The 55868-nt window shown below is 72.6% G+C and carries 53 protein-coding genes, 1 tRNA gene and 1 pseudogene (1 of these 55 running past the window's edge); 21 read left to right on the plus strand and 34 right to left on the minus strand.

Annotated elements, in window-relative coordinates:
• Positions 1 to 18: 18 nt before the first annotated feature.
• Positions 19 to 660: an acyl-CoA thioesterase gene (locus RM572_RS24385; protein ID WP_394813700.1), complete on the minus strand. Its 642-nt coding sequence runs from the start codon at positions 658 to 660 to the stop codon at positions 19 to 21.
• A 127-nt stretch (positions 661 to 787) separates the two neighbouring features.
• Between RM572_RS24385 and RM572_RS24390 the strand changes: the two genes are divergently transcribed.
• On the plus strand, positions 788 to 2047 hold the full coding sequence (locus RM572_RS24390; protein WP_311675564.1) for an LCP family protein: 1260 nt from the start codon (positions 788 to 790) through the stop codon (positions 2045 to 2047).
• 183 nt (positions 2048 to 2230) lie between these two features.
• Here RM572_RS24390 and RM572_RS24395 read toward each other — a convergent pair whose 3' ends face one another.
• A complete protein-coding gene (locus RM572_RS24395; protein WP_136183847.1) occupies positions 2231 to 2605 on the minus strand; it encodes a VOC family protein in 375 nt (124 codons plus the stop codon).
• Between the two features lie 98 nt (positions 2606 to 2703).
• On the opposite strand from RM572_RS24395, the gene RM572_RS24400 reads away from it, so the two are divergent.
• On the plus strand, positions 2704 to 3309 hold the full coding sequence (locus tag RM572_RS24400) for a CGNR zinc finger domain-containing protein (RefSeq protein WP_311675565.1): 606 nt from the start codon (positions 2704 to 2706) through the stop codon (positions 3307 to 3309).
• A 308-nt stretch (positions 3310 to 3617) separates the two neighbouring features.
• Here the strand turns inward: RM572_RS24400 and RM572_RS24405 are convergent, their stop codons facing one another.
• Positions 3618 to 4973 carry a UDP-glucose dehydrogenase family protein gene (locus RM572_RS24405; protein ID WP_027763994.1) on the minus strand — a complete coding sequence of 452 codons (1356 nt, stop codon included), beginning with the start codon at positions 4971 to 4973 and terminating at the stop codon, positions 3618 to 3620.
• Positions 4974 to 5120: 147 nt separating this feature from the next.
• Here RM572_RS24405 and RM572_RS24410 point away from each other — a divergent pair, with 147 nt between their 5' ends.
• Entirely contained in the window at positions 5121 to 6281 is a 1161-nt protein-coding gene (locus RM572_RS24410) for an acyl-CoA dehydrogenase family protein (RefSeq protein WP_311675566.1), read from the plus strand.
• A gap of 213 nt (positions 6282 to 6494) precedes the next feature.
• A complete protein-coding gene (locus RM572_RS24415) occupies positions 6495 to 6983 on the plus strand; it encodes an anthrone oxygenase family protein (RefSeq protein ID WP_311675567.1) in 489 nt (162 codons plus the stop codon).
• A gap of 24 nt (positions 6984 to 7007) precedes the next feature.
• On the opposite strand, the gene RM572_RS24420 is transcribed toward RM572_RS24415, so the two are convergent.
• From RM572_RS24420 to RM572_RS24435, 4 genes are all read right to left on the minus strand, one after another.
• The gene (locus tag RM572_RS24420; protein WP_311675568.1) at positions 7008 to 7136 is read right to left on the minus strand and encodes a hypothetical protein; all 129 of its coding nucleotides are present in this window, start codon (positions 7134 to 7136) and stop codon (positions 7008 to 7010) included.
• 63 nt (positions 7137 to 7199) lie between these two features.
• A complete protein-coding gene (locus RM572_RS24425) occupies positions 7200 to 7565 on the minus strand; it encodes a PIN domain-containing protein (protein WP_311675569.1) in 366 nt (121 codons plus the stop codon).
• Positions 7566 to 7569: 4 nt separating this feature from the next.
• Entirely contained in the window at positions 7570 to 8031 is a 462-nt protein-coding gene (locus RM572_RS24430; RefSeq protein WP_311675570.1) for a helix-turn-helix domain-containing protein, read from the minus strand.
• A gap of 119 nt (positions 8032 to 8150) precedes the next feature.
• A complete protein-coding gene (locus RM572_RS24435; RefSeq protein ID WP_311675571.1) occupies positions 8151 to 8822 on the minus strand; it encodes a TetR/AcrR family transcriptional regulator in 672 nt (223 codons plus the stop codon).
• 172 nt (positions 8823 to 8994) lie between these two features.
• On the opposite strand from RM572_RS24435, the gene RM572_RS24440 reads away from it, so the two are divergent.
• Positions 8995 to 9666 (plus strand): DUF5701 family protein, encoded by a 672-nt coding sequence (locus tag RM572_RS24440; RefSeq protein WP_311675572.1) that lies wholly within the window; start codon positions 8995 to 8997, stop codon positions 9664 to 9666.
• 80 nt (positions 9667 to 9746) lie between these two features.
• Here RM572_RS24440 and RM572_RS24445 read toward each other — a convergent pair whose 3' ends face one another.
• The 3 genes from RM572_RS24445 to RM572_RS24455 are packed head-to-tail and all read right to left on the minus strand — an operon-like array spanning position 9747 to position 12645.
• A complete protein-coding gene (locus RM572_RS24445) occupies positions 9747 to 10943 on the minus strand; it encodes a dipeptidase (RefSeq protein ID WP_136183841.1) in 1197 nt (398 codons plus the stop codon).
• Entirely contained in the window at positions 10940 to 11449 is a 510-nt protein-coding gene (gene purE, locus RM572_RS24450; RefSeq protein ID WP_106965583.1) for a 5-(carboxyamino)imidazole ribonucleotide mutase, read from the minus strand. Before purE ends, RM572_RS24445 begins: the two co-directional genes overlap by 4 nt.
• A gap of 56 nt (positions 11450 to 11505) precedes the next feature.
• On the minus strand, positions 11506 to 12645 hold the full coding sequence (locus tag RM572_RS24455) for a 5-(carboxyamino)imidazole ribonucleotide synthase (RefSeq protein ID WP_311675573.1): 1140 nt from the start codon (positions 12643 to 12645) through the stop codon (positions 11506 to 11508).
• 376 nt (positions 12646 to 13021) lie between these two features.
• Here RM572_RS24455 and RM572_RS24460 point away from each other — a divergent pair.
• Positions 13022 to 13513 (plus strand): annotated as a pseudogene (locus RM572_RS24460) (GtrA family protein); the annotation flags it as partial.
• Positions 13514 to 13642: 129 nt separating this feature from the next.
• Here RM572_RS24460 and RM572_RS24465 read toward each other — a convergent pair.
• Entirely contained in the window at positions 13643 to 14905 is a 1263-nt protein-coding gene (locus tag RM572_RS24465) for an ATP-binding protein (RefSeq protein ID WP_311675575.1), read from the minus strand.
• Between the two features lie 12 nt (positions 14906 to 14917).
• Positions 14918 to 15598 (minus strand): response regulator transcription factor, encoded by a 681-nt coding sequence (locus RM572_RS24470; RefSeq protein ID WP_136183838.1) that lies wholly within the window; start codon positions 15596 to 15598, stop codon positions 14918 to 14920.
• A 424-nt stretch (positions 15599 to 16022) separates the two neighbouring features.
• Here RM572_RS24470 and RM572_RS24475 point away from each other — a divergent pair, with 424 nt between their 5' ends.
• Both RM572_RS24475 and RM572_RS24480 read left to right on the plus strand, forming a co-directional pair.
• The gene (locus tag RM572_RS24475; RefSeq protein ID WP_311675576.1) at positions 16023 to 17519 is read left to right on the plus strand and encodes a peptide MFS transporter; all 1497 of its coding nucleotides are present in this window, start codon (positions 16023 to 16025) and stop codon (positions 17517 to 17519) included.
• Between the two features lie 199 nt (positions 17520 to 17718).
• Positions 17719 to 18831 (plus strand): glycoside hydrolase family protein, encoded by a 1113-nt coding sequence (locus RM572_RS24480; protein ID WP_027764006.1) that lies wholly within the window; start codon positions 17719 to 17721, stop codon positions 18829 to 18831.
• A gap of 207 nt (positions 18832 to 19038) precedes the next feature.
• Here RM572_RS24480 and RM572_RS24485 read toward each other — a convergent pair whose 3' ends face one another.
• Together RM572_RS24485 and RM572_RS24490 are read right to left on the minus strand one after the other, a co-directional pair.
• Positions 19039 to 19545, minus strand: coding sequence for an ATP-binding protein (locus RM572_RS24485; protein WP_311675577.1), 507 nt, complete (start codon positions 19543 to 19545; stop codon positions 19039 to 19041).
• Positions 19546 to 19676: 131 nt separating this feature from the next.
• Complete coding sequence (locus tag RM572_RS24490) at positions 19677 to 20057, minus strand: STAS domain-containing protein (protein ID WP_027764008.1); 381 nt, start codon at positions 20055 to 20057, stop codon at positions 19677 to 19679.
• Positions 20058 to 20305: 248 nt separating this feature from the next.
• On the opposite strand from RM572_RS24490, the gene RM572_RS24495 reads away from it, so the two are divergent.
• Positions 20306 to 21295, plus strand: coding sequence for an RNA polymerase sigma factor SigF (locus tag RM572_RS24495; RefSeq protein WP_027764009.1), 990 nt, complete (start codon positions 20306 to 20308; stop codon positions 21293 to 21295).
• A gap of 80 nt (positions 21296 to 21375) precedes the next feature.
• On the opposite strand, the gene RM572_RS24500 is transcribed toward RM572_RS24495, so the two are convergent.
• The 5 genes from RM572_RS24500 to hutU form a co-directional block, all read right to left on the minus strand.
• Entirely contained in the window at positions 21376 to 22326 is a 951-nt protein-coding gene (locus RM572_RS24500) for a GNAT family N-acetyltransferase (protein ID WP_311675578.1), read from the minus strand.
• A 57-nt stretch (positions 22327 to 22383) separates the two neighbouring features.
• Positions 22384 to 23556: an imidazolonepropionase gene (hutI, locus tag RM572_RS24505; protein ID WP_311675579.1), complete on the minus strand. Its 1173-nt coding sequence runs from the start codon at positions 23554 to 23556 to the stop codon at positions 22384 to 22386.
• Positions 23557 to 23653: 97 nt separating this feature from the next.
• On the minus strand, positions 23654 to 25018 hold the full coding sequence (locus RM572_RS24510) for a formimidoylglutamate deiminase (RefSeq protein WP_311675580.1): 1365 nt from the start codon (positions 25016 to 25018) through the stop codon (positions 23654 to 23656).
• Positions 24994 to 26196, minus strand: coding sequence for an allantoate amidohydrolase (locus RM572_RS24515; RefSeq protein WP_311675621.1), 1203 nt, complete (start codon positions 26194 to 26196; stop codon positions 24994 to 24996). Before RM572_RS24515 ends, RM572_RS24510 begins: the two co-directional genes overlap by 25 nt.
• 38 nt (positions 26197 to 26234) lie before the next feature.
• Complete coding sequence (gene hutU, locus RM572_RS24520; RefSeq protein WP_311675581.1) at positions 26235 to 27899, minus strand: urocanate hydratase; 1665 nt, start codon at positions 27897 to 27899, stop codon at positions 26235 to 26237.
• A 185-nt stretch (positions 27900 to 28084) separates the two neighbouring features.
• Here hutU and RM572_RS24525 point away from each other — a divergent pair, with 185 nt between their 5' ends.
• The 4 genes from RM572_RS24525 (at position 28085) to RM572_RS24540 (ending at position 32066) form a co-directional block, all read left to right on the plus strand.
• Entirely contained in the window at positions 28085 to 29461 is a 1377-nt protein-coding gene (locus RM572_RS24525) for a type III PLP-dependent enzyme domain-containing protein (protein ID WP_311675582.1), read from the plus strand.
• Between the two features lie 110 nt (positions 29462 to 29571).
• Positions 29572 to 31002: an APC family permease gene (locus RM572_RS24530; RefSeq protein WP_311675583.1), complete on the plus strand. Its 1431-nt coding sequence runs from the start codon at positions 29572 to 29574 to the stop codon at positions 31000 to 31002.
• 80 nt (positions 31003 to 31082) lie between these two features.
• Positions 31083 to 31463 carry a VOC family protein gene (locus tag RM572_RS24535; protein WP_311675584.1) on the plus strand — a complete coding sequence of 127 codons (381 nt, stop codon included), beginning with the start codon at positions 31083 to 31085 and terminating at the stop codon, positions 31461 to 31463.
• A 9-nt stretch (positions 31464 to 31472) separates the two neighbouring features.
• Positions 31473 to 32066, plus strand: coding sequence for a TIGR03086 family metal-binding protein (locus RM572_RS24540; protein ID WP_311675585.1), 594 nt, complete (start codon positions 31473 to 31475; stop codon positions 32064 to 32066).
• Between the two features lie 23 nt (positions 32067 to 32089).
• Here RM572_RS24540 and RM572_RS24545 read toward each other — a convergent pair whose 3' ends face one another.
• Positions 32090 to 32962 carry a MurR/RpiR family transcriptional regulator gene (locus RM572_RS24545; protein ID WP_311675586.1) on the minus strand — a complete coding sequence of 291 codons (873 nt, stop codon included), beginning with the start codon at positions 32960 to 32962 and terminating at the stop codon, positions 32090 to 32092.
• Between the two features lie 115 nt (positions 32963 to 33077).
• Between RM572_RS24545 and RM572_RS24550 the strand changes: the two genes are divergently transcribed.
• Positions 33078 to 33524, plus strand: a complete 447-nt coding sequence (locus tag RM572_RS24550; protein WP_311675587.1) for a hypothetical protein — start codon at positions 33078 to 33080, stop codon at positions 33522 to 33524.
• Between the two features lie 107 nt (positions 33525 to 33631).
• Here the strand turns inward: RM572_RS24550 and RM572_RS24555 are convergent, their stop codons facing one another.
• A complete protein-coding gene (locus RM572_RS24555; RefSeq protein ID WP_311675588.1) occupies positions 33632 to 35017 on the minus strand; it encodes a cystathionine beta-synthase in 1386 nt (461 codons plus the stop codon).
• Positions 35018 to 35262: 245 nt separating this feature from the next.
• On the opposite strand from RM572_RS24555, the gene RM572_RS24560 reads away from it, so the two are divergent.
• The 3 genes from RM572_RS24560 to RM572_RS24570 all read left to right on the plus strand — a co-directional run bounded on the left by RM572_RS24560 (position 35263) and on the right by RM572_RS24570 (position 39677).
• Positions 35263 to 36336 carry an SGNH/GDSL hydrolase family protein gene (locus RM572_RS24560; RefSeq protein WP_311675589.1) on the plus strand — a complete coding sequence of 358 codons (1074 nt, stop codon included), beginning with the start codon at positions 35263 to 35265 and terminating at the stop codon, positions 36334 to 36336.
• A 763-nt stretch (positions 36337 to 37099) separates the two neighbouring features.
• Entirely contained in the window at positions 37100 to 38320 is a 1221-nt protein-coding gene (locus RM572_RS24565; protein WP_311675590.1) for an acetyl-CoA C-acetyltransferase, read from the plus strand.
• 322 nt (positions 38321 to 38642) lie between these two features.
• Complete coding sequence (locus tag RM572_RS24570; RefSeq protein ID WP_311675591.1) at positions 38643 to 39677, plus strand: hypothetical protein; 1035 nt, start codon at positions 38643 to 38645, stop codon at positions 39675 to 39677.
• A gap of 19 nt (positions 39678 to 39696) precedes the next feature.
• Here RM572_RS24570 and RM572_RS24575 read toward each other — a convergent pair whose 3' ends face one another.
• Positions 39697 to 40011, minus strand: coding sequence for a hypothetical protein (locus RM572_RS24575; RefSeq protein ID WP_311675592.1), 315 nt, complete (start codon positions 40009 to 40011; stop codon positions 39697 to 39699).
• 130 nt (positions 40012 to 40141) lie between these two features.
• Between RM572_RS24575 and RM572_RS24580 the strand changes: the two genes are divergently transcribed.
• Positions 40142 to 40369: a DUF4287 domain-containing protein gene (locus tag RM572_RS24580; protein ID WP_027764025.1), complete on the plus strand. Its 228-nt coding sequence runs from the start codon at positions 40142 to 40144 to the stop codon at positions 40367 to 40369.
• A 112-nt stretch (positions 40370 to 40481) separates the two neighbouring features.
• On the opposite strand, the gene RM572_RS24585 is transcribed toward RM572_RS24580, so the two are convergent.
• Entirely contained in the window at positions 40482 to 41351 is an 870-nt protein-coding gene (locus tag RM572_RS24585; RefSeq protein ID WP_311675593.1) for a Bax inhibitor-1/YccA family protein, read from the minus strand.
• A gap of 240 nt (positions 41352 to 41591) precedes the next feature.
• Between RM572_RS24585 and RM572_RS24590 the strand changes: the two genes are divergently transcribed.
• Entirely contained in the window at positions 41592 to 42356 is a 765-nt protein-coding gene (locus RM572_RS24590; RefSeq protein ID WP_311675594.1) for a GvpL/GvpF family gas vesicle protein, read from the plus strand.
• Positions 42357 to 42375: 19 nt separating this feature from the next.
• Here the strand turns inward: RM572_RS24590 and RM572_RS24595 are convergent, their stop codons facing one another.
• The 5 genes from RM572_RS24595 to RM572_RS24615 all read right to left on the minus strand — a co-directional run bounded on the left by RM572_RS24595 (position 42376) and on the right by RM572_RS24615 (position 45509).
• A complete protein-coding gene (locus RM572_RS24595) occupies positions 42376 to 42846 on the minus strand; it encodes a hypothetical protein (protein WP_027764027.1) in 471 nt (156 codons plus the stop codon).
• An 83-nt stretch (positions 42847 to 42929) separates the two neighbouring features.
• Complete coding sequence (locus RM572_RS24600) at positions 42930 to 43427, minus strand: hypothetical protein (RefSeq protein ID WP_311675595.1); 498 nt, start codon at positions 43425 to 43427, stop codon at positions 42930 to 42932.
• Between the two features lie 202 nt (positions 43428 to 43629).
• Complete coding sequence (locus RM572_RS24605) at positions 43630 to 44139, minus strand: M23 family metallopeptidase (RefSeq protein ID WP_311675596.1); 510 nt, start codon at positions 44137 to 44139, stop codon at positions 43630 to 43632.
• Between the two features lie 154 nt (positions 44140 to 44293).
• Complete coding sequence (locus tag RM572_RS24610) at positions 44294 to 44863, minus strand: hypothetical protein (RefSeq protein WP_311675597.1); 570 nt, start codon at positions 44861 to 44863, stop codon at positions 44294 to 44296.
• 560 nt (positions 44864 to 45423) lie between these two features.
• A tRNA-Leu gene (locus RM572_RS24615) sits at positions 45424 to 45509 on the minus strand.
• Between the two features lie 428 nt (positions 45510 to 45937).
• Between RM572_RS24615 and RM572_RS24620 the strand changes: the two genes are divergently transcribed.
• Together RM572_RS24620 and RM572_RS24625 are read left to right on the plus strand one after the other, a co-directional pair.
• Entirely contained in the window at positions 45938 to 46717 is a 780-nt protein-coding gene (locus tag RM572_RS24620; RefSeq protein WP_311675598.1) for an ABC transporter ATP-binding protein, read from the plus strand.
• Positions 46718 to 46841: 124 nt separating this feature from the next.
• On the plus strand, positions 46842 to 49379 hold the full coding sequence (locus RM572_RS24625) for an ABC transporter permease (protein ID WP_311675599.1): 2538 nt from the start codon (positions 46842 to 46844) through the stop codon (positions 49377 to 49379).
• A 100-nt stretch (positions 49380 to 49479) separates the two neighbouring features.
• Here the strand turns inward: RM572_RS24625 and RM572_RS24630 are convergent, their stop codons facing one another.
• The 6 genes from RM572_RS24630 to RM572_RS24655 form a co-directional block, all read right to left on the minus strand.
• The gene (locus tag RM572_RS24630; protein ID WP_311675600.1) at positions 49480 to 50796 is read right to left on the minus strand and encodes a cyclopropane-fatty-acyl-phospholipid synthase family protein; all 1317 of its coding nucleotides are present in this window, start codon (positions 50794 to 50796) and stop codon (positions 49480 to 49482) included.
• A gap of 171 nt (positions 50797 to 50967) precedes the next feature.
• Entirely contained in the window at positions 50968 to 52368 is a 1401-nt protein-coding gene (locus tag RM572_RS24635) for an NAD(P)/FAD-dependent oxidoreductase (protein ID WP_311675601.1), read from the minus strand.
• 526 nt (positions 52369 to 52894) lie between these two features.
• Positions 52895 to 53668 carry an endonuclease/exonuclease/phosphatase family protein gene (locus RM572_RS24640; RefSeq protein ID WP_311675602.1) on the minus strand — a complete coding sequence of 258 codons (774 nt, stop codon included), beginning with the start codon at positions 53666 to 53668 and terminating at the stop codon, positions 52895 to 52897.
• Positions 53669 to 53995: 327 nt separating this feature from the next.
• Positions 53996 to 54937 (minus strand): Ppx/GppA phosphatase family protein, encoded by a 942-nt coding sequence (locus RM572_RS24645; protein ID WP_311675603.1) that lies wholly within the window; start codon positions 54935 to 54937, stop codon positions 53996 to 53998.
• Positions 54934 to 55527 (minus strand): DUF501 domain-containing protein, encoded by a 594-nt coding sequence (locus RM572_RS24650; RefSeq protein ID WP_311675622.1) that lies wholly within the window; start codon positions 55525 to 55527, stop codon positions 54934 to 54936. The genes RM572_RS24645 and RM572_RS24650 overlap by 4 nt, the downstream gene beginning before the upstream one ends.
• 138 nt (positions 55528 to 55665) lie before the next feature.
• Positions 55666 to 55868, minus strand: partial view of an FtsB family cell division protein gene (locus tag RM572_RS24655; protein WP_311675604.1) — the end only. It continues 334 nt past the right edge of the window; only the last 203 of its 537 coding nucleotides appear in the window; its start codon lies beyond the right edge, outside the window; it ends in the stop codon at positions 55666 to 55668.

Genomic DNA, 55868 nt, shown 5'->3' on the forward strand with positions numbered 1-55868 from the left:
CCCGTGGAAGCGCCCGCCTCACACACCCTCAGCAGCACGAACGTCCTGGCGCTGGAGATGCCGGGCTGGCTCCGGGAGCACGGTGAGGAGATCATCGCCGGCGCCGCCAGCATTCTGGCGATCTTCCGCGGCGCGCTTCTCCCGCAGTTCCTTGATGGCGCGGCGGCGCGCGAGCCGGTGGGTGCGCCGGATCTGCGCCTCCTGGTAGCGGCGCTTGTCCTGCTCCGTCTCCGGCACGACCTGCGGGACGGGGCGCGGCCTGCCGTTCTCGTCGACCGCGGCGAACACCAGGTAGGCGCTGCCCACCTGAACCGCCGGGGTGGACTCGTTCCACCGCTCGGCCAGTACCCGCACCCCGACCTCCATGGAGGACCGGCCGGTCCAGTTGACCTGCGCCTTCACGTGCACCAGGTCGCCGACGTGCACGGGGTTGAGGAAGACCATCTCGTCCATCGAGGCGGTGACCGCCGGCCCGCCCGAGTGCCGGCCGGCGACCGCACCCGCCGCGTCGTCGACGAACTTCATGATCACCCCGCCGTGGACGGTGCCCAGCAGGTTGGTGTCGGCCGCGGTCATGATCTGGCTGAGGGTGGTGCGTGCGGCGGCGGTCGGCTTGCCCGGGAGGGCGCCGTCCGCACCGGGGGATGCCTGTTCGGTCATGACGGCCACTTTAGGCCGGGACGAATCGGGACCCCGCACCCCGGTTTTTCGACAGGTCTGCTACAGCCCCGCCCCGATTCCGACCCCGCCCTGTGCGGCGGCCACGGGGCCGGGCACACTGCCGTGCATGAACCAGTGGCCCGACGGATGGATCGACGAACCTCGCGACCGGTACGGGCGCGGCTCCGCCGCCTCCGAGCCGGAGGGCGCCCGCGCCATGCCGCACGTCCGGCGTCCCCCGACCGTGCCGCCGCAGGGCGGGCCGCGGTATGACGACGGGTACGACGACGGGTACGGGGACGGGTCGGTCTACGACTCCGGCTACAGCCAGGGCCAGGTCTACGGCGGACGGGGCGGCGGCGACCGCGGCGGCTACGTGGGAGCCCCCGAGTCCGGCCGCCCGCGCGCGTCCGCCGGCACTCGCTTCAAGCGCATCCTGGTGACCGTCGTCGTGGTGCTGCTGGTGTGGTCGGTCGGCACCTACTTCTGGGCCGACTCCGAGCTGCGCCGCGAGGTGGACCTGGGCATAGTCCAGGACCGGCCGGAGGACGGCGAGGGGACGACGTACCTGATCGTCGGCTCGGACAGCCGTGAGGGGCTGACCGAGGAGGAGATGAAGGAGCTGCACACCGGCGGCCCGACCGACGGCGGCCGCACGGACACCATGATGATCCTGCACGTCGGGCCGGAGGGGAACACGCTGGTCTCGCTCCCCCGCGACTCCTACGTCACCATCCCGGAATTCACCGGCTCCGAGAGCGGCAAGGAGTTCGCCTCGCCGGGTCAGAGCAAGCTGAACGCGTCCTACTCGATGGACGGGCCCACGCTGCTGACGCGCACGGTGGAGTACAACACCAACCTCAAGATCGACCACTACGCGGAGATCGGCTTCGGGGGCTTCGCCAAGATCGTGGACGCGGTCGGCGGCGTCGAGATGGACATCCCGCGCGACATCAAGGACAAGAACTCCGGAGCCGACTTCAAGGCGGGCAAGCAGACCCTCGACGGCAAGCAGGCCCTCGCCTTCGTCCGCAACCGCTACGAGGCGGGCAGCGACCTGGAGCGGACCAAGAACCAGCAGAAGTTCCTCTCCGCGCTGGCGAGCCAGACGGCGACGCCGTCCACGATCCTCAACCCGTTCAGGCTGTACCCCACCATGGGCGCCGGGCTGGACACTCTCAAGGTCGACAAGGACATGAGCCTGTTCGACCTGGCGGAGATGTTCTGGGCCATGAAGAGCGTCAGCGGCGGCGAGGGCAAGTCCCTGAACATGCCGCTCAGCGGGTCCGCACCCGGCGGCTCGCTCAGGTGGGACATGGCGCGCGTCGAGCAGATGGTGGAGCAGATGAACTCCGGCGCGAAGGTCACGGTCGAGGGCGGGCAGTGACCCGTACCGCCACGCGGTGCACGGCGGGTGCGACTCCGACGAGCGGGGTCGCACCCGCCGCCGCATGCTGAGGGCACAGCAGACCCCGAGGCGCGCAGCACGAGGCGGAGGTCGTCTCGTGCTGCGGCGGCAGGACCCGGTGTTTCCGCCGAGGCCGGGCGTCGCGGCGGGCGCCGGACTCCGTCAGCAGGCGCAGAGGCAGAAGGGGTGGCCGGCGGGGTCGGCGTAGACGCGCCAGTCCCGCTTGCCGCCGCCGTCCCCTTCGAGGAGCCGTGCGCCCAGCGCGAGCACCTGCCGCTCCGCCTCGTCCAGGCGGTCCTTCGTCACGTCCAGGTCGAGGTGGAACTGCTGCGGGTGCTCGTTGCCCGGCCACTGCGGCGGAACGTGGCCCGGCGCCTCCTGGAACGCGAGCGTCCGGCCGTGCGGCCCGATCAGCTCGACCCAGTCCGGCTCGTCCCCCACGTCCACCTGCCAGCCCAGCACGGCGCCGTAGAACTCGGCGAGCGCCTTGGGGTCCGGACAGTCGAGCACGGTGACGCCCATGGTGGCGACGGCCATGACGGGCTCCTCCCTGTAGGCACGATGGTTACCGCCAACAGCCTGCAAGCAGTAACGCGGTTACCTCATGATGGCCGGTGACGGGTAACCTGGCAAGCATGGGAGACCGCAGAGCGCCGCAGCAGCTCGCTCTGGTGCAGGACCTGGTCAACACCTGGGACATCGAGGACGACCGCGACGCGTTCGACGACCCCGACGGCCTCGAGGAGTTCGTCGCCGCCCACGGCCTGCGGGGGATGCGCCTGACCGCCGGCGACCTGCCCGCGCTGCGGGAACTCCGCGAGGCGCTGCGCGCGGCGTGCCTCGCCCACGCCGGCTGCGAGCTGCCCGAGGCGACCTCACGCACGCTGGACGCGATGCTGGCGGACGCACCGCTGGTGCTCGCCGTCACCGCCGACGGAGGTGCGCGCCTGCGCCCCGCGCCGGGGCTCGCGGGCGCCGCGCTGTTCGCCTCCCGCATCGCGGCGGACATCGCCGCCGCGGCCGCCGACGGCAGCTGGCAGCGCCTCAAGGCGTGCGAGGCGGAGGACTGCCTGTGGGCCTTCTACGACCGCAGCCCGGCCGGCCGGGGCCGCTGGTGCTCCATGCAGCTCTGCGGCAGCCGCGCGAAGATGCGGGCCTACCGCGACCGCCGCCGTACGGGCTCCGCCGGCCCGCCGCACGGCACGGGCTCACCGAACGCGGGGTCCGACGTCCCGGCGTGATCCGCTGACCGGGCCGAGGCGCACGAGGGCCGAAGACCGCGCCCTCCCACCGCCCGGACACCCGACGGCCGCCTGACCGCCGCCCGGGGAGGGAGGATTGCCGCCGGCCGAAGCGGACCCGCCGCCCTCGCCGTGCACGGGCGCTCCGGGTGCGCGGGTCGACGCGCGGTCCGACCGGCGCGGACGCCGGGCCGGAGACGTCTTCGCGAACGGTGCCCGGGCAGCCGGCCCCGAGGCCCCGGGCCCTCGCGGGCCCGCGCGTTCGTGGGCAGGATCCCGCGCCGGCCGGCAGGCGGGAGCCGCCGGGCTCAGGCCGTCGGGCGGCCCAAGGCGCGGAACGTCCAGCCGGCCTTCCGCCACAGCGCGGCGTCCAGGGTGTTGCGGCCGTCCAGGATGCGCCGTTCCGCCACCGCGTCCGCCAGCACCGCCGGGTCCAGCTCGCCGAACTCGCGCCACTCCGTCAGGTGCAGCACCACGTCCGCTCCGCGCACCGCCGCCAGGGCACTGTCCGCGTACCCGAGCGTCGGGAAGAGGCGGCGGGCGTTCTCCATGCCCTTCGGGTCGTAGACGGTCACCTGTGCACCCTGGAGGTGCAGCTGACCTGCGACGTTCAGCGCGGGCGAGTCCCGCACGTCGTCGGAGTCCGGCTTGAAGGTGGCGCCGAGCACCGCGACCCGCTTGCCGAGCAGCCCGCCGCCGACGGCCTCCCGGGCCAACTCGACCATGTGCCCGCGACGCCGCATGTTGATCGAGTCGATCTCGCGCAGGAAGGTCAGTGCCTGGTCGGCGCCCAGCTCACCGGCGCGGGCCATGAACGCCCGCAGGTCCTTCGGCAGGCAGCCGCCGCCGAAGCCGATGCCGGCGCGCAGGAACTTGCGCCCGATCCGCTCGTCGTGGCCGATGGCCTCGGCCAGCTTCACCACGTCGCCGTCGGCGGCCTCGCACACCTCGGCCATCGCGTTGATGAAGGAGATCTTCGTGGCGAGGAACGAGTTCGCCGCGGCCTTCACCAGCTCGGCGGTCGGGAAGTCCGTGACCACGAACGGCGAACCCTCGGCGACCGGCTTCGCGTACACCTCGCGCAGCAGGGTCTCCGCACGCTCGCTGCGGACGCCGACCACGATGCGGTCCGGGTGCAGCGTGTCGTCGACGGCGAACCCCTCGCGCAGGAACTCCGGGTTCCAGGCCAGCTCGACCTCGCCCTCCCCGGCCGGCGAAAGCTCCGCGAGGCGCGCGGCGAGCCGGTCCGCGCTGCCCACCGGCACCGTGGACTTGCCGACCACCAGCGCCCGGCGGCGCAGCAGCGGCGCGAGCGACTCGATCGCCGTGTCCACGTAGCTCATGTCGGCGGCGTACTCGCCGTGTCGCTGCGGGGTGTTCACGCAGACGAAGTGCACGTCGCCGAAGTCGGCGACCTCCTCGTAGGAGGTGGTGAAGCGGAGCCGCCCACTGGCGCCCTCGAGGCCGGCCACGTGCCGCCGCAGCAGCTCCTCCAGGCCCGGCTCGTACATCGGCACCTCGCCGCGCGAGAGCATCTCGATCTTCTCGGGCAGCACGTCCAGTCCCAGCACCTCGAAGCCGAGATCGGCCATCGCGGCGGCGTGGGTGGCACCGAGGTAGCCGGTGCCGATCACGGTGATCCTGGGCGGGGCCTGGTGGGCCATGGCTACTCCTGGACGACGCGGCGAAACGGTGGGGTGCCCGCAGCATATCTAGGGATACCCGGAGAGGTAGCTCACGTGGGCTCGGCGAGGAAAGCGCCTAGAATCCGTGTTACTTAACGGTCATTAGCATCCCGGGAGTGAGACACCGTGGCAGGAGTCCCCGACTTCGACCTCTACCGGCCGGCCGAGGAGCACGACATGCTCCGCGACTCGGTGCGCGCACTCGTCGAGGCCAAGATCGCACCGTTCGCGACGGCGGTGGACGAGGAGGCCCGCTTCCCTCAGGAAGCGCTCGACGCCCTCGTGGCGAACGACCTGCACGCCGTGCACGTCCCGGAGGCGTACGGCGGTGCGGGCGCGGACGCCCTGGCGACCGTCATCGTCATCGAGGAGGTCGCGCGCGCCTGCGCCTCGTCCTCCCTGATCCCGGCGGTCAACAAGCTGGGCTCGCTCCCGGTGATCCTCTCCGGATCCGAGGAGCTGAAGAAGCGGTACATGACGCCGCTGGCCAAGGGCGACGCGATGTTCTCCTACTGCCTCAGCGAGCCCGACGCAGGCTCCGACGCGGGCGGTATGAAGACCCGCGCGGTACGTGACGGAGACCACTACGTCCTGAACGGCGTCAAGCGCTGGATCACCAACGCCGGCGTCTCCGAGTTCTACACGGTCATGGCCGTGACCGACGCGGAGAAGAAGACCCGCGGCGGCATATCGGCCTTCGTGATCGAGAAGGACGACGAGGGCGTCTCCTTCGGCGCCCCGGAGAAGAAGCTCGGCATCAAGGGCTCCCCCACCCGCGAGGTCTACCTCGACAATGTGCGCGTCCCCGCCGACCGCATGATCGGCGACGAGGGCACCGGCTTCGCCACGGCGATGAAGACCCTCGACCACACCCGCATCACCATCGCCGCCCAGGCCCTCGGCATCGCCCAGGGCGCCCTGGACTACGCCAAGGGCTACGTCAGGGAGCGCAAGCAGTTCGGCAAGCCGATCGGCGACTTCCAGGGCGTGCAGTTCATGCTGGCCGACATGGCCATGAAGCTGGAGGCCGCCCGCCAGCTGACGTACGCGGCCGCCGCGAAGTCCGAGCGGGTGGACGCCGACCTGACGTTCTTCGGCGCCGCGGCCAAGTGCTACGCCTCCGACGCCGCGATGGAGATCACCACCGACGCGGTCCAGCTCCTCGGCGGCTACGGCTACACCCGCGACTATCCGCTGGAGCGCATGATGCGCGACGCGAAGATCACCCAGATCTACGAGGGCACCAACCAGGTCCAGCGCATCGTCATGGCCCGCAACCTGCCCTGACCTGCACCTCTTCCCGGACGCCCCCGCCCCTGGCGGGGGCGTCCCGCGTGGTGCCCCGCCCGACCGGGCCCGTCGACCGCTCGGCGGCGGGCGGTGAGCGCGTCCGCGTCGGGTCGCCGGCAGATTCTCCTCGGTATCGGTGGCGCTCACGTGCGGATTCGGCTTGACTCGAACGACGGAAGTCGAGGGCCGGGAAGCCGCGAGGAGGGTGCCGTGCTGGAGGTCTGGCAGGGGGTCGCGCTGGTCGCGGCGACACTGCTCACGGGGGTGATGGCCGGGCTCTACTTCGCGTTCTCCATCGCGGTGATGCCGGGGCTCGGGGCGTGCGACGACCGCACGTTCACCGAGGCCATGCGGGCGGTCAACCGCAAGATCCTCAACGGCTGGTTCGGCCTGGCGTTCGCGGGCGCGCCCGTCGTGGTGCTCGTCGCGGGAGTGCTGCATCTCGGCGGCGAGACGACGCGCGTGTCGTTCTGGACCCTCGCCGCCTTCCTCCTCTACGCGTTCACCCTCGCGATCACCTTCCGCGTGAACGTGCCGCTGAACAACGACCTGGACGCCGCGGCGCCGGACGAACCGACGGGCGCGCGGCAGGCGTTCGAACGTCGCTGGGTCCGCTGGAACCACGCCCGCACCCTGCTCGGCATCGCCTCCCTCGGCTGCCTCGCCTGGGCCCTCGTCGTCCACGGCGGCCAGGGCTGAGAGCGGAGAGGGATGAGGCTCAGCTCAGGCGATCGCGCGGAGGGCTGCGACCGACGAGACGAGCCCTTCGCGCTCGAGACTGGTGAGCACGTCCTCGACCGTTCCGGGAGGGCGACGCCTGCTGTCCGCGATCTGCTGAACCGCTGCGTACACGACAGAGGGATCGAGGTCGACCTGCGCCTCCAGGAAGGCATCGGGGTGTGACGCCTCGATGTTTCAGGGGGCGAGCTTGTCCTGTGGGAAGTCCTTCAGGTTGGCGGTGACGATCACCTGGGCCTTCGCCCGTATCGCTGCCGCAACCACATGGCGATCGTCCGGGTCAGGGAGTTCCACGGCCGGGACGAGGGGCTCGTAGCGCGTGACGAGGCAGTCCCGGACCGCTCCGTTCATCAGTCGTCTCGTGCGGTCGAGCTTGTCGGGATCGAGATCCGGTCGGTTCGCTTTCAGGTTGCGGAACAGCTCGTCGAGGATGCGTTCCGTCCACTTGGCCTGCACGAGACCCGCCTGGGCCACACGGATCAGGACGTCCCGGAGTGTGCTGGGATACAGCACGTTCGCGTCATAGAGCGCTACGAACGCCATGTGGTCAGATCAGCCCCATGTCCTGGCCGAGTTCGGTGAGTTCGTCCGCCGCATGACGCCGCCGCTGGTCGTCCCGGGCCTTGTAGCCCAGGAGCGAGGAAGCCGTGATGCGCCGATGCGTTCCGACGGTTCGGTATTCGATCTCCCCGGCCTCGAGCAACCCGATCAGGAAGGGCCGTGACACGTTGAGAAGGTCGGCGGCCTGCTGCGTGGTCAGCTCGGCGTCCCGGGGAACGATGGCGACACTGCGCCCGGCTCCCATGTGGGCGAGCATGCCGGCGAGCAGCTCGACCGCCTCCCGGGGGAGTTCCAAAGGACGCCGGTCCTCGCCCTCCACGGTCACGCGGATCTTCCGCTGCTGCCGGTTGGCCTGCAGGTAGTCCCGTACCCGGCGGGTGGCCTCGTGGGCGACTCGGCTGGAGTCCGGGGGCAAGGCCTCGGACGAGGGGATCCGGGTTTTGGTCATCACGGGCTCCTCGGGTGTTGACGCGGCACTCGGAGCTACTCTTCGCATTATTCGCAGTAACCGCAACAAGCGCAACCCGGAGCCGACGCCATCACTGCGGAACCGGGCGAGGGACGGCGTCAGGCGGGGGCGTAGGCGTCGAGGGCGGGAGCGAGGAGGGCGAAGGCGCGTTCGGCCTCGTCGTGGAGGACGGCGGCGATCTCCGGGTTGGTGCGCCCGGCGAGCGTGAGGGCCATGATGCGGTCGAACAGCACGCGGTGGACGCCGCCGAGCAGGGCGGCCGCGGTGCGCGGCGTGATGGCGTCGGCGGGGGCGCCGGTGGCCTCGGCGAGGGCGGCGGCGAGCCGGTGCTCGCGCTGGTCGTGGAGGCCGCGCAGGCAGGTCGTCAGGGTGGCGCTGTCCGCGATCATGCGGGTGAACTCGAACCCGGCGAAGCCGGCGACGGGGTCCTGCGCGGCGACGGCGGCCAGGAAGGTCCGTCGCAGCGCCGCGAGGGCGGTCTCCCCGGGAGCGCGGGCGGCGACGGTGCGGGCCAGGGCTCCGACGAACTCCTCCTGGTGGTCGAAGGCCAGGTCCTCCTTGTACGGGAAGTAGTTGGTGACCGTCTTCTTCGCGACGCGGGCGGCGTCGGCGATCTCGGCGATGGTGGTGCGCTCGAAGCCCTGCTCGATGAAGAGCACGGTGGCCCGGTCGGAGATCAGCTGCCGCGTCTCGCGCTTCTTGGCCTCGCGCAGGCCAGGAGCCGCGCCCCCCGTCGTGCTGCCCGTGGCGGTGGTCGAGTCGAGTCCCATGGACGGAAATCCTACCCCGAGCCTACTTTTCCCTTGACACACTTCTTACCCCCGTCGTAAGTTTACCGTCGGGCTACGATACGTCCTGCTCCATCGCCGACTTCACCGCCATCCCCACCAACGGCCCCACCGCAGGCGCCACCGCCGCTCCACCGCCGAGGAAGGAACGCCTTTGACCGAGACCCCGGAGACCGCCGAGACACCCTTCGACCGCGCCGCCGAGTTCGACCGGCAGGTCCGCACCCTGGTCGACCGCGGGTACCCGTCGCTGGCGGGCGTGGGCCCGGAGGCGTTCGCCGCCGCCGTCGCTCCGCTGCGCGACCGGGCCACGGCGACGACCGGCCCCTGTGACATCGACGGCGGGCGCATACCGTTCCTCCTGGTCGTCGCGCGGGGCGCGGCCCCGATCGAGGAGACGATGCCGCGCACCACCCTGCATCGCGGTCGCCTCCCCGGGTTCGTGGACCGCTCCTTCGAGCCGGGCTCCCTGGAGCGGTTCGTCGTCCCCGAGGAGATCGGACTGCCGGACGGCGACATCTACCTGCTGCTCGACGTCGAACGCGGGGAGGAGTTCTGCGGCGTCGTGCCCGGCGAGGCGATGAAGACCGTCGCGGAGCGGAAGCGGACGCCGCTCACCATCGAGGAGGGCGTCGCCCTCGTCACGCACTTCCCGGAGGTGCTGGCGAAGAACAAGTGCTTTTCCCTGGGCGGCTCGCGGTGCGGCGACCGCCGCGTCCCGGCCCTCTGGATCAGCAAGAGGGCGCCGAAGCTGGGCTGGTGCTGGGAGGGCAACCCGCACACCTGGCTGGGCATGGCCTCGGCCGGTGGGCGCTCGGCAGGCTGAGCGGCTCCGCGCCCGCACACCGGAGGACCCCGGCGCCGCCCTCCTGACGGGGCGGCGCCGGGGTCCCGGGCGGAGGCGGTTCAGCCGTCGAGCTGCTGGAGCGTCGCGATGGAGGGCCCGCGACGGGTCCTCAGGTCCGCGGCGACGGCTTCGGCGTCGCGGAGGACGCGCACCGCGTTGGACCAGGTCAGCTTGGCCAGGTCCGCGTCGGACCAGCCGCGGCGCAGCAGCTCCGCGATCAGATGGGGGTAGCCGGCGACGTCGTCCAGGCCGGAAGGCGTGAACGCGGTGCCGTCGTAGTCGCCGCCGATGCCGATGTGGTCGATGCCGGCGACCTCGCGCATGTGGTCGAGGTGGTCGGCCACGGTCGACGGGGTGGCGACGGGGCGCGGGTTGGCCTCCTCGAAGGCGCGCTGGACCTTCTTGCCCTCGGCGCTGAGATCGAGGTGGTGCAGGCCGTGGGCGCGCATGTTCTCGTCGGCGGCCCGCGTCCAGGCGACGGCCTCCGGCAGCACGAACTTGGGCACGAAGGTGGCCATCGCCACGCCGCCGTTGCGCGGCAGCAGTTCCAGCACGTCGTCGGGGATGTTGCGCGGGTGGTCGCAGACGGCCCGGGAGGAGGAGTGCGAGAAGATCACCGGCGCCTCGGTGACGCGCAGCGCGTGGCGCATCGTGGTGGCCGCGACGTGGGAGAGGTCGACGAGCATGCCGCAGCGGTTCATCTCGCGGACGACCTCCTCGCCGAAGCGGGAGAGGCCGTCGTGGCGCGGGTCGTCCGTCGCGGAGTCGGCCCAGTCGATGGTGTCGTTGTGGGTGAGCGTCATGTAGCGGACGCCCAGCTCGTGGAACGCGCGCAGCGTGGCGAGGGAGTTGCCGATGGAGTGGCCGCCCTCGGCGCCCATCAGCGACGCGATGCGGCCCTGCGCCCGCGCGGCCTCCATCTCGTCGGCGGTACCCGCGAACGCGAGGTCGCCGGGATAGCGGTCGAGCAGCTGCCGTACGACGTCGATCTGTTCGAGGGTGGCGCTGACGGCGGCGTCTCCGGTGAGGTCGGTGCGCACGTACACCGACCAGAATTGCGCGCCGACGCCTCCGGCCCGCAGCCGCGGGATGTCGGTGTGCAGGTGGGCGGAGGTGTCGCCGGCGATGTCGCGCCGGTCGATGTCGTAGGCGACCTGCTCGCGCAGCGCCCAGGGCAGGTCGTTGTGACCGTCCACGACCGGGTGTTCGGCGAGCAGGGCCCGCGCCCGGTCGAGGTGTGCGGCGGCGTCGTTCATCGGGCTCCCCCTCCGAAGCCGAAGCCGTCCTCGGCGGCCGCGACCTTGGCACGCAGCCGCCGGCCCTTCTCGGTGGCCTGCTCGTTGAGGTCGTCCAGGAAGGAGGTCATCCGTTCCCGCAGGTCCGGGTCCTGTGCGGCGAGCATGCGGACGGCGAGCAGCCCGGCGTTGCGGGCGCCGCCGACGGAGACGGTGGCGACGGGAATCCCGGCCGGCATCTGCACGATGGACAGCAGCGAGTCCATGCCGTCCAGGTACTTCAGCGGCACGGGCACGCCGACGACCGGCAGCGGGGTGACGGAGGCGAGCATGCCGGGCAGGTGGGCGGCGCCGCCGGCGCCGGCGATGATCGCCTTCAGGCCGCGGCCGGCGGCCTCCTCGCCGTAGCGGACCATCTCGCGCGGCATGCGGTGCGCGGAGACGACGTCCACCTCGTAGGGGACCTCGAACTCGTCGAGGGCCTTGGCGGCGGCTTCCATCACGGGCCAGTCGGAGTCCGAGCCCATGACGATGCCGACGACGGGCGCGCCGGACCGGGAGGCGGACGGGGTGGCGGGTGGGGTCACTCCTGGATCGTCCCTCGCAGGTAGCCGGCGGCGTGGGCGGCGCGTTCGCGCACGTCGGCCAGGTCGTCGCCGTAGGTGTTGACGTGGCCGACCTTGCGGCCGGGCTTCACGTCCTTGCCGTACATGTGGATCTTGAGCTGCGGGTCGCGGGCCATGCAGTGCAGGTACGCGGTGTACATGTCGGGGTAGTCGCCGCCGAGCACGTTGGCCATGACGGTCCAGGGGGGGCGCGGCCGCGGGTCGCCGAGCGGCAGGTCCAGCACCGCGCGCACGTGGTTGGCGAACTGTGAGGTGACGGCGCCGTCCATGGTCCAGTGACCGGAGTTGTGCGGGCGCATGGCCAGCTCGTTGACGAGGATGCGGCCGTCGCGGGTCTCGAAGAGTTCCACCGCGAGGTGGCCGACGACGCCGAGTTCGGCGGCGACCTTCAGGGCGAGTTCCTGCGCGGCGGCGGCCAGGTCGGGGTCGAGGCCGGGCGCGGGCGCGATCACGGTGTCGCACACGCCGTTGACCTGCACCGATTCCACGACGGGGTAGGCGACGGCCTGGCCGTGCGGGGAGCGCACGACGTTCGCGGCCAGTTCGCGCGCGAAGTCGACCTTCTCCTCGGCGAGCACCGGGACGCCGGCGCGGAACGGCTCGGCGGCCTCGTCGGCGCCGTCCACGACCCACACGCCCTTGCCGTCGTAGCCGCCGCGCACGGTCTTCAGCACCACCGGGAAGCCCGATCCCTCGGCGGCGAAGGCCACGACGTCGGCGGGGTCGGCGACGATGCGGTGCCGCGGGCAGGGCACGCCGATCGCGTCGAGCCGGGCCCGCATGACGCCCTTGTCCTGGGCGTGCTCCAGCGCGTCCGGACCGGGGCGTACGGGGATGCCTTCCGCCTCCAGGGCGCGCAGGTGCGCGGTGGGCACGTGCTCGTGGTCGAAGGTGATCACGTCACACCCGCGGGCGAAGGTGCGCAGCGTGTCCAGGTCGCGGTAGTCGCCGACGACGACGTCGCTCACCACCTGGGCCGCGGAGTCCTGCGGGGTGTCGGAGAGGAGCCTGAATCTGATGCCGAGGGGGATGCCGGCCTCGTGTGTCATACGGGCGAGCTGTCCGCCGCCGACCATGCCGACTACGGGGAACGTCACGGTCTCCAGCCTATCCGCCGCCGTCCCGCCCGGCCGTCGCCCCTCCCTCGCAGGCAGGATCGCGCAGCGTCATCGGCGCACTCCCGTCGGTCGCCCGGGCGCAGGGCGTCACGGGGCGGGGCGGACGGAGATCGCCCTCCGCCACTGCTTCCGGTGCGGGGGCGCGGACGAGGACACCTCGGCGGAGAAGCGGCTCTTCTTCTCGGTCTCCGTCCGGGCCTGACGGCCGGTCCTTCCCGGCGGGGCGCGTCGTCGACCCGTGCGGGCTTGCCCGTAGTACCCGAGGACGATGCCCGCCGCGCGGGGTCCTGGTTAGCATGAGGCGGCGAACGCCTCCACGGAGGAGCCGACCAGAAACGGGGACCGAGCGATCGCTATGAGTGAAGGGCGCGGCGTCTCGGCACGCCTGCGGGGGCTCGCCCGCGAACTCGCAAAGTTCGGCACCGTCGGCGCTTTCGGCGTGCTGGTGAACGTCGTCGTCTTCAACCTGTGCATACGGGTGCTGGACCTGGCGACCGTACGCTCCGGAGTGATCGCCACGGCGGTGGCGATCGGCACCAACTACGTCGGCAACCGCTACTGGACGTACCGGCACGCCGACAAGAGCCGCGTGCAGCGGGAGCTGTCGCTGTTCCTCTTCTTCAGCAGCGTCGGCCTGGTGATCGAGAACGGCGTGCTGGCGGTGTCCCACTACGGCCTGGACTTCACCTCGCCGCTGGCGGACAACGTCGCCAAGAACGTGATCGGGCTGGGCCTGGGCACCGTGTTCCGGTTCTGGTCCTACCGCACGTGGGTCTTCCGCCACCGGGCCGGCGCACGGCCGGCTCCCGCAGGCGAGGCGGCTCCCGCGGGCGACCCGGCCGACCCGGCCGACCCGCTCGATCCAACCGACCCGCTCGATCCAACCGGCCCGGCGCAGGCGCCGACGCAGGCCGGCGTCCCCCTCCAGACCCGTACGGACCCCGCGGCGCCCGGCCCGGGCGCCGCCGTCGCGGTGTCAGACCGGCTGATCCGCGTCGCGGCTCAGGAAGAGGGCGAACACCGGCGGGTGCAGCTGTAGCAGCTCGAGCCGTCCGCCGTCGGCCTCGGCGAGGTCGCGTGCGACGGCGAGGCCCAGCCCGGTGGAGTTGTGGCCGCTGACGGTGCGTTCGAAGACCCGCGAGCCGAGCGTCGGGTCGACGCCCGGCCCTTCGTCGGTGACCTCCACGACGACCTGGTTGCCGGTGACGCGCGTGCGCAGCGCGACCGTGCCGCCGCCGTGCATCAGCGCGTTCTCGATGCAGGTGGCCAGCACCTGGGCCACCGCTCCCGGAGTGCCGACGACCCGCAGCCCCGTCTTGCCGGAGCGTACGATCGCCCGGCCGTCGACGCGGTACGCGGGCTTCCACTCCTCCGTCTGCTGCTTGACGACCTCGTCGAGGTCGAAGGCGACGGCGGAGCCGGAGCGGGGGTCGCGGGAGTTGGTGAGGAGCCGCTGCACGACGTCGGTGAGGCGTTCGACCTGCGCCAGCGCGATGGTCGCCTCCTCCTTCACCGTGACCCGTTCCTCGGGGTCGTCGGTGTCGGCGGTGGCGATGATCTCCTCCAGCCGCATCGACAGGGCGGTGAGCGGAGTGCGGAGCTGGTGGGAGGCGTCGGCGGCGAGACGCCGCTCGGCGGTGATCATGCGGCCGATGCGTTCGGCGCTGGCGTCGAGCACGTCGGCGACACGGTCCAGTTCCGGCACGCCGTACCGGCGGTGCCGGGGCCGGGGGTCGCCGGAGCCGAGGCGTTCGGCGGTCTCGGCGAGGTCGGTGAGCGGGGCGGCGACGCGGTGCGCCTGCCGTACGGCGAGGATCGCGGCGGCGACGATCGCGAGCAGCGTGACGGCGAGGATGATCAGCAGGGTGCGGCCCACCTCCGCGCGCACCGCGCCCTCGGACTGCTGGACGACGACGGTCTCACCCTGGGCACCGGTCTGCCGCGCCTCGATGACGTCGTCCTCGGGCTTGTCGCCGAAGACGATGGGCGGGCGGCCGGGCACCTCGACGCGGATGTAGCGGTCGCCCTCGACCGTGGTGCGCAGGGTCTCCTCGGTGACGGGCTCCTCGTTGACCAGCCTGCTCTCCACCACGGACACCAGGCGTACGGCCTCGGAACGGACGCTCTCCTCGGCGCTCTCCTCGATGGTGCGGGACTCCACCAGCACCAGGGAGACGCCGAAGACGGCGAGGACCACGAGCACCACGGCGAGGGTGGACTGGATCAGACGGCGGCGCATGGGGTGGTGGGCTCAGCTCTTCTCGAAGCGGAAGCCGACCCCGCGCACGGTGGCGATGAAGCGCGGGTTGGCGGCGTCGTCGCCGAGCTTCTTGCGCAGCCAGGAGATGTGCATGTCGAGGGTCTTGGTCGACGACCACCAGGTGGTGTCCCAGACCTCGCGCATCAGCTGGTCGCGGGTGACGACCCGCCCCGCGTCCCGCACCAGCACCCGCAGCAGGTCGAACTCCTTGGCGGTGAGGTGGAGTTCCTCCTCGCCCATCCACGCGCGGTGCGACTCGGCGTCGATGCGCACGCCGTGCGTGGCGGGCGGGGCGGCGGCCTCGGTGGCGGCGCCCCGGCGCAGCAGGGCGCGGACCCGGGCGAGCAGCTCGGCGAGGCGGAAGGGCTTGGTGACGTAGTCGTCGGCGCCCGCGTCGAGGCCGACGACCGTGTCCACCTCGTCGGCCCGTGCGGTGAGGACCAGCACCGGGAAGGCGTGGCCCTCGTTGCGCAGCCGCCGGCAGACCTCCAGGCCGTCCATGCCGGGCAGGCCCAGGTCCAGCACGACCAGGTCGATGGCGTCGCGCAGCCCGGCTTCCAGGGCGCCGGGGCCGTCCTCCCTGACCTCGACCTCGTATCCCTCCCGGCGCAGGGCTCTGGCCAGCGGTTCCGAGATGGACGCGTCGTCCTCGGCGAGCAGTACACGGGTCATGGCCCGATGGTAGTCCTCGCAGCACAGGGGGTGGTGTGTCCCCGTTGCCCCGCGCCCGCGCGGTGTCCCGCACGCCCGGCGCACACGAACGGAGCAGGCGCGGCGCCTCCCACCGCCCGACCGGTGATCACTTCCGATAGTCGGACGGACACTGGGAATCACCGACTTGACCCTTCATTTACCTTCGGTTGCAAGGGAAAGTTTCAGCTTTCACCTGTGATCTGTGTCGCATTCACTTCCAATTCGGGCGGTGCCCTGCCGTAAGGTTGCGTCGATTCTGCAAGTCGACGCCGACCTCTGGCCGCCACCGCGGTGCAGGGCCCGTCGGCGTGCGGGTCTGTCTCCGGGCAGGCCCGCTCTCCCCCCACCGGGCGCGCATCGCGCTTCTTGCCGCGCGTCCCGAGCGAGCAAGGAGCCACCAACCATGGCGTCCAGCCTGACGAAGGCCGGAACCGGTACCACCGGCGAACGGACCTTCTTCGGCCACCCGCGCGGTCTGGCCACCCTCTTCATGACCGAGATGTGGGAGCGTTTCAGCTTCTACGGCATGCGTGCCCTGCTGGTCCTCTACCTGACGGCTCAGGTGACGGACGGCGGCCTGGCCATGAAGGCCTCGACGGCGACCGCGCTGTACGCCGTCTACAACGCCACGGTGTACCTGCTGGCACTGCCCGGCGGCTGGTTCGGCGACCGCGTCTGGGGTCCGCGCAAGACCACCGCCATCGCCGGCGGCATCATCATGACCGGCCACTTCCTGCTGGCCGTGCCGTTCAAGGCCTCGTTCTTCGTCGGCCTGGTCTTCATCGCGGCCGGTTCCGGTCTGCTGAAGTCCAACATCTCCACGATGGTCGGCCACCTCTACGACGGGCCGAACGACCCGCGCCGGGACGGCGGCTTCACCATCTTCTACATGGGCATCAACATCGGTGCCTTCCTCGCTCCGCTCGTCATCGGCACCGTCGGCCAGAAGGTCAACTGGCACCTCGGCTTCGCCATGGCCGGCGTCGGTATGGGCCTGGGCCTCATCCAGTTCCTGGTGGGTACCCGCAGCCTGGCCGCGCGCAGCAGCCTGGTCCCCTCGCCGCTGAGCGCCGACGAGAGGTCCGCGGCCGTCAGGAAGACGCTCATCGGTGTCGCGATCGCCGCGGTCTTCTACGGCACCATCACGCTCGCCGGCGTCTTCAGCATCGACTGGGTGCTGTGGCCCATGTCCATCGCGGGCATCGCACTGCCGGCCCTGTACTTCGCCCGCATCCGCCGTGACCAGGACGTCACCCCGGACGAGCGGAAGAAGATGACCGGCTTCATCTGGTTCTTCATCGCCGCCGCGCTCTTCTGGCTGATCTTCGACCAGTCCGGCTCGACGCTGACCGTGTTCGCCAAGGAGTCGACGGCCTCCACGCTGTTCGGGTTCGCCTTCCCGGAGAGCTGGTTCCAGTCGCTGAACCCGCTGTACGTGATGGCGCTCGCCCCGGTCATCGCCGCCCTGTGGGTGAAGCTGGGCCGCCGCAACCCGACCACGACCACCAAGTTCGGCCTGGGCCTCACCGGCATCGGCCTGTCGTTCGGCGTGATGATGCTGGCCATGGGCGTCGCCGCCGCCACCGACGACAGGGTCTCGCCGCTGTGGCTGGCGAGCGTCTACCTCATCATGACCGTGGCGGAGCTGTGCCTCTCCCCGGTCGGCCTCTCGGTCTCCACGAAGCTGGCCCCGGAGAAGTACTCCAGCCAGGTCATGGGCCTGTGGTTCCTGGCCGTCACGGCCGGCAACTGCCTGGCGTCCATCATGGCGCTGATCTTCGGCGAGAAGACCGGTTCGCCGGTGTACTTCGGAGTGATCGGGGCGCTCGCCGTCGTCGCGGGCATCGCCTTCCTCCTGAACCGCAAGAAGGTCATCCGGCTCATGGGCGACGTGCACTGACGCGTCCCCTCCGGGAAGTACGAAGAGTGGCGCTCGGCCGGTCCTCCCGGCCGAGCGCCACTCTTTTCGCGGTCCGGGGCGCCGGCCCGCCGCACCTCCCGGCCGCGTATGTCCCGTCGCAAGGCGAAGGGGGTTTGACCACGTACGGGGGACGGAAGCCTCCCCGTCGAACCTGCCGTCTCCCGCGAAGGACTCGCCCATGCGTGCACTCAGACCCGGCACTCTGCACCGTCGCACAGCCGCGCTCACTCTCGGGCTCGCGCTCGCGCTCGGCGCCCTCGCACCCCAGGCGGGTGCGGCTCCGCCGGAGCCCGGCCCCGCGACGTCCGCAGAGGCGGCGGGGGCCGCTGCGGCCGCTCGGCAGTACCCGGACGGGCGCGGACGGTTCGCGAACCCCGGCGTGGTCCACGACGGAGACAAGTGGGTGATGCTCTCCACCGGCTCCTGGTCGACGGGCGGGCGGATCGCCGTGGCGGACGCAGCCAAGGGCCCGTGGGACCGCCTCAGCCGGGACCTGCTCACCCGGCGGCCGCAGTGGGCGAGCACGTCCAACCACAGCGTGTGGGCGCCGTCGATAGCCCGCGCCGACGACGGCGGCTACGTCGTCTACTACTCGGCGGTGGTCCGGGGCACCGACGGCCGCAGGTGCATCGGCACCGGGCGCGCCGACCGGTCCACCGGTCCGTTCGTCCCGCACGACCGGCCGATCGCCTGCTGGGCGGGGTCGGGAACGAACCCGTTCGACGCGATCCCGTCGGAGAGCGGCAACTTCAAGCTGATCGACGCGACACCGGCCCGGGTGGGTTCGCAGCTCGTGCTGACCTACAAGACCAGCAACGGCTACCAGAGCTCCGGCCGGCAGATGTGGCACACCACCACGCGGATGCTCAAGCTCGACCCGGCGCGTCCGGACCGGCCCGTCGCCAACCCGCGCCACGCGGACGGCGGCAGCATCAAGCTGACCGACGCGCGCAGCAAGTACATCGAGGAGAACCCGGTCATGGTGAAGCGGGGCGCCCGCTACACCCTGTTCACCTCGTTCGGCTGGTACGGGACCTGTGACTACCACACCCGCTACCGGCAGAACGGTTCGCTGTGGAACGGCTGGCTGGACCGCGGCCCGACCCGGCTGCCGATGCCCTCCGACACGTGCGGGACGGGCAACGCGCACGTCGTCCGCGGCCTGCCGGACGACTCCTGGCGCGTCTTCTACAACGGTCACGTCACGGACGTGCGCCGCAGCCCGTTCACGCTGTACGTCGGCTGGGTCGCCTGGAACAACGGCAGGCCCAAGGTGCCCGGGCGCCTCTGAGCGCACCGGAGCCACCCCTCCCCGGGGGAGGCCCACCGTCGGGCCCTCCCTCGGGCACCCGCACGACGCCGGCACGGCGGGAGGACGGGACGAGCGGGCAGGCGGCAGCAGACGGCAGCACGGCGGCACGGCGGCGCACGGAATCCGTGACGTGACCACGCGGGGTCGGGCCGGGTCGGGGAACGGCCCGGTCGGCTCCGGCGGGGATCAGGCGGGGGCGGCCAGTTCGGCCCAGACCGTCTTGCCGACGCCGTCGGCGTTGCGGACGACGCCCCAGTCCATGCAGAGCCGTTGAACGATGAACATGCCGTGCCCGCCGGGGCGGCCGGGCCGGTGCGGGGTGCGGGTGGAGGGGGCGCCCGTGCCGGCGTCCACGACCTCCAGCCGCAGCAGCTTCGGGCCGCTGCCGATGCGCAGCTCCTCGGGACCGCCGGCGTGCAGGCAGGCGTTGGTGACCAGCTCGGAGACGACGAGCAGCACGTCCTCGGCCGCGGCACGCTGGTCCGCGTTCACGGCGGGCAGCCAGCCCCAGTCCTGGAGCGCTTTGCGGGTGAAGTCACGTGCTCGCGAGACGGTGCCGCCGGCACCGACGAGGCGCAGCCTGCGCACCTGGCTCAACGGCCGCTCCCGCTCGGCCTCCGGCACCGCAGCGGACGGCGCGGCGCCGTCGGGCTCCTGGCCGCGGTCCGCCGGAAACGGCCGGGTGGTGCTCATCAGTGGTTCACCTCACCGGGTACCTTGAAGATTCGAAAGGTCTCCTGCCCTGCCGGACGATGAGAACACCCACGGATTCGGACGGGATGGTGTGATGCGCATAACGCGCGGATCACGGACAGGCGAAGGGGCTACGCGCCGGCAGCGCTCGACAGCGCGCTGTCGAGGTCCGGATGCACGGTGAACACGGCGTCCGCCCCGGTGATCTCGAACACCCGGGCGACGGCCGGGCGCATCCCGGCCAGGTGGACGGCACCTCCGGCGGCCTCCGCCCGGAGCCGGGCACCGAGCAGCACGTTGAGCCCCGTCGAGTCGCAGAACTCCAGCCGCGAGCAGTCGACGACGAGGCGGCTGTACCCCTCCTCGACGCACCGCTCCAGCGGCTCACTGAACAGCTCGGCCGTGTGGTGATCAAGCTCACCCGCGGGCGTCAGTACGGCGCTGGCGCCCCGGTGCCGGACGTCGACCGTCAGCCGGCCTCGGCTCGCTCCCCCGGGTACCCCGCGGTCCATGAAAAGCCCTTCCGATCGCACGACACGAGCCCCCTCTGCTGCCCACGGGCAGACCTTCCGAACCCTACGCCCTCACCGTCGCATGCGGTAGCCGAGTGCCCGCGCACCCGGACAAAGCGGCCATCGCAGACTTGCCATGCACGTGCATCTGCCGGTAGGACCTATAGAGACATTCGAAACCACGTCGGCTTGGAGGCGCCGCACTCCGCAGTGCACGTCACGGCTCCGGCAGCCATATGCCGAGAATCATGGAGGACACCATGTCACCCCGGCTCGATCACGGGATATCGGAGACCACCGACCCGGCCGTTACGGACGCTCTGTCCCTGGAGTCCCTGGACACGAGCCCGGACGCGAGCCCGGACACCCTCGCTCACGCCGTCGAGGCGTCCGCGGTCCACGCCCCCGAGGGGGTCGTCGGCGACATCCTCGAACAGCTCCACCTGCCGGAGCTGCCCTCCTTCGAGGACGTCGGACCGGTCGACGCGCGAGCCCTGTCCAAAACCCTCTTCGAGCGCCTCGAGAGCCTCGAGGAAGGCACGCACGAGTACTCCTACGTCCGCAACACACTGGTCGAACTCAACCTCGCGCTGGTGAAGTTCGCGGCCTCCCGCTTCCGCTCCCGCAGCGAGCCGATGGAGGACATCGTCCAGGTGGGCACGATCGGCCTGATCAAGGCGATCGACCGCTTCGAGACCGACCGCGGCGTGGAGTTCCCCACCTTCGCGATGCCGACCATCGTCGGCGAGATCAAGCGCTTCTTCCGCGACACCTCGTGGTCCGTGCGCGTCCCGCGCCGGCTGCAGGAGCTCCGCCTCGACCTGGCCAAGGCCGGCGACGAGCTCGCCCAGCGCCTGGACCGCGCCCCCACCGTGGACGAGCTGGCCGAACGGCTCGGCCTCGGCCGCGACGAGGTGGTCGAGGGCATGGCCGCCTCCAACGCCTACACCGCGAGCTCGCTGGACGCGCAGCCGGAGGAGGACGACTCCGAAGGCGCCCTCGCCGACCGCATCGGCTACGAGGACAACGGCCTGGAGGGCATCGAGTACGTCGAGTCCCTGAAGCCGCTGATCGCCGACCTCGCGCCGCGCGACCGCACGATCCTGTCGCTGCGCTTCGTTGCGAACATGACGCAGTCGGAGATCGGAGAGGAGCTGGGCATCTCGCAGATGCACGTCTCCCGTCTGCTCGCCCGCACCCTGGGCAGGCTCCGCAAGGGCCTGATGATCGAGGAGTGAGCCTTCCGGCCGCACAGCCGTGACGTGAGGGAGCCCCCGCCGAGGCGGGGGCTCCCTCACGTACGCGGGCGGCCCGGACGCTACGCGGCGTCGTCCCAGAGCAGCGAGCTCATCCGCCAGCCGGCCGGCGTCCGCACGAACTGGGTGGTCTTGGCACCGGAGCCCTCGAACCACTCGCCGGCGAGGTATCCGGACTTGCGGTACGCGCTGAAGCGGTGCGCGATCGAGCCGAAGATCTCGGTCCGCTCGGAGACCTCCCATTCGGAGAACTCCGTCAGCCTCCCGTCGGTGAGCATCTCCCGCCGTGGCTCGATGAAGGCGTCGAGGTCGTACGTCACGAGGGCGCCCCCGACGTTGCTGATGATCCGCCCCTGCGGGACGAACACCTCACGGATGGCGTCGACGTCCGGCCGGCTGCCGGCGGTGTTGGTGAACGCGCCGAAAAACACCCGTGTCAGAGCGTCGATCTCGGCCTTGTCCGAAGAGGCGGGGCGTTCCCACTCGTCGCGGAGCACCGACCAGATCTCGGTGTCGCGCCGCACGCCCCGGTACGCGGAACGCCCCCGCAGCACGCCGTCGCGGGTCATGCCGAGCCGGCGGGCGACGTCGATGCTGCGGTCGTTGCCCGTCGCGACCCACCATTCGACCCGGCTCATGCCGCGCTTCGTGAACGCCCAGTCGATCAGTGCCCGGCACGCCCGGGTCACCAGCCCCCGGCCGGCCCCGTCCGCCTCCAGCCAGCAGCCGACCTCGCACACCCCCTCGGCGGCGTCGAACTTCGTGAACATGACGCCGCCGACCAGCGTGCCGTCCAGCCACACCCCGTAGATCCGGGCCGCGTCCTGGGCCTGGCGGTCGGCGTAGCGCTGGAGGACGGCCGTGGCGGAGGCCAGGTCGGTGCTGAACGTCGCCCAGGGTATCCACGGGTCGACGTGCGGGCGGGCTCTGTCGATGTGGGCGAGGAACTCTTCGGCGTGCGAGGGCTCCAGGGGGCGGAGCTGAGCGTCGTCGCCGAGCGGCAGTGCGAACACGGGCACCTTCCTGATCACGAGGTGACGAGCCGCTCGGTGGGGCGGGCGGCCGGACGGTCAGACTTCGCGGACGCCGCGGCGCCACACGGCGGCGGTGAGGGGAACGCCCGGACGGTACGCCAGGTGGACGTGGGAGGGGGCGTCGAGCAGGAGCAGGTCGGCGTACGCGCCCGGCGACAGCCGGCCCACGTCCTCGCGGCGCAGGGCGCGGGCTCCTCCCGCGGTGGCGCCCCACACGGCCTCGTCCGGCGTCATACCCATCTCCCGCACCGCGACCGCGATGCAGAACGGCATGGACGAGGTGAACGACGACCCCGGGTTGCAGTCCGTGGACAGCGCCACGGTCGCGCCCGCGTCGAGCAGCCGCCGGGCGTCCGGGTAGACGGCGCGGGTTGAGAACTCGCAGCCCGGCAGCAGCGTGGCGACGGTGTCCCCCTGGGCCAGGGCGTCCACGTCGGCGTCGGTGAGGTGCGTGCAGTGGTCGGCGGAGGCCGCGCCCAGCTCGACGCCGAGCTGCACCCCCGGACCGTACGAGAGCTGGTTGGCGTGGATGCGCGGGGTGAGGCCCTTCGCCCGGCCGGCGGTGAGGATGGCGCGGGCCTGGTCGCCGTCGAACGCGCCCTGCTCGCAGAACACGTCCACCCAGCGGGCGTGCGGGGCGCAGGCGTCCAGCATCGGGCCGGTGACCTGCGCGACGTATCCGGCCGGGTCGTCGGCGAACTCCGGCGCGACGATGTGCGCGCCGAGGTAGGTCACCTCGTCGGTGTGCTCCCCCGCGATGCGCAGCGCGCGGGCCTCCTGCTCGGGGGTGAGGCCGTAGCCGGACTTGGTCTCCTGCGTGGTGGTGCCCTGGCGCAGCGCCTCGTGCAGGTAGCGGGCCAGGTTGGCGCCCAGCTCGGCGTCGGAGGCGGCCCGGGTCGCGGCGACCGTGCTGCGGATGCCGCCGGCGGTGTAGGGGCGGCCCGACATGCGCGCGGCGAACTCGCGGGTGCGGTCGCCGGCGAAGACCAGGTGCGAGTGGGAGTCGACGAAGCCGGGGAGGACGGCGCGCCCCTCGGCGTCGTGGGCCTCGTCGGTCGCGGGGGCGTCGGCGCCCGGTCCCGCCCAGGCGACGCGGTCCCCGTCGAGGACGAGGGCCGCCCCCTCGATCACGCCGAGGGGGCCCTCCCCGAGGGTGGGGTCGTTGGTGACGAGGGTGCCGATGTTGCGGATGAGGGTGCTCTTGGTCATGGGGGCTTTCCCTGGGCTTCCTGGGCTTCCTGGGCTTCTGCGGCGTGGCGGGGTGGGCGGGGTCGCGGGGCGGGAGTGGCGTGAGGTGACCGCTCGGTCACATGTGGACCGCCGCGATGGCGTCGGCCAGCGCTCCGGGGACGTCCGGGACCGTCGTGTGGACGCCGTCCCGGACGACGTGCGTGCCGTTGACGACCGTGTGCCGCACGTCGGCCGCCGTCGCCGCGAAGAGCACCGCCTCGGTCGCCATCCGGGCCGCGGGCCCGGCCGTCCGCACGGAGTCCAGGGCCACGGTGGTGAAGTCCGCGAGCATCCCGGCCTCCAGCCTGCCCGTCTGCGGCCAGCCCAGCGCCCGGTGGCCGTCCTCGGTCGCCGCCCGCAGCAGCTGCGCCGCCGTCCAGTGGCCGCGGCTGCGCGTGCGGAGGCGTTCGTCCAGCTCCATCGCGCGGGCCTCCTCCAGCAGGTCGATGACGGCGTGGCTGTCGCTGCCCAGCGAGAGGGGGCTGCCGGCGCGCCGCACGGCCGCCGCCGGGCCGATGCCGTCGGCGAGGTCCCGCTCCGTCGTGGGGCACATGCACACGCCGGTCGACGAGCCGCCGAGCAGGGCGATGTCGCCGTCGGTGAGGTGTGTGGCGTGCACGGCCGTCGTGCGCGGGCCGGTGACCCCGTGCTCGGCGAGCAGTTCGGTGGGGGTGCAGCCGTGCGCCTCGCGGCACGCCTCGTTCTCGGCGGGCTGTTCGGAGAGGTGGACGTGCAGCGGCGCCTGCCGCTCCTCCGCCCACTGCGCGACGGTGCCCAGTTCCCGCGCGGGGACGGCGCGCACGGAGTGCACGGCGGCCCCGAGGCGCACGGTGCCGTCCTCGTCGGCGCGCAGGCGTCCCGCCCGTTCCGCCCACGCCTCGGCGGTGCCGTCGGAGAAGCGGAGCTGGTGTCGCTCCGGCTCCCGGCCGAAGCCGGACGAGAGGTAGCAGGTGTCCAGGAGGGTCAGCCGGATGCCGGCCTCCGCCGCCGCCGCGATCAGCGCCCCGCCCATCGCGTTCGGGTCGCCGTAGGGCCGGCCGTCGCGGTCGTGGTGCAGGTAGTGGAACTCGCCGACGCAGGTGATGCCGGCCAGCGCCATCTCCGCGTACACGGCGCGGGCCAGCGCGAAGTACGACTCGGGGGTGAGCCGCGAGGCGACCTGGTACATGGTCTCCCGCCAGGTCCAGAAGGTGCCGGACCCGACCTGGACGGTGCCGCGCAGTGCGCGGTGGAAGGCGTGGCTGTGGGCGTTGGCGAGGCCGGGGATCGTGAGGCCGCGCAGCGGCTCGGCGCCGGGCGGCGGCGCGGTGACGCCGGTGCCGACGGCCAGGATGCGGCCGTCGGCACTCACGTCGAGGGCGACGCCGGGCTCGACGGTGCCGTCGAGCCAGGCGTACTCGGCCCAGTACGTCGTCGTCACCGGCTGGTTGTCGGCTGGCACGCGAGATCCTCCAGTACGTCGGCGAGTGCGGTCACTCCGGCCACGCAGTCGTCCTCCTCCGCGAACTCGGCCGGCGAGTGCGAGACGCCGGTCGGGTTCCGTACGTACAGCATGGCGGTCGGCACGGCGGCGGAGAGGATTCCCGCGTCGTGTCCGGCGCCCGTGGGGAGCACCGGTACCCCGCCGAGGCGTGCCCCAAGCCGGTCGCGCAGGGCGTGCGCGAACTCCACGACCGGGGTGAACGACTCCCGGGTGACGCTCACCCGCACGCCGTCGCGGCCGCCGCGCTCGGTCGCGGCCTGCTCGATCCGGGCGACGACGGTGGCGAGGGTGTCCTCGTCGGCGGCGCGGGAGTCCAGCCAGCCGCGCACCAGCGAGGGGATGGCGTTGACGCCGTTCGGCTCGACGGCGACCTTGCCGAAGGTGGCCAGGGCACCGGCGAGCCGCGCCTTCTTGCGGGCGGCGAGGACGGTGTTGGCGTACGTGAGCATCGGGTCCCGGCGGTCGTCCAGGCGGGTCGTGCCCGCGTGGTTGGCCTCGCCGTGGAAGTCGAAACGCCAGCGGCCGTGCGGCCAGATCGCGGACGCGACGCCCACCGGGTGCGGCGTGTCGGCCAGGGCGCGGCCCTGCTCGACGTGCAGCTCGACGAACGCGCCGATGCGGGCGAGGCGTTCGGGGTCGGGGCCGATGGCGTCCGGGTCGTACCCGGCGCGCTCCATCGCCTGCGGCAGCGTCACGCCGTCGGCGTCGCGCAGCGCGTGCGCCTTCTCGACGGCGAGCTGCCCGGCGGCGAGGCGGGAGCCGACGCAGGCCAGGCCGAAGCGGGCGCCCTCCTCGTCGCCGAAGTTGGTGACGGCGAGCGGTCTGCTCGGCCGCGCGCCGCGGGCGCGCAGCTCGTCGAGCGCGGCGAAGGACGACACGACGCCCAGCGGGCCGTCGAAGGCGCCGCCGTCCGGCACGGAGTCCAGATGCGAGCCGGTGACGACGGCGTCGCCGGCCGTGGGGTCGCCGAGCCAGGCCCACTGGTTGCCGTTGCGGTCCAGCTCGTAGGTCAGCCCCCGGGACTCGGCCTGCTCCCGGAACCAGGCACGGCAGTCGGCGTCGGCGCCCGTCCAGGCGTAGCGCCGGTAGCCGCGCGTCGCCGTGTCCCGGCCGACGGGTGCGAGGTCCCGCCACATCTCCTGGAAGGACGGCCGTCCCGCCTGGTCGTGGACGGTCACGCGTCGTCACCCTCGCGCATGGGGACGCGGACGCCGCGCTCCGCCGCGACGGCGTCGGCGCGCTCGTAGCCCGCGTCGACGTGGCGGATGACGCCCATCCCCGGGTCGTTCGTCAGGACGCGGCGCAGCTTCTCGCCGGCCAGTGCGGTGCCGTCGGCGACGGTCACCTGCCCGGCGTGGATCGACCGGCCCATGCCGACGCCGCCGCCGTGGTGGAGCGACACCCAGGACGCACCGGAGGACACGTTGACCATGGCGTTGAGCAGCGGCCAGTCGGCGATGGCGTCGGACCCGTCGAGCATCGACTCGGTCTCGCGGTACGGGGAGGCCACCGAGCCGCAGTCGAGGTGGTCGCGGCCGAGCGCCAGCGGTGCGGAGATCTCGCCGCTGGCCACCATGTCGTTGAAGCGTTCGCCCGCGCGGTCGCGTTCGCCGTAGCCGAGCCAGCAGATACGGGCGGGCAGGCCCTGGAAGCGGACGCGTTCGCCGGCCATCCGGATCCAGCGGGCCAGCGACTCGTTCTCGGGGAAGAGGTCGAGGATCGCCTTGTCGGTGGCCGCGATGTCCTTGGGGTCGCCGGAGAGCGCGGCCCAGCGGAAGGGGCCCTTGCCCTCGCAGAACAGCGGCCGGATGTAGGCGGGGACGAAGCCGGGGAAGTCGAAGGCGCGCGTGTAGCCCGCCGTCCGGGCCTCGCCGCGGATCGAGTTGCCGTAGTCGAAGACCTCCGCGCCGGCGTCCATGAAGCCGACCATCGCCTCGACGTGCCGGGCCATCGACTCCTGCGCACGCTGCGTGAACTCGGCGGGCTTCTCCGCCGCGTAGTCGGCCATGTCGGCGAAGTCGACGCCGACGGGCAGGTAGGCGAGCGGGTCGTGGGCGGAGGTCTGGTCGGTGACGATGTCGATGGGGGCGTCCCTCTCCAGCATCCGGGGCAGGACCTCGGCGGCGTTGCCGAGCAGGCCGACGGACAGCGGGCGGCGGGCGTCCCGCGCCTCGGTGGCGAGCTGGAGGGCGTGTTCGAGCGAGTCGGCGCGCACGTCCAGGTAGCCGTGCTCGATGCGCCGCTCGATCCGCGAGGGGTCGCACTCGACGCAGATGACCACGCCGTCGTTCATCGTCACGGCGAGCGGCTGGGCGCCACCCATGCCGCCGAGGCCGGCGGTGAGGGTGAGGGTGCCGGCGAGCGTGCCGCCGAACTTCCGGGCGGCGACGGCGGAGAAGGTCTCGTAGGTGCCCTGCAGGATGCCCTGGGTGCCGATGTAGATCCAGGAACCGGCGGTCATCTGGCCGTACATGGTCAGGCCGAGCTGTTCCAGGCGCCGGAACTCCTCCCAGTTCGCCCAGTCGCCGACCAGGTTGGAGTTGGCGAGCAGCACGCGCGGCGCCCACTCGTGGGTCTGCATGACGCCGACCGGGCGGCCGGACTGGACGAGCATCGTCTCGTCGGCCTTGAGGGTCTGCAGCGTGCGGACCATCGCGTCGAAGGACCGCCAGTCGCGGGCGGCCTTGCCCGTACCGCCGTAGACGACCAGCTTGTCGGGGTGCTCGGCGACCTCGGGGTCGAGGTTGTTCTGGAGCATCCGCAGGGCGGCCTCCTGCTGCCAGCCCCGTGTGGTCAGCTCGGTGCCGCGCGGCGCCCGTACGGGTCGGGGTCCTGCCATGACGCTGCCTCCCTGGTCGGTGGTCCGTCGGTGTGCGTGGGTCGGTGTCGTCCCGCTCCGGCCGGCCCGGGTGTCCCCGAGTGTCCGGCGCGGAGCATCCATCTATTCATACACCCTACGGAGTGAATATTTTCAGTCAACAACCACCGTCGGATTCCCCGGGCGGGAATGACAGGCTGGGAGTCATGGAACCCGCAGGCCCTCCCGCACCCGCTCCGTCCCGGACCCTCGCCCACCGCCGTGACCTGGCCGTACGCGCCGCCGTGGCGGACGGCCTGATCGACGGCGACCGGCTGCCGGTCGCCGCGCTGCTCGACCTCACGACGATCCGGGAGACCGCCGCAGCCCTGCACGCGGCCTTCGCCGAGGTGGCCGCCGAGGGCCAGCGCGTGCTGCACACCTTCGCCGTGAAGGCGGGCTCGCTGGTGCCGGTGCTGCGGCTGCTCGACGACTGCGGCATCGGCGCCGAGGTGGCCAGCCCCGGCGAGCTGGCCCTCGCCCGCGCCGCCGGGGTGCCGGCCTGCCGCACGGTGCTGGACAGCCCGGCCAAGACCACCGCCGAACTGCGCGAGGCCCTGGACCTGGGCATCGCCCTGAACGCCGACAATCCGGAGGAACTGGCCCGCCTCGACGACCTCCTCTCCGGCGGCCCGCGCGGGGCGCGCGCGGCCGGCGAGGAGGCGATCGGCGTGCGCATCAACCCGCAGATCGGCGGCGGCGCCATCGACGCCATGAGCACCGCGACGGCCACCTCGAAGTTCGGCATCGCGCTGCGCGACGAGGGGGCGCGGGCCTGGGTCGTCGACGCGTACCGGGCCCGCCCCTGGCTGACGCGGCTGCACTGCCACGTCGGCTCGCAGGGCATGCCGTTGGCCGACATGGCGGCCGGGGTCCGGGCGACGTACGAGCTGGCGGAGGAGATCAACGCGGCCGTCGGACGGCAGCAGATCACCGTGCTGGACATCGGCGGCGGCCTGCCGGTCAACTTCGCCACGGACGAGGTCACGCCCGGCTACGCGGACTACGCGCGGCTGCTGGCCGCTCAGGTCCCCGGTCTCTTCGACGGCCGCTACGGGCTGGTCACCGAATTCGGGCGGTCGCTGCTCGCCAAGGCGGGCGTGATCGTGGCGCGGGTCGAGTACGCCAAGTCCGCGGGCGGGCGCCCCATCGCCGTGACGCACGCGGGCGCGCAGGTCGCCGTGCGCACGGTGTTCGCGCCCGACGCCTGGCCGATCCGGGTGGCGGCCTACGACGCCAAGGGGCTGCCCAAGGAGGGCCCGGAGGTCACCCAGGACGTCGCCGGTCCCTGCTGTTTCGCGGGTGACCTGGTCGCCAAGGGCCGCGACCTGCCGCTGCTGGCCGCCGGGGACCACGCGGCCCTGCTGGACACCGGGGCGTACTACTTCTCCAACCCGTTCGGCTACAACTCGCTCCCCCGGCCCGGAGTCCACGGCTTCGTCGCCGAGGGCGACGCGGTGCGCTTCCGCACCGTCCGCGAGCCGCAGTCCCTCGACGACCTCGTCGCCGAGTCCGGCGGCCCCCACCGCGACGCCCTGCTCTGAACGTCGGCCTCCGCACCGTCCGGAGCGCAGGTCCCGCCCGACGGGCCCCCGCCACCGCAGGGCGGCGCTGAGGGAGCATTCTCTGCGAGCGCCGGGGAACCCTTCCGGCCATGGCGAATCAACCCCATGCAGACGGGCCGGGTGCCGCCGACGGCGCAGAGGACGAGGGCCGTACGCCGCTGAAGCGTGCGATCGGACCGAAGCTGCTCGTCCTGTTCGTCGTCGGCGACATCCTGGGCACCGGCATCTACGCGACGACCGGCGAGATCGCCGGACGCGTCGGCGGCGCGCTGTGGCTGCCGTACGCGATCAGCTTCGTGGTGGCGCTGCTGACCGCCGCCTCGTACGCGGAACTGGTCGGCAAGTACCCGCGGGCGGCGGGCGCGGCACTGTACACGCAGAAGGCGTTCCGGGTGCCGTTCCTGACGTTCATCGTGGCGTTCATGGTGATGGCGTCGGGCCTGTCCTCGGCGAGCGCGGCGGCGCGCGCGTTCAGCGGCGACTACCTCCAGGCGTTCGTGGACATCCCGCCGACGCTCATCGCGATCCTGTTCGTGCTCGCGCTCGCGGCGCTGACGCTGCGCGGCGTGTCGGAGTCGGTGAAGACCAACGTGGTGCTGACCGTGGTCGAGCTGACGGGCCTGGCCGTCATCCTCGCGATCGGCGTGTGGGCGGTGCTGTCGGGCGACGGCGAGCCCTCGCGGCTGACCGAGATCGACACGGGCACGGGCCAGGCCGTGGTGAGCGGCGTGCTGGGCGCGACGGCGCTGGCGTTCTTCGCCTTCGTCGGCTTCGAGGACTCGGTGAACATGGCCGAGGAGACCCGCAGGCCCTCCCGTACGTTCCCGAAGGCGCTGTTCCTCGGCGTGGCCCTCACCGGCACGATCTACATCCTGGTCGCGCTGGTCTCCTCGCTGCTGGTGACACCGCAGAGGCTGGAGTCGTCGTCCGGGCCGCTGCTGGAGGTGGTCGAGGCCGGCGGGCTGGACTTCCCGCCCAAGCTGTTCGCGCTGATCGCGCTCTTCGCGGTGACCAACTCCGCCCTGATCAACATCATGATGGCGTCCCGCCTCGTCTACGGCATGGCCAACGAGCGCGTCATCCCGCGCGGCATGGGCCGCGTGCTGCCCTCCCGCCGCACGCCCGTGGTGGGCATCGTCTTCGTGTCCCTGATCGCCGTCGGCCTGGTGTCGACGGGGGAGATCGGCGGCCTGGGCGACACCACCTCGTTCCTGCTGCTGTGCGTGTTCTTCGTGGTGAACGTGGCGGTGCTGGTGCTGCGCAAGGACCGCGTCGCGCACCACCACTTCCGCACCCCGACCGTGCTGCCGGTCGTCGGCGCGGTCACCGCGCTGGTGCTGGCCAGCCCGCTGGCCGACCGCGACACCGGTGTCTACGTCCGGGCGGGCGTGCTGGTGGCCCTCGGCATCGCGCTGTGGGTCGTGAACAAGCTGGTGCTGCGCGCCTCCGCCTCCGACGGGACGTCCGACGACGGAACCGGCGACGGGGCGAAGAGCGACGGAGTCGGCCTCGGCCGATGATTTCCGGGCCCCCCGGGGGTCGGTACGGATGAGCACGGTGCGCGAGCGCGGACCGTACCGACCCCGGAGGGAGCCCCACCATGGCAGCGACGAAGGACGTCCTCGGCACCAGCGGCGTGCTGATCGCCAGCACCGACCCGGACCGGCTCGTGGCGTGGTACCGGGCGGCGCTGGAGCCGCTCGGCGCGGTGTGGCAGGAGCACATGCTGCTCGTGGCGGGCGGCATGTACGTCGGGTTCGACGGACGGGACGACATCGAGGGCAAGCCGGCCGAGCCCGGCCGGCACATGGTCAACCTCACCGTCACCGACATCCGCGCCGCCGAGACGCACCTGAACACCCTCGGCGTGACGTGGGTCCGCCCCGTGGAGGACGTCGGCGACGGGGTGTGGTTCTCCACCGTCACCGACCCGGACGGCAACTTCCTCCAGTTCATCCAGGTGCCCGGCGAAGGCCGCTGACGGCCGGTCATGGTCGGGCGGGGAGAGGAGACGGAGAGCGCGGAACTGCTGGAACGGGCCGTCGGGTACGCGCTGTGCAGCGTGCGCCAGGTGACCCCGGCGCTGCTGTCCCGGCCGACGCCCTGCCGCGGCTGGGACCTCGCGGCGCTGCTGGGCCACGCGAACGACTCGCTGGCCGCGCTGCACGAGGGCACCGCGGCGGGACGTGTGGGCCTGCTGCCGGCCGCCGAGGCGTGCGGCGACCCGGTGGCGGCGTTCCGTCTGCACGCCTCCCGGCTGCTGAGCGCCTGCGCGGCGCGCGCGCCGGGGCGGGGGCGGCGCGGGCGGGCGGTGGTCACGGTGGACGGGTGGCCGCTGGAGAGCGCCGCCCTCGCGGCGGCGGGCGCGCTGGAGGTCGCCGTGCACGGCTGGGACATCGGCCGCGCGACCGGACTGCCGCGCCCGATACCGCCCGCCCTGGCGGCCGCGCTGCTGCGCGCGGCCCGCGGGCTCGTCCCGGAACCGGCCGAACGGTACCCGCTGTTCGCCCTGCCGGTGGCGGTTCCGGCGCGGGCGGACCCGGGCGACCGGCTGGTGGCGTTCCTGGGACGCGATCCGCGCTGACGTCGCGGGGCGGCCGCGCGGGCTCAGTCGAGGAAGAGCCCGCGCGCCGCCGCGCGGGCGTCGAACTCCTCCAGGCGGGCCTGCGCGTCGGGCAGGCCGTCGCACATCGCCTCCAGCAGCACCCGGCCCAGCAGCATCGGGGCGCAGGCGGTGTCGAAGGCCAGCCCGGTGCCGACGGCGGCGGGCAGCAGCAGGTCGTCCGGGCCGGCGACGGGGGCGAACGCGCTGTCCGCGACAGTGATCACGCGCAGCCCGGCGCCCCGCGCCTGCTCCAGCGCGTCCGCCAGTTCCCGCGGGTGGCGCGGCAGGGCGAAGCACAGCAGCACGTTCGCCCCGGCGCGTGCCGCCGCCTCCAGCCGGTCGGACAGCATCGAGCCGCTCTCGTCCAGCAGCCGCACGTCCGGATGGACCTTGGCGGCGAAGTACGCGAAGCCGCGCGCCTGCGCGGAGGCGGCGCGCAGCCCGAGGACCGGCAGCGTGGGCGAGGAGGCGAGCAGCCGTCCCGCCCGCTCGACCGGCTCCGGGTCGGCCAGCAGTTCGGCGAGGTGCCGGAGGTTGTCGATCTCCGCCCGCACGGCCTGCTGGTACGCGTTCGGCGGCGCGGCCTCGCCCTCCCCGGGGGCCGGCGCGGTGGCGGGCACCTCCCGCAGGTGGCGGCGCAGGGCGGGGTAGCCGTCGAAGCCGAGGGCCACCGCGAACCGCGTCACCGACGGCTGGCTGACGCCCGCCAGCTCGGCCAGCTCCACGCTGGACAGGAACGGCGCGTCGGCCGCGCGCCGCACCATGCAGTGCGCGATCCGGCGCTGCGTCGGAGTGAGCCGCCGCCCCTCGAAGAGCTGCTGCAGCCGCCCGCTCGCCGGGACGCCGTTCCCCGCAGCCCCCTGGTCACCATTCATCACCTGACGACTCTGCATGACTCTATGCAGACCGGGCAAGCGGGGGCGTGTCCCCCGCCCGAATGGGGGGCTGGCCCCAGTGTGCGGCGCCCGCGCGCTCCGTACCGTGAACGCCATGGAGAGCATGGCCGGCAGCGGCGGTGAGCTGCGGAAGGACCTCGACGCGACCTTGCAGACACGCAAGGAGCTGGGTCCCGAGTACGAGGACGAGCTGGTGGAGAGCTTCCTGGCGAAGCTGGACGGCGCGGTGGAACGCCGCGTGCGGCGCCAGCTCGCGGAACGGCAGATGGAGGTCGCCCGCGGCCACGGGGCGGGGGTGCGCGGCGGGGCGCTGTCCTCGGCGTCCCCCTCATACCCCGACGGCCTCGGTCCGCGGCTGTGGCTGGCCGTCACCTCCCTGGTGCTGGCGGTCCCCCTCTCGGCCATCGCCGTCGTCAACGCCGGCCTGGCCGGGCTCCTCGTGTGCTGGACCGGCGTCGTCGCGGTCAACGCCGTCCAGGCGGCGCGTGACGTCTTCGGCCGTCGCGGCTCCCGCGACGCGGACGCCGACGACTGGGGCTGACGGGCCGGCTCCGCACCGGCCCGCGCGGGCCGTGCACGGCCCCCGGAACTTCAGGGCCGCCCCCGGAACTTCAGGGCCGCCCCCGGCGGCGGGGGCGGCCCGCAGCGCTACTTGTCGCGCGCCAGGAACGCCAGCAGGTCCTGCCGGCTCAGGACGCCCGTCGGCTTCCCGTCCTCCAGGACGAGCGACGCGTCCGCGCCCTCCAGCACCGCCATCAGGTCCCCGACGCTCTCCCCGGAGCCCACCTGGGGCAGCGGCGGGCTCATGTGCTTCTCCAGCGGTTCGCCCAGCGACGCCCGCTGCGCGAACAGCGCGTCCAGCAGTTCCCGCTCGACGACCGAGCCGACGACCTCGGCGGCCATCACGTCCGGGTGACCGGCGCCCGGCTTGACCACCGGCATCTGCGAGACGCCGTACTCACGCAGCACCTCGATCGCCTCGCCGACGGTCTCCTCCGGGTGCATGTGGACGAGCGACGGGATCGGCCCCTCCTTGAAGCGCAGCACGTCGCCGACCCGCCCCGCGGCGGACTCGCCCTCCTCCAGGAAGCCGTAGTCGTTCATCCACTCGTCGTTGAAGATCTTGCTGAGGTAGCCGCGGCCGCCGTCCGGCAGCAGCACCACCACGACGTCGTCCTCCCCGAGCCGTTCGGCGACCCGCAGCGCGGCCACGACGGCCATGCCGCACGAGCCGCCGACCAGCAGGCCCTCCTCGCGGGCGAGGCGGCGCGTCATCTGGAAGGAGTCCTTGTCGGAGACGGCGACGATCTCGTCCGCGACCTCACGGTCGTAGGCGTCCGGCCAGAAGTCCTCGCCGACGCCCTCCACCAGGTAGGGGCGCCCGGAACCGCCGCTGTAGACCGAACCCTCCGGGTCGGCACCGACGACGCGGACCTTCCCCTCGCTGGCGTCCTTGAGGTAGCGCCCGGTGCCCGAGATCGTGCCGCCCGTGCCGATGCCGGTCACGAAGTGCGTGATCCGCCCGTCGGTCTGCTTCCACAGCTCCGGGCCGGTGGTCTCGTAGTGCGACCGCGGGTTGTCCGTGTTGCTGTACTGGTCCGGCTTCCAGGCGCCGGGCGTCTCGCGCACCAGACGGTCGGACACGTTGTAGTACGAGTCGGGGTGCTCGGGGTCCACCGCCGTCGGGCAGACGACCACCTCGGCGCCGTACGCGCGCAACACGTTGATCTTGTCCAGCGACACCTTGTCCGGGCAGACGAAGATGCAGCGGTAGCCCTTCTGCTGGGCCACGATCGCCAGGCCGACGCCGGTGTTGCCCGAGGTGGGCTCGACGATCACCCCGCCGGGCTGCAGGGCGCCGCTGCGCTCCGCCGCCTCGATCATGCGCACGGCGATGCGGTCCTTCACCGAGCCGCCGGGGTTGAAGTACTCGACCTTCGCCAGCACGGTCGCCCGCAGGCCCTTCGTGACGCTGTTCAGCTTGAGCAGCGGGGTGTTGCCGACAAGATCGATCATCGACTCGTGATACTGCACCTGTTCTCCACGCCTCTCGGGGGTTGACCCTTGTCAGGTTTTCGGGGGGTTCGCCCCCAGGTGAATCCAGCGGTTGCCGCCACCTCTCTACCCGTGTCGACACCCTATTGCGCACCACGCGCACGCCCGGGGCGCGTATCACGGAGGGCTACGCGGGGCAACACAGTGTTGAGGAAGGAGCTCGGCGGAACTGAACGCACCGCCCGCTCGTCACGTATCGAAACACTGGGAGGCGGACCACCACCATGCCGATGTCGAAGGCGGCGACCGCCAGAGTGGCGCGCCGGATCGCAACCGCTGCCGCGTACGGCAGCGGGGGCCTCGGACTGATCGGGGGCGCGGCCGTAGGTCTGCTGTTCACCGAGGCCCAGATCGCCAAACGCCGGGTGGGCGGCTCCGACGACTCGCCACCCGTGGCGGACGGCCTCTACGGAGCAGCGTACGCCGCCCGGCACCGGACCCGCGGGCTCGGCGGCCTCGCGGCACTCGACGACCCGCACGTCCGTCCGCTCCGGCTGGCCATGCTCGGCGACTCCACTGCCGCCGGCCAGGGCGTGCACCGCCCCCGCCAGACGCCCGGCGCACTGCTGGCCTCCGCACTGGCGGCGGTCGCCGAACGGCCGGTCGAGTTCCGGAACGTCGCGCTGCCCGGTGCACAGTCCGACGACCTGGAACGCCAGGTCACCATGCTGCTCGGCCAACGCGACGGCGCACCCGACGTGTGCGTGGTGATGATCGGCGCCAACGACGTCACGCACCGGATGCCGCCCGCACGGTCCGTGCGCCTGCTCTCCGACGCGGTCGCCCGGCTGCGCACCGCGGGCTGCGAGGTCGTCGTGGGCACCTGCCCCGACCTCGGCACGATCGAGCCCGTCGCTCAGCCACTGCGCTGGATCGCACGGCGGCTGAGTCGTCAGCTCGCCGCCGCGCAGACCATCGCGGTGGTGGAGGAGGGCGGCCGCACGGTCTCCCTGGGCGAGCTGCTGGGGCCGGAGTTCCAGGCCAACCCCCGGGAGCTGTTCAGCCCCGACAACTACCACCCCTCGGCGGAGGGGTACGCGACCGCCGCGATGGCGATACTGCCGACCGTGTGCGCGACGCTGGGCCTGTGGCCGACGGAGGAGGAACGGCCCGACGCGCGCCGCCGCGAGGGCATCCTGCCGGTGGCCCGCGCGGCCGCGGAGGCCGCGGCCGAGGGCGGCACGGAGGTCGCCTCCGTGCGCGGACCGTGGGCTCTGCTCAAGCACCGCCGCCGGCGGCGCCTGCCTCCCGCGGAGGACCGGGAACCGGCCCGCCCCGCGGACGCCGACGCGCGCTGACGCACGCGTCCGGCCCACGCGGCGGCGCCTCCCGAGCCCCCGGCCGGGCCCCGGCCCGGACCCGGGCCACGCCCTTCGGGGACGTGGACACCGCAGGACCGCCACCGGCCGGCACCCCTCCGTCGGGGGCCGGTCCGCCACCGGCAGGCCGTGGCGGACCGGGCAGCGACAGGGCCGCGCCCGCCTCCCACACCCCGCCTCGACGGGCGCGCGCCGCCAGGCCGGCGGGATCGCGGCACGGCCCCGGCTTCGAGCGCGGCGCAGGACCGCAGCTTCCCGCCACGGCCGGCGAACGGCCGCGCGCGGCTCGAACCGGCGGACCGCCTGGCCGGACGGCCCGCACGCGCGGCGCATCCCCTGCCCCGCGCGCACCCGCCTCACTCGGCACTCGGCGCGGAAACCCGGGCAGCGGCGGAACCCGAAGAGCACGCCTCCGCGACCGCGAGGCGGGGGCCGGCTCCGGGTGCGGACAGGTCCGGCGGGGGCGGCTCCCACCACACCCGCGGACGGCACCCGCCCGCGCACGGCGGCCTCCACCGGCCCCGCGCCCTCGTCCGGCGCCGCGGGACGCCCCCGCCCGGATCGCGCACCCTGCGGCGGGCAGGAGCACGCGGACGGGAGACGTCGGCAGGCACCCGGACGGGAAAGCGTACGCTTAGGAAAGAGGTCCGCGTCACACCGTGGGAGCCGTGACCCGCCCCCTACGTGCGGGTAGCTTCACGTGACAGACCCGCCCGTCCACGCCGCCCCGAGGGAGCCCGTGATGCCCGAAGCCGTGATCGTCTCCGCCGCCCGTTCGCCGATCGGCCGTGCCGTCAAGGGCTCGCTGAAGGACGTGCGCCCGGACGACCTGACCGCGGACATCGTCAAGGCCGCCCTGGCGAAGGTTCCGCAGCTGGACCCGACGCAGATCGACGACCTGATGCTCGGCTGCGGTCTTCCCGGCGGCGAGCAGGGCCACAACCTGGGCCGCGTGGTGGCCGTGCAGCTCGGCATGGACCACCTTCCGGGCTGCACCGTCACCCGTTACTGCTCGTCCTCGCTGCAGACGACCCGGATGGCGATGCACGCCATCAAGGCCGGCGAGGGCGACGTGTTCGTGTCGGCCGGCGTCGAGACCGTGTCGCGGTTCGCGAACGGTTCGTCGGACGGCATGCCCGGCACCCACAACCCGCTGTTCGCGGACGCGGAGGCCCGTACGGCGGACCGGGCGGAGAACGGCGCCGAGGCGTGGACCGACCCGCGCGAGGACGGGAAGGTCCCCGACATCTACGTCGCGATGGGCCAGACCGCCGAGAACCTCGCCCGGCACAAGGGCATCTCGCGGCGCGAGATGGACGAGTTCGGCGTGCGGTCGCAGAACCTCGCGGAGAAGGCACTCGCGGACGGCTTCTGGGAGCGCGAGATCACTCCCGTCACGCTGCCGGACGGCACCGTCGTGGCGAAGGACGACGGTCCGCGCGCGGGCGTGACGCTGGAGGGCGTCGAAGGGCTGAAGCCGGTGTTCCGCCCCGACGGCCGGGTCACCGCCGGAAACTGCTGCGCCCTCAACGACGGCGCCGCCGCCCTGGTGATCATGTCGGACACCAAGGCCCGCGAGCTGGGCGTCACGCCGCTGGCCCGCGTCGTGTCGACGGGCGTGTCCGGGCTGTCGCCGGAGATCATGGGCCTCGGCCCCGTGGAGGCGTCGAAGCAGGCCCTCGCGCGGGCCGGGATGACGATCGGCGACATCGACCTGGTCGAGATCAACGAGGCGTTCGCCGCGCAGGTCATCCCGTCCTACCAGGACCTCGGCATCGACCTGGACCGGCTGAACGTCAACGGCGGCGCCATCGCCGTCGGCCACCCGTTCGGCATGACGGGCGCCCGCATCACCGGCACGCTCCTCAACTCCCTGCAGTGGCACGACAAGCAGTTCGGCCTGGAGACCATGTGCGTCGGCGGCGGTCAGGGCATGGCGATGGTGCTGGAACGGCTCAGCTGAGCGCTTTCCCGATCACACCGGCCGAACGGGCGAGAATTTGAGCCGAGCGTCACCTGCCGGTCACTTTCGGCAGGGAAATGCAATCGAACAGATCGGAATTGTTGCCCGTCTCACTTTCTCCGTCCGGACGAGTTCGAAGCGCCCTCAGGATGTGATATATCCCCTGGGGGCGCTGCGTTCTTCCTGGTCACGAACGTAGATCCCGGACCGCCGTGCATTTCCATCTGTCCCATTGATGGCGCTTTGCACTACGGTCGTGCAAGTCTTACCGAGAAACTGCGGTAGGAATTCGGGAGACCGAAACGGAACCGGGAGTACCTCAGTGAGCGCCATATCCCTCATCCTGCTGGCGGCCGCGGTCCTGGCCATCGCGCTGGGCGGCGCCGCCCTCCTCCTGCTGCGTGGTCTGCACCGCGAACTCGCCGACCTGGGCGGCCGCCTGGACGCGGCGGTCGCGGCCCGCGCCACCGCAGACACCGCCACGGCGGCCATGACGGCCATGACGGTGCCGGCGGCCCGCCCCGCGCCGGCCGACGAGATCCGCACCGCGGTGGCCCAGGCACTCGCCGAGGAGCGGGAGCGGGAGCTGGCCGAGGCGCGCGCCTTCTGGGCCGCCCAGGAGACCCGGGACGGCGAGGCGTCGCTCCTCGCCGGGCACGGCACCGAGTACGAGGTCTCCCCGGAGGCGGACCGCGCCCTCCTGGAGGCCCTGCTCGACGGACGCCTCGACGGCTCCGAGGGCCTCAAGGACCGCGACGGGGACCTGTTCGTGCCCCGCCAGGCCGAACCGGGCGACGGCCTCACCGACGACCCCACCGACGACCGAGGGGGCCCCCTCGACGCCGCTCTCACCGGTGCCCTGGACGACTACCCGGGCCTCACGGACTACGGCGCGTACGACGACCCGTACCCGTTCGCCGCGGACACCGACGACGCGGGCGCCGACGCCGCCGAACTGGCGGCCGCCCGCCGCCGCCACCCCTCGCACCCGGACTTCACCCTCTCCGGCGAGCCCGTCGGCCCCTCCCCGGTCCCCGCCGCCGGCACGCCGACGCTCGCCGAGCACGAGCGGACCGTGCGCCGCCTGACCGAGCTCGCCGACGCCCGTACGCCGCTGCTGGACGTGCGGCCCGGCCCGCTCGGCACCCTGGACATCTACGCGTTCGAGGACGGCACCACCGTCTGCATGTCCCCCGGGCACCGGGAGACGGCCGAGCAGCTCGCCGACGCGCTGGACGCGGGTCTCACCCCGCTGCTGCTGGGCGGCTCCAGCGTGTCCGGTGCGTACTCGCTGACGTTCGAGATCGGCGACGACCGGATCTACCTGCTCGCCGACCGCGTCATCGCCTCGCTGTAGCCGGGGCGCGCCGCTCCCGTCACAGCGTCGCTCTCACCTCGGCGACCAGCCGCAGCACCTCCGCGAGCTGCTCCGGCGTACCGGAGTCGGCCAGCGCCACCGCCAGGTCGTGGCCCGCGACGGACAGCTGGTCGCCCGCCGCGAACGGGCCCGCCTCCGGCAGCGGCCGCGGGTCCCGGCCCGGGAACTCCAGCAGCTGGGCGCGGCGCGCCAACTCCGCGGCCAGGCCGTGCGCCTCGGCCGCCGCGCCGCGCAGCAGCGCACTCTGCGGCATCGCCCGCAGCCGGTCCGCGAGAAGGTCCACCTCGTCGGTCAAGGGCGTCACATCCAGCACGCCGCCACCCTACGCGTCACCGGACGAGCAACCGTGCGCCCCCGATCCACGGAGCCGGACGGTTGCCAATACCCCCGCACTCAGGCACCGTGGCGGGAAGGACTCCAAGCGGCAGCATCCGGAGGCGCCGATGTCCCAGACCTTCTCCGCCGAGACCCATCAGAACCTGCTCTCCCGCATTCCGCAGTGCACCGGTCGCGAGATCTCCGAGTGGATCCGCACCGTCGACGAAGGGCCGTCCCTCTTCCGCTTCGAGGAAAAGGTGAGCTGGCTCCGCGGGGAGCACAACCTCACCTACGGCTACGCCAAGGCGATCGTCCACGAGTACGACCTGAGGCGCGCCGCGCGCCACCTGTGACCACGCCCTCCGGAAGGGCACCGAATCCCGGAACGGACAGACGGAAGGGCCCGCGAGGCGTTCGCCTCGCGGGCCCTTCCCACGTCTGGTCCGGCCGCCGTGGGCCGCCGGGTCAGTCGCTGTTGAGGATGGACAGGAGCCGCAGGAACTCCAGGTAGATCCAGACCAGGGTCAGGGTCAGACCGAACGCGGCCAGCCACGACTCCTCGCGCGGCGCGCCGTAGGCGATGCCGTCCTCGACCTGCTTGAAGTCCAGGGCGAGGAAGCAGGCGCCGAGCACGACGCCGAGCACGCCGAACAGGATGCCGAGACCACCGGAGCGGAACCCGAGGCCGTCGCCGCCCGCGAAGACGGCGAACAGCAGGTTGACGCCCATCAGCAGGATGAAGCCGATCGCGGCCGCCATCACGAACTTGTAGAAGCGCCGGGTCACGCGGATGATCCGCTGCTTGTACATGAACAGCACCGCGGCGAAGACCGCCATGGTGCCCAGCACCGCCTGCATCGCCACGCCGTTGCCGACATAACTGTTGAGGTAGTTGCTGATCGCGCCCAGGAACACGCCCTCGAAGGCCGCGTAGCCCAGGATCAGCGCGGGCGAGGCCTTGCGCTTGAAGATCTGCACGAACGCCAGGACCATCGCGATCAGCGCCGCGGCGATGGCGACACCGAGGCTGACGTTCAGGATCCACGCGGCGGCGGCCGTGACGATGACCGTGCCCAGGGTGATGCCGGTACGGGCGACGACGTCGTCGATCGTCATCCGGCCGGTCTGCGCCGGCGCGGCCGGCGGGGCGCCCTGCGGGTGGGGCTGTCCCGGCGCAGCGGTCTGCTGCGCGTAGGGGTTGGTCGCGTACGGGTTGTTCGCCGCCGGACCGGCCGCGTACGGGTTCCCGGCCTGCTGCTGGCCGGCGAAACCGGTGGCGGCACCGCCGTCTCGGCTGAGTCCCCGTCGCGAGAAGACCGGGTTGCTGCTCCTCATCTCACTCCTCCATGACCGCACGGCGCGGCCTTGCCTCCAGAGTAATGCCTGGGCAAAAACAGCACGCTAGTGCAGCGGTGAGAACGAGCGGAAGGGCCGTGATTGTTCCGAGACCGCGAGTGACCTTTCCGTTGACCCGCATGGTCCAGCAGAAGGCGCGGGCCAAGCCCCCGCGTTCCCACAATGGTGCCCATGGCAGCAGTGCAGCGTGTACGCCGACGCACGCGGGAGGGCTGAACCGTGGACGGCACGGGCCTCTACCTGTACGGCGTGGTGCGTCCCGGCCGCCGCCTGCCGGCCGCGCTGTGCGGTGTGGGCTCGCCGCCCGGGGAGTTGCGGCTGGTCACCGCACGGTCGACCGCCGCCGTGGTCAGCGACGCGCCCGCCGGGCTCCGCGCCCGGCGCCGTGACCTGCCGGCCCACAGGGACCTGCTGCTGGCGCTCGCGTCCGGCGGGCGACCGGTGCTGCCGATGGGCTTCGGCAGCGTCGCCCCGGACGAGCAGACGGTCCGCGAACGACTCGCCGCCGCCGAGCCGTGGCACCTGGAGTCGCTGGAGCGCGTGGCCGGCCGGCTCGAGCTGAACGTCAAGGCGGCCGTCTCCGATGACGGGCTGGAAGCGCTGATGCGCGAGGACCCGCAGGTGCGGAGGCTACGGGACGAGCTGCACCGGGACCCCGGCTACGAGGCGAGCATCCGGCTGGGCGAGACGGTGGCGGCCGGCCTGGACCGCCGGGCGCGGCACGCGGCACGCGAGGTGATGGACGACCTCGCGGCGCTGGCCGTGGCGTCGGCCGAGGGGCCGGCGGCGCCCGACTCCGTGCGCAGCACCTCGTTCCTGGTCGACGCCAAGCGGCAGGACGCGTTCCGTGCCGCCGCCGAACGCCTGGCGGCCCGGCACCGGGACGCCTTGGTGCTCCGGGTCAGCGGCCCGCTGCCCTGCTACAGCTTCGTCACGCGGGAGACGGCCGCACCCGCCTCCCGTACCGGCTCCCGTACCGGCTGAACCGGGAGGGGCCCGGCGCTCAGACGTGGATCGCGAGCTTGAACTGCGCGTGGAGCAGGCGCCGGGGCCGGTCGTCGTTGTGCGCCACCTTCAGGCCCAGCGGGGTGTCGGGATGCACGAAGATCGCATGGGTCTTGGTGAAGCACTGCATCCCGGGCGACGGCCGCCGGTGATCGGTGCCGGTCGAGTCCTCCCCGCCCGCCAGGCCGAGCGGGTCGCGCACGAAGCGGTCCCGCAGCTCGGTGTAGTCGCCGGCCTCCCAGTGGATGTTCGCGACCAGGTCGCCCCAGCCGTCGGCCGCGGGCCAGATCAGCCCGGACCGCTCGTCCGGGTACGTGGACCCGTCGCCGTCGGGCTGCCGGGTCTGGTGCATCCCGTGCCGGTCGTACGACTCCCGGCTTCCGTAGGGAAAGCGCACCAGCCGGTACCCGCCCGGCTCGATCATCTGACCGTTCCCGTGCACGTACAACGAGCAGACCAGCACCGCCATGCCGCCTCCCGGCTTCGGACCGACGCCCCCTCCACAGCTTTCCCCTTCACCGGGCCGCGGACTCGCCCCGGACGCACGGTGCTTCAGCTCGACGCGCCGACGAGGGAGAGGGCCCCGAGCATGAGGAGGACGACCAGGAAGGGCGCCAGGGCGGCGAGGGCCAGGCGCAGGTCGGCGGACCGGCGGCGGGGCGGGAGGAGCCAGGAGGCGACGAGCAGGGCGGCGGGCAGCAGCAGTCCCCACTGGTAGACGGCGTGGGCGAGTTCGAGGGAGTCGTGGAAGCGGGCGGCCTCCGCGTCGCCGCACGAGGCGCAGCCCATCGAGGCGATCGCCAGGACGATGAAGCAGATGTAGGCCAGCGGGAACGTCACCACGGTGGCGAGGACGCGGCCGAGGAGCGCGTCCCCGCGCGACTGCGGGCTTCGGGCCGCCTTCGCGGCTCCGCCGGCCTCGCCGGGCGGAACGGGCGCGTCGGACGAGCCGGCGTCGGAGGACGTGGTGGGCTCGACGGACGAGGAGTCGTCGGGGGACGAGGCGTCGTCGGCTGCGGTGGCGGGCGCTGCGTCACGGGTCGTCGTCATGTCCCCAGTCCACCGCGGCGTTCCCGTCCGCACATGAGTACGCGTGCTCAGTGTGCCGCTGTGTGTACCCAGGCTTCCGGCGGGGCCGGTCCTCACCGCCCGGCCGGGCGCGGCGACGTGCCGAAGCCGCTGCGGTGTGCCGCAACGCGGGGCGGCGCCGTGCGTGCGTGGCGCCGCCCCGCGGACGGGATGCGTCAGACCCCTAGCAGGGGAAGCCGACGCCCCGGGCGGCCATGTAGTCGTGCGGGTTGTCGCCGAACCCGAAGCCGCCGTCGATGTGCACCTCGAAGTGGAGATGCGGCCCGGTGGACTGGCCCTCGCTGCCCATGGAGGCGATCCGCTGGCCGGAGGTGACCGTGTCGCCGACGGCGACGAAGCGCTCGTACATGTGGCCGTACTCCGTCACCGAGCCGTCCGCGTGGCGAATGCGGATCCACTGGCCGTAGCCGCTGGCCGTGCCGGAGTGCGTCACGGTGCCGGCGTCCGCCGCGTAGAGGGGCGTACCGCGGCTGTTGGCGATGTCGAGGCCGTCATGACCGCTGTGGTAGTCCTGGCTGATGACGCCGGCGGCGGGGCAGGCGCCGGTGAAGGCCGGGCCGTGGGGCTGCGCGACCGCCGGTGTCTCGGTGAGCACGGTCAGCAGTGCGCCACCGGCCAGCGCCACGGCTGCCGTACTGCGGGCGGTTCGGATTCCGCGGGGAAACAGGGGCATGTGCTCTCCTCCGGCATGATCGTGGGGGGAGTGCCGTCCCGTGCGCGCGGCGCCGGGACGGCGGAAGATCGTGCACACGACGAGGCGCGGCGCGGGGAGCCGGGGTCCTCCCCCGTGAGGAGAGGACCCCGGCGCCCGCGTCGGCGCTCGCCGGTCAGGTGGCCGCAGCCTCGGCGATCAGCTGATGGGCGATGCCCTCGGCCTGGTCGTAGCGCTCGGGATACGCGGAGCGCTGGACGCTCTGGGCGAGCTGACCGGCGGTGTAGCCCGGGTTGTTCGCGTCGTTGGGTATGGCCTGGTCCAGGAACGCGTTGGTGGCGTGGACCGGGTCCATGCACTGCTCGGGGGTTCCCCAGCCCTGGCTCGGGCGCTGCTGGAAGACACCCAGCGAGTCACGGTCGCCGCAGTTGAGGTTGTGCATGTGCGACTCGACCCAGCCCGCCTCGAAGGCGGCGAGCATGACCTTCGGGGTCACGGCCCGCTGGGTGGCGATGTCATGGACGACGTTGATGATCGCCGGGTCGTGGGTGGGGGGAACGGTGCAGGCCGCGTCGAGGATCTCGGCGTTCGCCCGTGTGTCACCGGCGCGCGGCGCCGGGGGGATGTCCGAGCCCGCGGCCGAGGCGGTGGCTGAGAAGCCGGTGAGGACCAGGACGCCGGCGGCGAGGCCGACGGCACTGCGGGAGAGGAGACGGCCTCTGCCGCTCTTCGCGAAGCGTGTCATGAGGTTGTGGCCTTCCATGTGGGGGGTCGGGAACGCGCGTAGAACGAGCGGTCCCGTGGAAAAGGCGTGCACACCTGCTGCTCACGGCCGGGGTACCTGTGGGGGGGAACGCAGACCGTGGGCAAGCAATTTCGAAAAGGGAACGTACAAGCCGGTCAATGGGCCGTCAACAGGTGCGCGTAAACCGGCCTCGACGCACGCGAAGGACGCGAACAAGCCTGCTGGGACGCACTTTTGCCCGGGGCGAGCACCACCGCACGACAGCGGATCGCCGTGGACGGCGACCGTTTCAGTGGTGGCACCACTGGCGCTTTGTGCGCGCAAACGTCGCTCTCCGGATTGCGCACAGGAAAGGGACGCCACGCAGTGACACGACGTTGCTTTCACGCGCGTGCACGTCCTGCATTCCGACGGCCGCGTCGCGGCGGCCGGCACCCGTCACGCCGGGACGCACCGGACGGTGGGACGGAACGACGGAACGACGGAACGACGGAACGATGCAAACAGGGCCTCGTCGAGGGCGCGGGGGGCGCGAGGGGCGTGGGGGCGGGGAAGGGGGGTGGTGCCCGGAGCCGGACTTGAACCGGCACGACCCTGAGGGCCAACGAGGTTTAAGCTCGTCGTGTCTGCATTCCACCATCCGGGCACTGGCTCCACGCCCGCACCCCGCACGGAGCTGGCACAACGCCGGAGCGTGAGCGACGGCCCACGCGGGGTACGGAGAGAGACTATCCAGGACCGCGCCCGAACTGGGGATCGAGTCCTCGAAGTTGTCTTATTTTAAGGCTACCTGACGGCGCGTCAGAGCAGGTCGCAGGGCCTTCACCGCTCTGCCTCGCGGCAGCGGAAGAGAACCGGAATTGACGCAAACCGTCCGGTCTGCACAACCGCCCGGAAGGCGCCCGCACCGGACCGCGTCTCAGGGGCGCCGTCCTCCCCAGGTAGGAGCAGACCTGCCGGAAGTACCTCCCAAGGCTCCCCCGGAAACCGGTTCCCGGGCGGATCCCGGCGTGACGGACGGCCGGGACGATGGACACGTCATCCGGTAGTACACCCCGACAGGAGCGCAGCCTCGTGACCACCACCTTCACCGGCGCCCCCGCCGCCGCCACCGCGCACACCGGCGTCGCCGCCGCCCGTGCCACGGACCTGTCCAAGGTCTACGGACAGGGCGAGACCAAGGTGGTGGCCCTGGACAGCGTCTCCGTCGAGTTCCGGCAGGCGCAGTTCACCGCGATCATGGGCCCCTCCGGCTCCGGCAAGTCGACCCTGATGCACTGCATGGCCGGGCTCGACTCCGTCACCAGCGGCAGCGCCCGCATCGGCGACACCGAACTCACCACGCTCAAGGACAAGAAGCTCACCCGGCTGCGCCGGGACCGCGTCGGCTTCATCTTCCAGGCGTTCAACCTGCTCCCGACGCTGAACGCGATGGAGAACATCACCCTTCCGATGGACATCGCCGGCACCCGGCCCGACCGGCAGTGGCTGGACCGCGTGGTGGACACCGTCGGCCTCGCCGACCGGCTCAAGCACCGGCCCAACCAGCTCTCCGGCGGCCAGCAGCAGCGCGTCGCCGTCGCCCGCGCGCTGGCCTCCAAGCCGGAGATCATCTTCGGCGACGAACCGACCGGCAACCTGGACTCCCGCTCCGGCGCGGAGGTCCTCGGCTTCCTGCGCAACTCCGTGCGCGAGCTGGGCCGGACCGTCGTCATGGTCACGCACGACCCGGTCGCCGCGGCGTACGCCGACCGCGTCGTCTTCCTCGCCGACGGCCGCATCGTCGACGACATCACCGGACCCACCGCCGACTCGGTGCTGGACCGCATGAAGTCCCTCGACCCCCGCGCGTGAGCCAGGGGGTGCCTGACACCCCCTCAGGCCGTTCACCGGGCCCGTCCGGCCTGTGGCCGGCCCACCCGAGACCCCACAGCTTCCGTCCCGCGCCGCCGCGGGACGCTCACCCAGGACCTCACACATGTTCCGAACAGCCCTGCGCAACGTGCTCGCGCACAAGGGCCGGCTGCTGATGACCGTGCTCGCCGTCATGCTCGGCGTGGCCTTCGTCTCCGGCACCCTGGTCTTCACGTCCACCGTCTCCGAGGCGTTCCAGAAGAGTTCCGAGAAGGGCTACAGCCACGTCGACGTGGCCGTCGAGCCCGGCGACGGCAAAGACGCGAAGGACGCGGCGCCCGGCCCGCCCCCGAACCTCACCCAGCAGACCCTGGACAAGGCGGAGAAGCTGCCCGGTGCCGCATCGGCGACCGGCGTCGTCTCCGGCTTCACCGCGGTCGCCGACAAGAACGGCGACCTGGTCGGGGACGGCTGGGGCACCCGCGGCGCGAACCACTACGCCGGCCCGGACGGCACGGACCCGCGCTACCCGATGCGTGACGGCCGGGCCCCGCAGAAGCGCGGCGAGATCGCGCTCGACGCCCGCACCGCCGAACGCACCGGCTACCGGGTCGGCGACACCGCCCGGATGTCCGTGAGCGGCCCGGTGCGCGAGGAGACGGTCGTCGGCGTCTTCACCACCGACGACGGCAACGTCGCCGCAGGCGGCACCCTGGTGCTCTTCGACAACGCCACCGCGCAGCAGCTGTTCGCGAAGCCCGGCGAGTACACCGAGATCCAGCTGAAGGCCGCCGCCGGCACCTCGCAGCAGGAGCTCAAGAAGCAGGCCGCCGGCATCCTGCCCGAGCGGGCCGAGGCCGTCACCGGGCAGAAGCTCGCCGACGAGCAGTCGAAGATGATCGAAGAGCAGATGTCGGGCATGCAGACGACCATGCTCGCCTTCGCCGGCATCTCCCTCTTCGTCGGTGTCTTCATCATCGCCAACACCTTCACCATGCTCGTCGCCCAGCGCACCCGCGAACTGGCGCTGCTGCGCGCGGTCGGCGCCAGCCGCCGCCAGGTGACCCGTTCGGTGCTGGTCGAGGCCGTCAGCGTGGGACTGGTGGCGGCCGTCGCCGGGCTCGGCGCGGGCGTCGGCATCGCGGTCGGCCTGCGGGCCCTCGTCGGCCGGCTCGGCGCGATGCCCGACGGTCCGCTGATCGTCACCCCGACGACCGGCGCCGCCGCCCTGGTGGTCGGCGTCCTCGTCACCGTGCTCGCCGCCTGGCTGCCCGCGCGGCGTGCGGCGAAGATCCCGCCGGTCGCCGCCATGGGCAGCGTGCACGCCCCGGCCACCACGCGTTCGCTGGTGCTGCGCAACACCCTCGGCGCGCTGCTCGCCGGTGGGGGCGCCGCGCTGGTGCTGTACGCGACGGGCATGGACGACGGCAAGGCCCCGATGGGCGCGGGTGCGGCCCTGCTGCTGGTCGGCGTCTTCGTGCTGACGCCCCTGCTGTCCCGGCCGCTGATCGCCGCCGCCGCGCCGGTGCTGCGGCTGTTCAAGGTGAGCGGCAGGCTCGCCCGGCAGAACGCGGTGCGCAACCCGCGCCGGACCGCCGCCACCGCGTCCGCGCTGATGATCGGCCTGACGCTGATCACCGGGCTGACCGTCGTTGCCGGCGGCGTGCAGCAGGCCATCGGGAAGATGGCCGCCGACTCGCTCAAGGCCGACTACCAGGTCTCCATGGCGAACTTCTCGCCGCTCTCCCCCGACGTGGAGAAGAAGCTCTCCGCGCTGGACGAGGTCGAGGCCAGCTCGCCGCTGCGCAACTCCGCCTCCCGTATCGACGGCGAGACCGAGTACCTGACCGGCGTCGACGGCGCGTCCATCGACCAGCTGCTGACGCTCGACTTCACGCAGGGCTCCTGGGCCGGCGTCGCCGACGGGGACAAGGTCGTCGTCGACACCACCACCGCGCGGCAGCACGACTGGAAGATCGGCTCCGACTTCCGTGTCACCTACGCCGACGGCGAGCGGGGCACGCTCACCGTCAGCGGCCTGTACGAGAGCAACCAGCTCGTCCGCGGCATCATGCTGGACACCGGCACCCTCACCCCGCACATGGCCAAGGTGACGGACATGCAGGTGATGGTGAAGACCCAGGACGGCGCGAGCGCCCAGGTGAAGGACGCACTGGAGAAGGCCCTCGGGAACAACCCGGCCGTCCTCGTCCAGGACCAGCAGGACATCTCCGAGGACATCGCGAAGATGATCAGTCTGCTGCTGAACATCCTCTACGGCCTGCTGGCCATGGCCGTCGTCGTGGCCGTGCTGGGCGTCGTGAACACCCTGGCGATGTCGGTCTTCGAACGCGGGCAGGAGATCGGCATGCTGCGCGCGATCGGCCTCGACCGGCGCGGCGTGAAGCGGATGGTGCGGCTGGAGTCGCTGGTGATCTCGCTGTTCGGCGGGGTCCTGGGCATCGGCCTCGGCGTCTTCCTCGGCTGGGCCGTCGGCGAGCTGATCGCCGCGGCGGGCCTGACGACGTACGCGCTGGTGCTTCCCTGGGACCGGCTGGCCGTGTTCCTGGGGCTGGCGGCGCTGGTCGGGGTCCTGGCAGCGCTGTGGCCCGCGCGGCGCGCCGCGCGGCTCAACATGCTGGCGGCCATCAAGACCGAATGACCCCCTCCCCTCCCCGACCGCGGGGCGGCACCCTCCCGGGGGTGCCGCCCCGCGCTGCGCGGTGCGGTACTCCGCGCGCCTTCCCCGCGCCGGGAAGGCGTCAGCCGCCCCAGAGGCGGGGGCGGAGGGGGAGGCGGGACTCCCCGTCGGGCGTGGTCCGGACGGCCAGCACCTGGTTGACGCCGATGCGGTTGTGCTCGAAGGCCAGCGCCGACGCCGCCATGTAGAGGCGCCACACGCGCGCCCTCCCCGGCGACACGAGCCGCACGGCGTCAGCCCAGCCCCGCTCCAGGTTCCGCACCCACGCGCGCAGCGTCAGCGCGTAGTGCTCCCGCAGCACGTCGACGTCCCGCACCTCCAGGCCCGCCTCCTCCAGCAGCGCCACCGTGCGGCCGAGCGGCGCGAGCTCCCCGTCGGGGAAGACGTACGCGTCGATGAAGTCGTCCACGGCGTACGCCGCCTCGTCCGCGACCGGGCGCCGCGCGATCTGGTGGTTGAGCAGCCGCCCGCCGGGCCGCAGCAGCCGGTGCAGCACCTCGGCGTACTCGCGGTAGCGCTCCGCGCCGACGTGCTCGGCCATGCCGACCGAGGCGATGGCGTCGTACGGACCGTCGGGGATCTCGCGGTAGTCCTGCACGCGGATCTCGACGCGGTCGGTCAGGCCCTCCTCGGCGATCCGCTTCCGCGCGTGACCGGCCTGCTCGCGGGAGAGGGTGACGCCGACGACGTCCACGCCGTACGCGCGGGCGGCGTGCAGGGCCAGCGAGCCCCAGCCGCAGCCGACGTCGAGGAGCCGCATCCCGGGGCGCAGACCGAGCTTGCGGCAGATCAGGTCGAGCTTGGCCCGCTGGGCGCCTTCGAGGGTCCCGCCGGGCTCCCAGTAGGCGCACGAGTAGACCATCGACGGGCCGAGCACCAGCGCGTAGAAGTCGTTGCCGACGTCGTAGTGGTGGCTGACGGCGACGCGGTCGCGGCGGCGGGTGTGCCGCAGGCCGCCGCGGCCGCGGGCCTCCTCCGGCGGGGGCGGCGGCGGGGGCCACGGCCCGGCCAGCGCGACCAGTTCGCGGGCGGCGGCCCGTACGGCGGGGTCACGCGCGAGGGCGAGCAGGCCCCGGCGGGAGGCGCCCTCGTCGCTGTCGCCGGAGTCGCCGCTCTCCCAGAGGAAGCCGGCGATCAGGTCGAGCAGCGCGTACAGATCGCCGTCGACGTCGATCTCGCCGGCCACCCAGGCGCGGGCCAGGCCGAGTTCACCGGGCCGCCACAGCAACCGGCGCAGCGCGCGGCGGTGACGGATCACCAGGGCGGGCGCCCCGGGCGGACCGGCCTCGCTGCCGTCCCAGGCACGCAGACGCACCGGGAGCGGAGTTCCCAGGACTCTTCCGGCGAGTGCGTGCAGCCGCGGTGCGGCACCGGCCATGGCACACCTCCGAGGGGGAAGCGACGACTCGAGAGCGACGACTCCTCCCATAACACACCGGAGTCGTCCGGTATGCCCACCGTTTCCGGGAATCACCGGCACGCGGTACGCCAAAGGGGCGTGAGCCCCACGGATGGCTCACGCCCCTTCGGCGTACGGGTGGCGACGAGGTCAGCCGGCGTTGGCCTTCTCCTTGGTGGCCTCGGCCTTGACGGCGGACTCGGTCCTCGCGGCGGACGCGGCGGCGGTGACCGGCGCGGCGGCCTCGTAGAACTCCTCGCGCGGCTTCTCCATCGCGCCCAGCGAGACGACCTCGCGCTTGAGGAACATGCCGAGCGTCCAGTCGGCGAAGACCCGGATCTTGCGGTTCCAGGTCGGCACGGCCAGGCCGTGGTAGCCGCGGTGCATGTACCAGGCGAGGCGGCCGCGCAGCCTGATGCGCAGCTTGCCCAGGACGACCATGGCGACGCCCTTGTGCAGGCCGAGGCCGGCGACGGCGCCCTTGTTGGCGTGCTTGTAGTCGCTCTGCGGGAAGCCGCGCATCCCGGAGATGACGTTGTCGCCGAGCACCTTGGCCTGCCGCAGCGCGTGCTGGGCGTTCGGCGGGCACCACGCGCCCTCGCCGGCGGCGAGGTCGGGGATCTGGGCGTTGTCGCCGGCGGCCCAGATGTAGTCGGTGCCCTGCACCTGGAGGGAGGGGCGGGTGTCGACGTGGCCGCGCGGACCGAGCGGCAGACCGAAGCGCTTCAGGGCCGGGTTCGGCTTGACGCCCGCGGTCCACACGATGGTGTTGGAGTCGACCTCGAGGCCGTTGGAGAGCACCACGTGGCCGTCGATGCAGGACTCCATGGAGGTCTTGAGGTAGACCTCGACACCGCGGTCCTGGAGGTGCTCCTTGCCCCACTCGCCGAGCTTGGGCCCGACCTCGGGGAGGATCTTGTCGGCGACGTCGACGAGCACGAAGCGCATGTCCTCGCGCTTGACGTTCGGGTAGTAGCCGGCGGCGTCGCGGGCCATGTCCTCGACCTCGCCGATGGTCTCCGCGCCGGCGAAGCCGCCGCCGACGAAGACGAAGGTGAGTGCACGGCGGCGGACGTCCTCGTCCTGGGTGGAGTCGGCCTTGTCGAGCTGCTCCAGCACGTGGTTGCGCAGGCCGATGGCCTCCTCGACGCCCTTCATGCCGATGCCGTTCTCGGCCAGGCCGGGGATCGGGAAGGTGCGGGAGACGGCGCCGAGGGCGACGACCAGGTAGTCGAAGGGGAGCTCGTACGCCTCGCCGACCAGCGGGGAGACGGTGGCGACCTTGCGGTCCTGGTCGATGGTGGTGACGCGACCGGTCAGCACCTCCGCCTTGGGCAGTACCCGCCGCAGCGGGACCACGACGTGGCGCGGGGAGATGGACCCGGCGGCCGCTTCGGGGAGGAAGGGCTGGTAGGTCATGTACGACCGGGGGTCGACGACGGTGACGGTGGCCTCGCCGTACCGCATCTTCTTGAGGATGCGGCGAGCCGCGTACAAGCCGACGTACCCGCCACCTACTACGAGGATTCGAGGACGCTCCGTGGTGCTCATGCCATCGAGTATCCAGCACCCGCGAGGGGGGTGCTCGTGAGGGCCTTCACAAGCATCCCGGGGACTTCTGTTACTATGCGCGGCCCACGCTCGCCGGGCGCGCGCACGAGGGGTGTACCACCGGGCCTCACGCCCCTTCCGTCACCGCCGTGAGCTGCGACGACGGGGGATGTCACGAGTGGACCGGTGACGTCACCGGCGTTCTCCGCGGCCGCCCGGCACGGGCGCCGGGCAGGTCCCCGGAGCACCCTGTGGCGTCGTGCGGGCGCTTATCCGGCCTTCACATCGCCGTTGCGCGGGCGATCGGGGACTTTTCCTTGTGAAGAAGTTCACGAAGTTCGTCGCGCCCGGTCTCCACACGGCCCGCGAAGACCCTCCGCAGGCCGCTCACCAGGGCGCGGTCACGCTCCGACGGGCTCTGCGCTCCGGGCTCCGGGCTCCGGGCTCCGGGCGACGAACGGCCCACGCGGGCGCTCCCCCGCGTGGGCCGCTGTCGGATCACGTCACGAACAGCCCCCGGAAACGGTCAGAAGGTCGCGGAGAAGCGGTACGCGTGGTGGTCGGAACCGGACTTCGGGAGACGCTTCACCTTGGAGTTGCGCACCGAACCGGTGGCGTACGCCTGGTCGATCGGCACGCCCTTCACGCCCTCGACGCGGATGTAGTCGACGTTGGCCGGCAGCTTCAGCGCCTTGTGCCGGTTGAAGTCACCGACCAGGAAGATCGGCAGCTTCGGGTGCCTCTCGTGCAGGTTCCTGACCGACGTGCGGAGCTTCTCCGCGTGCTGCAGCCAGCGTGCCTGGCGGTTCGGGTGCTTGTGCCAGGCGCCGGAGATGAAGTGCGTGTTCATCGCGATCAGCCGCTTGCCCGTCTTCCGGTGCTTCAGGACGGCCCAGACGACGTAGCGGTTCGGCGTCACCTTGGCCTCGCCCTTGTGCGTCAGCTTGGCGTAGCCCTTGACGAACTCGAACGTGTCCTTGCGCCAGGAGATCGGCACCGCCCGCGCCGCCTTCTTGTCCGGCAGGAAGTGACGGTACGCGCCGAGCTTGTTCTTGAGCCGCTCCCGGTCCTGGGGGTCGTTCACCTCCTGCCAGCCGATGACGTCGGCGAACGGCTTGTACTCGGCGTTGCCGCGCAGCACGTTGTGCGTACCGACCGTGAGGGTGACGGCGGCCTTCGTCCCGGACGACGCGCCGGCCTCCTGGGACGGCGCGGCGTGGGCGGAGACGGCGGAGAGCGCGACCAGGGAGGCCATCGGGATCGCCACCGAGGCGATCAGCGTCTTCCTGCGCTGTTTCACTCGTAACTCCTCGCTGCTGAAAGGTCTGTGCGGGCGGCACTCCGCTCATGACCCGAGCCACGGGCAACGCGTCGGCCGACGCATCGCTGCCTCCCGGTGAGCGGCACATGACCGGGACGTGCGTGGTCACCCCTGCCCGCTGACCGACCACAAGTACCGGCCGGAGATACAACTGGCCTACAAACCCGGGCAGTCCGCGTTCACGACGAGCCGTGTCCGACGCCGGAGGCCGACGGCCCGGACCGTTCCGGGAAAGCGGAACAGCGCCCCCGGCGGATGACCGCCGAAGGCGCTGTTCCGTCCAGCACCGCCGCTCAGGGCCGTCGCTCAGGGCCGTCGATCGGGTGCGGCGCAACTGTGCGCGATGCCGTCGAGGATGTCGTGCTCGCTGACGACGACCTCCTCGGCACCGGTCCGCTCCATGACCGTGCGCAGCACCAGCGCCCCGGCCGCGATCACGTCCACCCGCCCCGGATGCATCACCGGGACGGCGGCCCGCTCGTCGTGCGTCGCGGCCAGCAACCAGGCCGTGACGTCATCGACCTGACCACGAGTCACCCGTGCGTGATGGATCGCGGCGGAGTCGTACGCGTCGAGTTCGAGCACCATGCCCGCGACGGTGGTGACCGTCCCCGCCAGCCCGACGAGCGTGCGCGCCTCGTCCAGCGGCACGGCCTCCGCGGCCTGGTCGAGCGCGGCGTCGACGTCCGCACGGACGGCGGCGACCTGCTCGGCGGTGGCCGGGCCGCGCAGCCCGTGCCGTTCGGTGAGCCGGACGCAGCCGACGTCGACGGAGCGGGAGGCGCGCACCCGGTCGTCGCCGAGCACGAACTCGGTGGAGCCCCCACCGATGTCCACCACGAGGTACGGGCGCGGGTGCGCGGAGCCGGCCAGTTCGCGGGTGGCGCCGGTGAAGGAGAACTCCGCCTCCTGCTCGCCGCTGATCACCTCGGGCTCCACGCCGAGGAGGTCCACCACGCCGCGCACGAAGTCGTCCCGGTTCTCCGCGTCCCGGGAGGCGGACGTGGCCACGAACCGCACCCGCTCGGCGCCCAGCGCGCGGACCCGGTCGGCGTAGTCGCGGCAGGCGGCGAAGGTGCGTTCCAGCGCCTCCGGCGCCAGCCGCCCCGTGCGGTCCACGCCCTGACCGAGCCGCACGATCTCCATGCGGCGGTCCAGTTCCTTCAGTCCGCCGGTCTCCGGGTGCAGGTCGGCGACCAGCAGCCGGATCGAGTTGGTGCCGCAGTCCACGGCCGCCACGCGCGTCATCGGGCGTCCTTCTCTCCGTCGTCCTTCTCTCCGTCGTGCGTCTCGCCGTCCGTCCCGCCGTCCGCCGGTTCTCCGTCGCACGGCCCGACGCACGGGCCCTTGCGCCACCACTCCGGCAGCATCGCGAGGGCCTCGTCGCCCAGCGGGTTCACCCCCGGTCCGGCGGCGAGGGAGTGCGCGACGAGCACGTGCAGGCATTTCACCCGGTCCGGCATTCCGCCCGCGCTGGGGAAGCCCTCCAGCACCTCGACGGCGTCCCGCCGGGCCAGGTAGTCCTCGTGCGCGGCCCGGTAGGCGGCGGCCAGCTCCTCGTCCTCCTTCAGACGGGCCGTCATCTCCTTCATCACGCCGTCGGCCTCCAGCGTGCCGATCGCCGAGGCGGCACGGGGGCAGGTCAGGTAGTACGTGGTCGGGAACGGCGTGCCGTCCTCCAGCCGCGGCGCGGTCTCGACGACGTCGGGCAGGCCGCACGGGCAGCGGTGCGCGATGGCGCGCAGGCCGCGCGGAGGGCGGCCGAGCTGTTCCCGGAACGCGGCGACGTCCGCGTCGGTGGGGGGCGTGGAATCGGTCTGGGGCGGAGGGGTGTCCATCGCGGGGGTGTTCTCTTCGCTGCCGGTGTCGGGTGTGCGGGCGTTCCGTGCCGTCACGCGGCGCGGCGGTCCGGCCGGCCGCGCGCGAGGGCGGGGTACGCGGGAGAGCTTACGGGCCGGTCGGGGGCGGCGGGGCGCCTACCGGGAGCCGGCCGCGTTCGGGCCGGCGGCGTCCCGTCGGGCGTCGTCACGACCGGCTGTGTCCGCTGTATCGGCTGTATCGGCTGCGTCGAGGCCCTCCCACAGGTTGCGGTACCAGGGCCGGTCGGAGGCGTCGCCCTGCGGGCGCCGTTCGTCCTCGGCGCCGCGCTCCATCAGGTAGCCGGTCTCACCGGGGCGCA

Origin of the sequence: Streptomyces hazeniae (assembly GCF_031845485.1) — a bacterium.
GTDB classification, from domain to species: Bacteria; Actinomycetota; Actinomycetes; order Streptomycetales; family Streptomycetaceae; genus Streptomyces; species Streptomyces hazeniae.

Coding starts and splice junctions, on each gene's coding strand:
- RM572_RS24635 (WP_311675601.1), bottom strand. CDS start 52,368: ATGAGCACCACGGAGCGTCCTCGAATCCTCGTAGTAGGTGGCGGGTAC.
- RM572_RS24435 (WP_311675571.1), bottom strand. CDS start 8,822: ATGGGACTCGACTCGACCACCGCCACGGGCAGCACGACGGGGGGCGCG.
- RM572_RS24650 (WP_311675622.1), bottom strand. CDS start 55,527: ATGGACACCCCTCCGCCCCAGACCGATTCCACGCCCCCCACCGACGCG.
- RM572_RS24540 (WP_311675585.1), top strand. CDS start 31,473: ATGGTCGGGCGGGGAGAGGAGACGGAGAGCGCGGAACTGCTGGAACGG.
- RM572_RS24390 (WP_311675564.1), top strand. CDS start 788: ATGAACCAGTGGCCCGACGGATGGATCGACGAACCTCGCGACCGGTAC.
- RM572_RS24470 (WP_136183838.1), bottom strand. CDS start 15,598: ATGACCCGTGTACTGCTCGCCGAGGACGACGCGTCCATCTCGGAACCG.
- RM572_RS24475 (WP_311675576.1), top strand. CDS start 16,023: ATGGCGTCCAGCCTGACGAAGGCCGGAACCGGTACCACCGGCGAACGG.
- RM572_RS24405 (WP_027763994.1), bottom strand. CDS start 4,973: ATGGCCCACCAGGCCCCGCCCAGGATCACCGTGATCGGCACCGGCTAC.
- RM572_RS24610 (WP_311675597.1), bottom strand. CDS start 44,863: ATGACACGCTTCGCGAAGAGCGGCAGAGGCCGTCTCCTCTCCCGCAGT.
- RM572_RS24585 (WP_311675593.1), bottom strand. CDS start 41,351: ATGAGGAGCAGCAACCCGGTCTTCTCGCGACGGGGACTCAGCCGAGAC.
- RM572_RS24490 (WP_027764008.1), bottom strand. CDS start 20,057: ATGGACCGCGGGGTACCCGGGGGAGCGAGCCGAGGCCGGCTGACGGTC.
- hutI (WP_311675579.1), bottom strand. CDS start 23,556: ATGACCAAGAGCACCCTCATCCGCAACATCGGCACCCTCGTCACCAAC.
- RM572_RS24445 (WP_136183841.1), bottom strand. CDS start 10,943: ATGAACGACGCCGCCGCACACCTCGACCGGGCGCGGGCCCTGCTCGCC.
- RM572_RS24595 (WP_027764027.1), bottom strand. CDS start 42,846: ATGGCGGTGCTGGTCTGCTCGTTGTACGTGCACGGGAACGGTCAGATG.
- RM572_RS24625 (WP_311675599.1), top strand. CDS start 46,842: ATGTTCCGAACAGCCCTGCGCAACGTGCTCGCGCACAAGGGCCGGCTG.
- RM572_RS24495 (WP_027764009.1), top strand. CDS start 20,306: ATGGAGGACACCATGTCACCCCGGCTCGATCACGGGATATCGGAGACC.
- RM572_RS24530 (WP_311675583.1), top strand. CDS start 29,572: ATGGCGAATCAACCCCATGCAGACGGGCCGGGTGCCGCCGACGGCGCA.
- RM572_RS24430 (WP_311675570.1), bottom strand. CDS start 8,031: ATGACCAAAACCCGGATCCCCTCGTCCGAGGCCTTGCCCCCGGACTCC.
- RM572_RS24560 (WP_311675589.1), top strand. CDS start 35,263: ATGCCGATGTCGAAGGCGGCGACCGCCAGAGTGGCGCGCCGGATCGCA.
- RM572_RS24480 (WP_027764006.1), top strand. CDS start 17,719: ATGCGTGCACTCAGACCCGGCACTCTGCACCGTCGCACAGCCGCGCTC.
- RM572_RS24515 (WP_311675621.1), bottom strand. CDS start 26,196: ATGTGGCGGGACCTCGCACCCGTCGGCCGGGACACGGCGACGCGCGGC.
- RM572_RS24395 (WP_136183847.1), bottom strand. CDS start 2,605: ATGGCCGTCGCCACCATGGGCGTCACCGTGCTCGACTGTCCGGACCCC.
- purE (WP_106965583.1), bottom strand. CDS start 11,449: ATGGGCTCGGACTCCGACTGGCCCGTGATGGAAGCCGCCGCCAAGGCC.
- hutU (WP_311675581.1), bottom strand. CDS start 27,899: ATGGCAGGACCCCGACCCGTACGGGCGCCGCGCGGCACCGAGCTGACC.
- RM572_RS24550 (WP_311675587.1), top strand. CDS start 33,078: ATGGAGAGCATGGCCGGCAGCGGCGGTGAGCTGCGGAAGGACCTCGAC.
- RM572_RS24525 (WP_311675582.1), top strand. CDS start 28,085: ATGGAACCCGCAGGCCCTCCCGCACCCGCTCCGTCCCGGACCCTCGCC.
- RM572_RS24600 (WP_311675595.1), bottom strand. CDS start 43,427: ATGACGACGACCCGTGACGCAGCGCCCGCCACCGCAGCCGACGACGCC.
- RM572_RS24605 (WP_311675596.1), bottom strand. CDS start 44,139: ATGCCCCTGTTTCCCCGCGGAATCCGAACCGCCCGCAGTACGGCAGCC.
- RM572_RS24465 (WP_311675575.1), bottom strand. CDS start 14,905: ATGCGCCGCCGTCTGATCCAGTCCACCCTCGCCGTGGTGCTCGTGGTC.
- RM572_RS24425 (WP_311675569.1), bottom strand. CDS start 7,565: ATGGCGTTCGTAGCGCTCTATGACGCGAACGTGCTGTATCCCAGCACA.
- RM572_RS24645 (WP_311675603.1), bottom strand. CDS start 54,937: ATGACGCGCGTGGCGGCCGTGGACTGCGGCACCAACTCGATCCGGCTG.
- RM572_RS24385 (WP_394813700.1), bottom strand. CDS start 660: ATGACCGAACAGGCATCCCCCGGTGCGGACGGCGCCCTCCCGGGCAAG.
- RM572_RS24630 (WP_311675600.1), bottom strand. CDS start 50,796: ATGGCCGGTGCCGCACCGCGGCTGCACGCACTCGCCGGAAGAGTCCTG.
- RM572_RS24565 (WP_311675590.1), top strand. CDS start 37,100: ATGCCCGAAGCCGTGATCGTCTCCGCCGCCCGTTCGCCGATCGGCCGT.
- RM572_RS24535 (WP_311675584.1), top strand. CDS start 31,083: ATGGCAGCGACGAAGGACGTCCTCGGCACCAGCGGCGTGCTGATCGCC.
- RM572_RS24485 (WP_311675577.1), bottom strand. CDS start 19,545: ATGAGCACCACCCGGCCGTTTCCGGCGGACCGCGGCCAGGAGCCCGAC.
- RM572_RS24400 (WP_311675565.1), top strand. CDS start 2,704: ATGGGAGACCGCAGAGCGCCGCAGCAGCTCGCTCTGGTGCAGGACCTG.
- RM572_RS24580 (WP_027764025.1), top strand. CDS start 40,142: ATGTCCCAGACCTTCTCCGCCGAGACCCATCAGAACCTGCTCTCCCGC.
- RM572_RS24545 (WP_311675586.1), bottom strand. CDS start 32,962: ATGAATGGTGACCAGGGGGCTGCGGGGAACGGCGTCCCGGCGAGCGGG.